This window comes from Agromyces sp. Root81, from assembly GCF_001429165.1.
Classification (GTDB): Bacteria; Actinomycetota; Actinomycetes; order Actinomycetales; family Microbacteriaceae; genus Agromyces.
The window spans coordinates 444,751-501,565 of sequence record NZ_LMIR01000002.1; the positions used below are offsets into that span (position 1 = coordinate 444,751).

At 70.7% G+C, this 56,815-nt stretch carries 52 protein-coding genes (2 of these 52 running past the window's edge); 12 read left to right on the top strand and 40 right to left on the bottom strand.

Annotation, left to right across the window (positions count from 1 at the left end; all coding sequences use genetic code 11):
• Nucleotides 1-228 carry the 3' end of an ABC transporter ATP-binding protein gene (locus ASE14_RS07000; RefSeq protein WP_082600287.1) on the top strand. Its footprint begins 864 nt before the window's first position, so 228 of the gene's 1,092 nt are visible here — the last part of the coding sequence; its start codon lies beyond the left edge, outside the window; the stop codon is at nt 226-228.
• 2 nt (nt 229-230) lie between these two features.
• Nucleotides 231-923 carry an ABC transporter ATP-binding protein gene (locus ASE14_RS07005; RefSeq protein WP_056652766.1) on the top strand — a complete coding sequence of 231 codons (693 nt, stop codon included), beginning with the start codon at nt 231-233 and terminating at the stop codon, nt 921-923.
• Here the strand turns inward: ASE14_RS07005 and ddaH are convergent.
• The 7 genes from ddaH to ASE14_RS07040 form a co-directional block, all read right to left on the bottom strand.
• Nucleotides 895-2,148, bottom strand: a complete 1,254-nt coding sequence (gene ddaH, locus ASE14_RS07010) for a dimethylargininase (protein WP_304439305.1) — start codon at nt 2,146-2,148, stop codon at nt 895-897. The two genes, ASE14_RS07005 and ddaH, sit on opposite strands and share 29 nt — an antisense overlap.
• 99 nt (nt 2,149-2,247) lie before the next feature.
• On the bottom strand, nt 2,248-3,342 hold the full coding sequence (locus ASE14_RS07015) for a Glu/Leu/Phe/Val dehydrogenase family protein (RefSeq protein WP_056652771.1): 1,095 nt from the start codon (nt 3,340-3,342) through the stop codon (nt 2,248-2,250).
• Nucleotides 3,343-3,561: 219 nt separating this feature from the next.
• Entirely contained in the window at nt 3,562-5,172 is a 1,611-nt protein-coding gene (purH, locus tag ASE14_RS07020; protein WP_056652774.1) for a bifunctional phosphoribosylaminoimidazolecarboxamide formyltransferase/IMP cyclohydrolase, read from the bottom strand.
• Nucleotides 5,169-5,762, bottom strand: coding sequence for a phosphoribosylglycinamide formyltransferase (gene purN, locus ASE14_RS07025; protein WP_056652777.1), 594 nt, complete (start codon nt 5,760-5,762; stop codon nt 5,169-5,171). The genes purH and purN overlap by 4 nt, the downstream gene beginning before the upstream one ends.
• A gap of 84 nt (nt 5,763-5,846) precedes the next feature.
• On the bottom strand, nt 5,847-7,217 hold the full coding sequence (locus tag ASE14_RS07030) for a DUF6350 family protein (RefSeq protein ID WP_056652780.1): 1,371 nt from the start codon (nt 7,215-7,217) through the stop codon (nt 5,847-5,849).
• 31 nt (nt 7,218-7,248) lie between these two features.
• A complete protein-coding gene (locus ASE14_RS07035; RefSeq protein ID WP_056652783.1) occupies nt 7,249-8,769 on the bottom strand; it encodes a hypothetical protein in 1,521 nt (506 codons plus the stop codon).
• An 83-nt stretch (nt 8,770-8,852) separates the two neighbouring features.
• Nucleotides 8,853-9,380, bottom strand: coding sequence for a hypothetical protein (locus tag ASE14_RS07040; protein WP_056652786.1), 528 nt, complete (start codon nt 9,378-9,380; stop codon nt 8,853-8,855).
• A 415-nt stretch (nt 9,381-9,795) separates the two neighbouring features.
• Here ASE14_RS07040 and ASE14_RS07045 point away from each other — a divergent pair, with 415 nt between their 5' ends.
• Complete coding sequence (locus tag ASE14_RS07045) at nt 9,796-11,790, top strand: collagen binding domain-containing protein (RefSeq protein ID WP_056652789.1); 1,995 nt, start codon at nt 9,796-9,798, stop codon at nt 11,788-11,790.
• Between the two features lie 314 nt (nt 11,791-12,104).
• A complete protein-coding gene (locus tag ASE14_RS07050) occupies nt 12,105-13,478 on the top strand; it encodes a prealbumin-like fold domain-containing protein (protein ID WP_056652792.1) in 1,374 nt (457 codons plus the stop codon).
• 105 nt (nt 13,479-13,583) lie between these two features.
• Here ASE14_RS07050 and sucD read toward each other — a convergent pair whose 3' ends face one another.
• Together sucD and sucC are read right to left on the bottom strand one after the other, a co-directional pair.
• On the bottom strand, nt 13,584-14,492 hold the full coding sequence (sucD, locus tag ASE14_RS07055) for a succinate--CoA ligase subunit alpha (RefSeq protein ID WP_056652794.1): 909 nt from the start codon (nt 14,490-14,492) through the stop codon (nt 13,584-13,586).
• Between the two features lie 15 nt (nt 14,493-14,507).
• Nucleotides 14,508-15,674, bottom strand: a complete 1,167-nt coding sequence (sucC, locus tag ASE14_RS07060; RefSeq protein WP_056652797.1) for an ADP-forming succinate--CoA ligase subunit beta — start codon at nt 15,672-15,674, stop codon at nt 14,508-14,510.
• Nucleotides 15,675-15,934: 260 nt separating this feature from the next.
• Here sucC and ASE14_RS07065 point away from each other — a divergent pair, with 260 nt between their 5' ends.
• Complete coding sequence (locus ASE14_RS07065) at nt 15,935-16,657, top strand: VIT family protein (protein ID WP_056652801.1); 723 nt, start codon at nt 15,935-15,937, stop codon at nt 16,655-16,657.
• 28 nt (nt 16,658-16,685) lie between these two features.
• On the opposite strand, the gene ASE14_RS07070 is transcribed toward ASE14_RS07065, so the two are convergent.
• From ASE14_RS07070 to ASE14_RS07120, 11 genes are read right to left on the bottom strand one after another with little or no spacing between them, the layout of a single operon-like run.
• The gene (locus ASE14_RS07070) at nt 16,686-17,228 is read right to left on the bottom strand and encodes an NUDIX domain-containing protein (RefSeq protein WP_056652804.1); all 543 of its coding nucleotides are present in this window, start codon (nt 17,226-17,228) and stop codon (nt 16,686-16,688) included.
• A complete protein-coding gene (locus ASE14_RS07075) occupies nt 17,225-18,340 on the bottom strand; it encodes an FUSC family protein (protein WP_082600290.1) in 1,116 nt (371 codons plus the stop codon). The genes ASE14_RS07070 and ASE14_RS07075 overlap by 4 nt, the downstream gene beginning before the upstream one ends.
• Nucleotides 18,341-18,342: 2 nt before the next feature.
• Nucleotides 18,343-20,811 (bottom strand): ATP-dependent helicase, encoded by a 2,469-nt coding sequence (locus tag ASE14_RS07080; RefSeq protein ID WP_056652807.1) that lies wholly within the window; start codon nt 20,809-20,811, stop codon nt 18,343-18,345.
• 12 nt (nt 20,812-20,823) lie between these two features.
• Nucleotides 20,824-22,017, bottom strand: coding sequence for a cytochrome P450 (locus ASE14_RS07085; protein ID WP_235511136.1), 1,194 nt, complete (start codon nt 22,015-22,017; stop codon nt 20,824-20,826).
• Nucleotides 22,011-23,060, bottom strand: coding sequence for a 3-oxoacyl-ACP synthase III family protein (locus ASE14_RS07090; protein WP_056652810.1), 1,050 nt, complete (start codon nt 23,058-23,060; stop codon nt 22,011-22,013). The genes ASE14_RS07085 and ASE14_RS07090 overlap by 7 nt, the downstream gene beginning before the upstream one ends.
• A complete protein-coding gene (locus ASE14_RS07095; RefSeq protein WP_056652813.1) occupies nt 23,057-24,427 on the bottom strand; it encodes a glycosyltransferase in 1,371 nt (456 codons plus the stop codon). Before ASE14_RS07095 ends, ASE14_RS07090 begins: the two co-directional genes overlap by 4 nt.
• Nucleotides 24,424-24,996, bottom strand: a complete 573-nt coding sequence (locus ASE14_RS07100; protein ID WP_056652817.1) for a hypothetical protein — start codon at nt 24,994-24,996, stop codon at nt 24,424-24,426. The genes ASE14_RS07095 and ASE14_RS07100 overlap by 4 nt, the downstream gene beginning before the upstream one ends.
• Nucleotides 24,993-26,168 carry a glycosyltransferase gene (locus ASE14_RS07105; RefSeq protein WP_056652820.1) on the bottom strand — a complete coding sequence of 392 codons (1,176 nt, stop codon included), beginning with the start codon at nt 26,166-26,168 and terminating at the stop codon, nt 24,993-24,995. Before ASE14_RS07105 ends, ASE14_RS07100 begins: the two co-directional genes overlap by 4 nt.
• Nucleotides 26,165-27,157: an NAD(P)-dependent oxidoreductase gene (locus ASE14_RS07110; RefSeq protein ID WP_056652822.1), complete on the bottom strand. Its 993-nt coding sequence runs from the start codon at nt 27,155-27,157 to the stop codon at nt 26,165-26,167. Before ASE14_RS07110 ends, ASE14_RS07105 begins: the two co-directional genes overlap by 4 nt.
• Nucleotides 27,147-28,547 (bottom strand): F390 synthetase-related protein, encoded by a 1,401-nt coding sequence (locus ASE14_RS07115; RefSeq protein ID WP_056652824.1) that lies wholly within the window; start codon nt 28,545-28,547, stop codon nt 27,147-27,149. Before ASE14_RS07115 ends, ASE14_RS07110 begins: the two co-directional genes overlap by 11 nt.
• Before the next feature lie 2 nt (nt 28,548-28,549).
• Complete coding sequence (locus ASE14_RS07120) at nt 28,550-29,632, bottom strand: glycerophosphodiester phosphodiesterase family protein (RefSeq protein WP_056652828.1); 1,083 nt, start codon at nt 29,630-29,632, stop codon at nt 28,550-28,552.
• Nucleotides 29,633-29,787: 155 nt separating this feature from the next.
• On the opposite strand from ASE14_RS07120, the gene ASE14_RS07125 reads away from it, so the two are divergent.
• Nucleotides 29,788-30,606, top strand: a complete 819-nt coding sequence (locus ASE14_RS07125) for a Bax inhibitor-1/YccA family protein (protein ID WP_056652831.1) — start codon at nt 29,788-29,790, stop codon at nt 30,604-30,606.
• Nucleotides 30,607-30,670: 64 nt separating this feature from the next.
• Here the strand turns inward: ASE14_RS07125 and ASE14_RS07130 are convergent, their stop codons facing one another.
• The 8 genes from ASE14_RS07130 to ASE14_RS07165 form a co-directional block, all read right to left on the bottom strand.
• The gene (locus tag ASE14_RS07130) at nt 30,671-31,615 is read right to left on the bottom strand and encodes an L-lactate dehydrogenase (protein ID WP_056652835.1); all 945 of its coding nucleotides are present in this window, start codon (nt 31,613-31,615) and stop codon (nt 30,671-30,673) included.
• 109 nt (nt 31,616-31,724) lie between these two features.
• Nucleotides 31,725-33,308: a glutamine-hydrolyzing GMP synthase gene (gene guaA / locus ASE14_RS07135; RefSeq protein ID WP_056652838.1), complete on the bottom strand. Its 1,584-nt coding sequence runs from the start codon at nt 33,306-33,308 to the stop codon at nt 31,725-31,727.
• A complete protein-coding gene (locus ASE14_RS07140) occupies nt 33,305-33,796 on the bottom strand; it encodes a DUF3817 domain-containing protein (protein WP_056652841.1) in 492 nt (163 codons plus the stop codon). Before ASE14_RS07140 ends, guaA begins: the two co-directional genes overlap by 4 nt.
• A 34-nt stretch (nt 33,797-33,830) precedes the next feature.
• The gene (locus ASE14_RS07145; protein ID WP_082600784.1) at nt 33,831-34,634 is read right to left on the bottom strand and encodes an SURF1 family protein; all 804 of its coding nucleotides are present in this window, start codon (nt 34,632-34,634) and stop codon (nt 33,831-33,833) included.
• Nucleotides 34,635-34,741: 107 nt separating this feature from the next.
• Nucleotides 34,742-36,487, bottom strand: a complete 1,746-nt coding sequence (locus ASE14_RS07150; protein ID WP_056652849.1) for a glycerol-3-phosphate dehydrogenase/oxidase — start codon at nt 36,485-36,487, stop codon at nt 34,742-34,744.
• A gap of 179 nt (nt 36,488-36,666) precedes the next feature.
• Complete coding sequence (locus tag ASE14_RS07155) at nt 36,667-37,791, bottom strand: GuaB3 family IMP dehydrogenase-related protein (protein ID WP_056652852.1); 1,125 nt, start codon at nt 37,789-37,791, stop codon at nt 36,667-36,669.
• Nucleotides 37,792-37,935: 144 nt separating this feature from the next.
• Nucleotides 37,936-38,424 (bottom strand): DUF6463 family protein, encoded by a 489-nt coding sequence (locus ASE14_RS07160; protein ID WP_157372858.1) that lies wholly within the window; start codon nt 38,422-38,424, stop codon nt 37,936-37,938.
• Between the two features lie 99 nt (nt 38,425-38,523).
• Nucleotides 38,524-40,224 carry an ABC-F family ATP-binding cassette domain-containing protein gene (locus tag ASE14_RS07165; protein ID WP_056652858.1) on the bottom strand — a complete coding sequence of 567 codons (1,701 nt, stop codon included), beginning with the start codon at nt 40,222-40,224 and terminating at the stop codon, nt 38,524-38,526.
• 127 nt (nt 40,225-40,351) lie between these two features.
• Here ASE14_RS07165 and ASE14_RS07170 point away from each other — a divergent pair, with 127 nt between their 5' ends.
• Nucleotides 40,352-41,506, top strand: a complete 1,155-nt coding sequence (locus ASE14_RS07170; RefSeq protein ID WP_056652861.1) for a MalY/PatB family protein — start codon at nt 40,352-40,354, stop codon at nt 41,504-41,506.
• Between the two features lie 192 nt (nt 41,507-41,698).
• Here the strand turns inward: ASE14_RS07170 and guaB are convergent, their stop codons facing one another.
• A complete protein-coding gene (guaB, locus tag ASE14_RS07175) occupies nt 41,699-43,201 on the bottom strand; it encodes an IMP dehydrogenase (protein ID WP_056652864.1) in 1,503 nt (500 codons plus the stop codon).
• Nucleotides 43,202-43,539: 338 nt separating this feature from the next.
• On the opposite strand from guaB, the gene ASE14_RS07180 reads away from it, so the two are divergent.
• Genes ASE14_RS07180 through ASE14_RS07195 form a run of 4 tightly spaced genes read left to right on the top strand, consistent with a single transcriptional unit; the run spans nt 43,540 to nt 47,408 of the window.
• On the top strand, nt 43,540-44,754 hold the full coding sequence (locus ASE14_RS07180) for a branched-chain amino acid ABC transporter permease (protein ID WP_056652868.1): 1,215 nt from the start codon (nt 43,540-43,542) through the stop codon (nt 44,752-44,754).
• 15 nt (nt 44,755-44,769) lie between these two features.
• Nucleotides 44,770-45,750, top strand: a complete 981-nt coding sequence (locus ASE14_RS07185) for a branched-chain amino acid ABC transporter permease (protein WP_056655962.1) — start codon at nt 44,770-44,772, stop codon at nt 45,748-45,750.
• Nucleotides 45,740-46,654, top strand: a complete 915-nt coding sequence (locus ASE14_RS07190; protein WP_056652870.1) for an ABC transporter ATP-binding protein — start codon at nt 45,740-45,742, stop codon at nt 46,652-46,654. The genes ASE14_RS07185 and ASE14_RS07190 overlap by 11 nt, the downstream gene beginning before the upstream one ends.
• Nucleotides 46,641-47,408, top strand: coding sequence for an ABC transporter ATP-binding protein (locus ASE14_RS07195; protein ID WP_056652873.1), 768 nt, complete (start codon nt 46,641-46,643; stop codon nt 47,406-47,408). The genes ASE14_RS07190 and ASE14_RS07195 overlap by 14 nt, the downstream gene beginning before the upstream one ends.
• A gap of 57 nt (nt 47,409-47,465) precedes the next feature.
• Here ASE14_RS07195 and ASE14_RS07200 read toward each other — a convergent pair whose 3' ends face one another.
• From ASE14_RS07200 to groES, 4 genes are all read right to left on the bottom strand, one after another.
• Nucleotides 47,466-47,906, bottom strand: a complete 441-nt coding sequence (locus ASE14_RS07200; RefSeq protein ID WP_082600296.1) for an HIT family protein — start codon at nt 47,904-47,906, stop codon at nt 47,466-47,468.
• 111 nt (nt 47,907-48,017) lie between these two features.
• A complete protein-coding gene (locus ASE14_RS07205) occupies nt 48,018-49,307 on the bottom strand; it encodes an ABC transporter substrate-binding protein (RefSeq protein ID WP_056652876.1) in 1,290 nt (429 codons plus the stop codon).
• Nucleotides 49,308-49,570: 263 nt separating this feature from the next.
• Nucleotides 49,571-50,527, bottom strand: coding sequence for an EamA family transporter RarD (gene rarD / locus ASE14_RS07210; protein ID WP_056655965.1), 957 nt, complete (start codon nt 50,525-50,527; stop codon nt 49,571-49,573).
• Nucleotides 50,528-50,713: 186 nt separating this feature from the next.
• The gene (gene groES, locus ASE14_RS07215) at nt 50,714-51,010 is read right to left on the bottom strand and encodes a co-chaperone GroES (protein WP_022889766.1); all 297 of its coding nucleotides are present in this window, start codon (nt 51,008-51,010) and stop codon (nt 50,714-50,716) included.
• 282 nt (nt 51,011-51,292) lie between these two features.
• Here groES and ASE14_RS07220 point away from each other — a divergent pair, with 282 nt between their 5' ends.
• Nucleotides 51,293-52,480, top strand: a complete 1,188-nt coding sequence (locus ASE14_RS07220; protein ID WP_056652879.1) for a hypothetical protein — start codon at nt 51,293-51,295, stop codon at nt 52,478-52,480.
• A 54-nt stretch (nt 52,481-52,534) separates the two neighbouring features.
• On the opposite strand, the gene ASE14_RS07225 is transcribed toward ASE14_RS07220, so the two are convergent.
• The 7 genes from ASE14_RS07225 to tsaE form a co-directional block, all read right to left on the bottom strand.
• Complete coding sequence (locus ASE14_RS07225; RefSeq protein WP_056652882.1) at nt 52,535-53,068, bottom strand: DUF4190 domain-containing protein; 534 nt, start codon at nt 53,066-53,068, stop codon at nt 52,535-52,537.
• A 10-nt stretch (nt 53,069-53,078) separates the two neighbouring features.
• On the bottom strand, nt 53,079-53,741 hold the full coding sequence (locus tag ASE14_RS07230; protein WP_056652885.1) for a DUF4190 domain-containing protein: 663 nt from the start codon (nt 53,739-53,741) through the stop codon (nt 53,079-53,081).
• A gap of 7 nt (nt 53,742-53,748) precedes the next feature.
• Complete coding sequence (locus tag ASE14_RS07235; protein ID WP_056652888.1) at nt 53,749-54,237, bottom strand: DUF4190 domain-containing protein; 489 nt, start codon at nt 54,235-54,237, stop codon at nt 53,749-53,751.
• Between the two features lie 124 nt (nt 54,238-54,361).
• The gene (gene tsaD, locus ASE14_RS07240) at nt 54,362-55,429 is read right to left on the bottom strand and encodes a tRNA (adenosine(37)-N6)-threonylcarbamoyltransferase complex transferase subunit TsaD (protein WP_056652892.1); all 1,068 of its coding nucleotides are present in this window, start codon (nt 55,427-55,429) and stop codon (nt 54,362-54,364) included.
• A complete protein-coding gene (locus ASE14_RS07245; RefSeq protein WP_056652894.1) occupies nt 55,426-55,980 on the bottom strand; it encodes a GNAT family N-acetyltransferase in 555 nt (184 codons plus the stop codon). Before ASE14_RS07245 ends, tsaD begins: the two co-directional genes overlap by 4 nt.
• Nucleotides 55,977-56,612, bottom strand: a complete 636-nt coding sequence (tsaB, locus tag ASE14_RS07250) for a tRNA (adenosine(37)-N6)-threonylcarbamoyltransferase complex dimerization subunit type 1 TsaB (protein WP_056652898.1) — start codon at nt 56,610-56,612, stop codon at nt 55,977-55,979. The genes ASE14_RS07245 and tsaB overlap by 4 nt, the downstream gene beginning before the upstream one ends.
• Before the next feature lie 10 nt (nt 56,613-56,622).
• Nucleotides 56,623-56,815, bottom strand: partial view of a tRNA (adenosine(37)-N6)-threonylcarbamoyltransferase complex ATPase subunit type 1 TsaE gene (gene tsaE / locus ASE14_RS07255; RefSeq protein WP_056652901.1) — the 3' portion only. Its footprint extends 320 nt past the window's final position; only the last 193 of its 513 coding nucleotides appear in the window; its start codon lies beyond the right edge, outside the window — the gene reads right to left on this strand; it ends in the stop codon at nt 56,623-56,625.

The window sequence follows — 56,815 nt, forward strand, 5'->3', positions numbered from 1 at the left end:
CTCGAGGCCGACCACGTCGGCGTGTGGCCGGGCGACGAGGGGCGAGCGGATGCCGCGGCGCAGCGCTCCCCCGAGACGACCGGGCCAGGCTCCGCCGACGAGGCTCCATCGACGACGGCCGGCCCGGCGCCGATGAACCCGGCCGCCCCGACGAGTCGACGCGCCCGCCGTGCGGCCGAGCGCGCCGCCGAGGCATCCGATGCCGCCGAACCGAGAGAGGGCCGCTGACCATGCTCCGTGCCGAATCGATCAGCCGCACGTTCGAGGCGAAGGCCGGCGTCGTGCACGCCGTCGCCGACGTCTCGCTCGAGGTGCGCCCGGGCGAGCTCCTCGTCGTCACCGGCCCGTCGGGCGCCGGAAAGACCACGCTGCTGAACCTGCTCGGCGGCCTCGACCGGCCGACATCGGGGCGCGTCCTCCTCGCCGGCGACGAGCTCTCGGCCATGGACGACGACGAACTCGCCACGGTGCGCCGCGACCGCCTGGGCTACATCTTCCAGTCGTTCGGGCTGATCCCGGTGCTCTCGGCCGCGGAGAACGTCGAGGTGCCGCTGCGCCTGCAGCGCCTGGCGCCCGCCGAACGCGACGCCCGGGTCGCCGAATCACTCGAACTCGTCGGCCTCACCGGCCATGCGGCCCAGCGCCCCTACGAGCTCTCCGGGGGCCAGCAGCAGCGGGTGGGCATCGCTCGCGCGCTCGCCGCGCGGCCACAGCTGCTGCTCGCCGACGAGCCGACCGGCCAGCTCGACAGCGGAACGGCCGCGACGGTCATGGACCTGATCGGCGAGCTCGTGCACGCGCGCGGGGTCGCTGCGGTGATCACGACGCACGACCCGGCCTTCGTCGGACGAGCCGACCGCGTACTCGAGCTGCACGACGGACGCGCGGTCGCGCTCAGCGCACCCGCACCGACAGGCACGTGACGCAGCCCTCGAGCTTCTCGAACTCGCCGATGTCGACCGTCACGACCCGGTAGCCGAGGCTCGCGATCATCGCCGCCGTCTGCGGCGCAGCCGACGACATGAGCAGCGACTCGCGCGAGAGCTCGACGACGGCGACGCCCTCGGGCTCGAACACCGGCAGGAAGCGGGGGAAGAGCGTCGTGACGTCGAGCCGGGCCGGGTCTCCGATGATCGTGCCGTCGGGCAGTGCGGTGACGGCGCTCTTCAGGTGCAGCGCCTTCGTGATGGGCACCGCGACGACGTTGTACCGGTGCGGGGTGAGCAGGGTGCGCAGCTGCCGGATGCCCTCCGCGTTCGTGCGGGCCGATGCACCGACGTAGACCGTCGACCCGACCTTCAGCACGTCACCGCCGTCGAGCGTGCCGGGCAACTCGATGCGGGTGACCGTGATGCCGGGCACGGTGCGCACCGCGCGTTCGACCGCCTCGACCTCCGGCCGGCGCGACTCGGCGCCCGGACTCGCGAGCACGGCGAGGTCGCCGAACATCACGACCATGTCCTCCACGAAGACCGAGTCGGCCAGTTCGGGCGCCGCGTCGACCTCGATCGTCTCCCAGCCCTCCGCAACGAGGGCGGCGCAGTAGTTGTCCCACTGCTCGTCGGCGCGCGCCTGGTCGACGGGCTGGCGGCTGCGGTGGGTCAGCACCGCCTCATCGAGGTTGGACGCGGGGATGCGCACGAGCGCGATGCGCCGGTCGGCCGCCTCGGGCGCGTAGCCGAGGATCCCGCGGAACACCGCGGGGGCGAGCAGCATCTCGCCGACGATCACCGAGAGGATGAAGATCAGGTTGAGGCTCACGAGCGAGCCGATCACGAAGAGGAAGATCGCTCCCGAGAGCGGGTTTCCGGCGCCGCTGGCCGTGACCGTCGTCGCGATCAGCGCGGCGAGGCATCCGGAGGTGAATCCCGTGATGAGCGTCAGGAACCACGCCCTGGTCGCACCCACCGCGTTCGCGACCGAGAGCAGCACCCATGCGATGAACCCGGCGAGGGCGAAGTGCCCGAACACCTGGCCGAGCACCTGCGGCGACTGGCCGCTGCCGATGAAGAACGCGAGCAGCGAAACGAGCATTGCGGCGAGCGCGACGGCGGCCGACGAGGCGAGCACCGCAGCCACCCGCCGCCCCGGTGTGATCGCCGGAGTGAACCGGGCCGGGGCGGTCGGGGGCATGGCGGGGGACGTCATGGCACGAGCCTACTGGCGCGTCGCCGCCCTCCGCTCGCGAGACTCCGCGCACGAGACTCAACGCGCAACGGGCGCGTCGCCGCCCTCCGCTCGCGGGACTCAGCGCGCGGCGTCGAGCCTCGTGCGGGCGAGTCGCTCCGCTGCTTCGAGCGTCGTCGTGCCATCGGCGGCGGCGCTGCGCAGCACGGATGCCACGGTGTCGCCGATGCCCTCGATGCGGGCGTCGAGCGCGGCCTGGTCGGCGCCGGCCACGCTCGCGACATCGAGGTAGATGACCCCGCCCGCGTTCACGACGAAGTCGGGTGCCCAGACGATGCCGCGCTCCTGCAGCAACGCTGCGACGTCGCGCGAGGCGAGCTGGTTGTTCGCGGCGCCGACGACGGCGGCCACTCGCAGCTCGCGCACGACCTCGGGCGTGAGCACGCCGCCGAGGCCGCATGGCACGAAGACGTCGGCATCGATGAGGTGCGCCTCGGCCGGGTCGACCCATGCCGCGCCGAGTTCCTCGGCGAGGGCGCGCTTGCCCTCGGCGACATCCGTGACGGTGAGGCGGGCGCCGGCTGCCGCGAGGCTGCGCGCCAGACGTCCGCCGACCTGTCCGAGTCCGGCGATCACGAAGTGCCGGCCCGCCGGGTCGTTCGAACCGAAGACCTCGCCGAGCGTCGCGAGGATGGAGGCGTGCACGCCCGCGGCCGTGGCATCCGCCGGCTCGCCGACGCCGCCCTGCTCGGGCGGGAGGCCGCAGACGTGCTCGGTGCGCTCGTGCACGACGGCCATGAGCTCGGCGCTCGTGCCGACGTCCTCGGCGGTCATGTACGCGCCGCCGAGGGACTCGATCGCGTCGCCGAGGTCGAGCATGGCTTCGTGGGTGGTCGCAGCATCGATCGTCGTGCCGGCCGGGATCGCGATGACGGACTTGCCGCCGCCTCGGGCGAGGCCCGCCGCGGCGTTCTTCATGGTCATCGCCTGCGAGAGGCGGAGGGCGTCGGCGAGGGCGTCGGTCCACTGGCCGTAGTGCCAGAGCCGGGCGCCGCCGAGGGCCTGCCCGAGGCGGGTCGAGTGCACGGCCACGATGATCGTGAGCCCGGAACGGGCGCCGCGGGTGATCAGCACCCGTTCGTGGTCGGGTGCCTCCGTCGGCAGTGCTGCGCTGGCACCGGTCGCGGGGGTCGCCGGTGCGTGGGTGATCGTCATCGATCGTTCTCCTTGAATCATCCGCTTCGTGGGCGGAACCTGACCCGGCGCCTCATGAGCACGGGTTCGATTCAAGGGTACCGCCGGATGCCGCGCCGCGCCGCCGTACCTGCGCCCGCGCAACCACAGCCTCGGAGATCGGGGTGGAATCGGGCGCAAGCCCGCTCGAACTCCCGATCCGGCGCAGATCTCCGAAGCTGCGGCGGGCAGCACAGCGGATCAGTGGAAGAAGTGGCGCTCGCCCGTGAAGTACATCGTGACGCCGGCCTCGCGGGCCGCCGCGATCACCTCTTCGTCGCGAACCGAGCCGCCGGGCTGCACGACCGCGCGGACGCCCCCGTCGAGGAGGATCTGCAGGCCGTCGGCGAACGGGAAGAACGCATCGGATGCCGCGACCGACCCGGCCGCCCGCTCCCCCGCGCGCTCGATGGCGAGCTTGCACGAGTCGACCCGGTTGACCTGGCCCATGCCGACGCCGACCGAGGCACCGCCCGAGGCGAGCAGGATCGCGTTCGACTTCACGGCGCGGCAGGCGGTCCACGCGAACTCGAGGTCGGCGAGGGTCGCCTCGTCGGCGGGCTCGCCGGCGGCGAGGGTCCACTCCGACGCGGGCGTGAAGTGCCGGTCGGCCTGCTGCAGCAGCATGCCGCCCGAGACCTGCCGCAGTTCGACGGCCGTGGGCGTGAAGCCCTCGGGGAGCGTCAGCAGGCGGATGTTCTTCTTCTGCGAGAGCAGCTCGAGCGCCTCGTCCTCGAAGGCCGGCGCGATGAGCACCTCGGTGAAGATGCCCGAGACCGTCTCGGCCATCTCGAGGGTGACGATGCGGTTGGCGGCGATCACGCCGCCGTAGGCCGAGACCGGGTCGCACTCGTGCGCGCGGCGGTGAGCGTCGGCGATGGGGTCGGATGCTCCGGCCGACGCGACGGCGATGCCGCACGGGTTCGCGTGCTTGATGATCGCGACGGCGGGCTCGTCGAAGTCGAACGCCGCACGCACGGCGGAGTCGGCGTCGACGTAGTTGTTGTACGACATCTCCTTGCCGTGCAGCTGCACGGCCTGCGCGATGCCGGGGCGCCCGCCCTGCGAGGCGTAGAGCGCGCCCTTCTGGTGCGAGTTCTCGCCGTAGCGGAGGTCGGCGTCCTTCGTCCACGTGCCGCCCACCCAGGCGGGGAAGGGCGACTCCTCCGCGGGCTGGTCGGGGGCGACGACGCTGCCGAGCCACGAGGCGACGGCGACGTCGTACGACGCCGTGTGACGGAACGCCTCGCGGGCGAGCACCGTGCGCTGTGCGAGCGTCGTGCCGCCGGCCGTGACGGCTGCGGCGATGTCGTCGTAGCGGTCGGGCGAGACGACCACGGCGACGTTCGCGTGGTTCTTGGCGGAGGCGCGCACCATGGCCGGGCCCCCGATGTCGATCTGCTCGATGACGGCGTCGGGCGCCGCGCCCGCGGCGACCGTCGCGGCGAAGGGGTAGAGGTTCACGACGACGAGCTCGTAGGGCTCGATGCCGAGGCCCGCGAGCTCGGCCTCGTGGCTCTCGAGGCGGAGGTCCGCGAGGAGGCCCGAGTGCACGGCGGGGTGGAGCGTGCGCACGCGGCCGTCGAGGTGCTCGGGGTAGCCGGTGACCTCGGCCACCTGCGTGACCGGCAGGCCGGCGTCGGCGATCGCCGTGCCGGTGCCGCCGGTCGAGACGATCTCGACGCCGGCGCCGACGAGGGCCGTCGCGAGCTCGACGAGGCCGCGCTTGTCGCTCACGGCGATGAGCGCACGGCGCACCGGCACGAGGTCGCGTTCGCGGTACAGGCTGGGGTCGATGGCGTGGCCGCTCATGATCGTGCGAGTTCCTTCAGGTCGAGGTGCTGGTTGGCGATGTCGAGCACGGCCTGGATCAGCAGGCGTCGTTCGACGGGCTTGATGCGATCGTGGAGGCTCGACTCGGTGTCGCCGGGCAGCACCGGAATGCGCTCCTGCGCGATGATCGGGCCGCCGTCGACGGAGTTGTCGACGACGATGAGGCTCGCACCGGTCTGCGTGACACCGGCGGCGAGCGCGTCGCGCACGCCGTGCGCGCCGGGGAACTCGGGCAGGTAGGCCGGGTGCGTGTTGATGAGGTTCGGCGAGAACGCGTCGACGACGGCGGGCGGCACCAGTCGCATGAGCCCGGAGAGCACGACCACGTCGGGCTCCCAGCGCCGCACTTCTGCGATGAGGGCGTCGCCCCAGCTGTCGCGGTCGGGATACGCCGTGAAGGGCACGGAGAAGGTCGGCACGCCGTACTCCTCGCCGAGCACGAGCCCTTCGGCGTCGCGGTCGGCCCCGATCGCGACGACCCGTGCGGGGAACTCCGCGTCGGCGGAGGCGTCGAGCAGGGCACGGAGGTTCGAACCAGTGCCCGAGATCAGGACGACGAGCTTCAGCACCCTTCGAGCCTACCGGCTGCGCAGATGCGCACCGTGCGGGCCGCCCCCCGCGCAGACGGCGTGGGCGGCAACCGCCCGGCCGGGCTACCGGCCGAGCACCTCGGTCGCGTTCGGGTTGAACGTGCGCGGCCCGTCGTCGTCATCGAAGCCGTCGTCGTACCGAGAGCGCCGAGCGGATGCCCCGGGCCCACTCCCCGATCGTTCGCGGACCCACGCCGAGTAGGCGCCGGCGATTGCGCCGATCCCGATCGTGGCGGCGGCGACACCGCCGACGGCCCACGGGTCGGGTCCGACCTCGGCGAGCCGACCCGGCCCGACCGCACCGCCCGACCACCAGGCGAGCAGCCCGAGCACGAGCCCGGCCGCGGCCGCGGAGCCGGCACCGGTCACGAGCGGGAACCACCACGAGGCGCGCACGTCGGCGCGCTGCATCCGCGGCGCCGGCCACGCCGTGGCCGGTGCGGCCGGCGAGGTCGTCCCCGACGACACGAGCCAGGCCCCGACGAAGCCGAACAGCACGGGCACGACGAGCCAGAGGGCGCCGAACGGCTGCGCCTCGTTCGGCATCGCACCGAGCAGGGGGATTCCGGGCACCGGGCCGAGCAGGGTGCCGGCGGGCGAGACCGCCGAACCGGCACCGATCGCGAACCCCGGGCCCAGCAACCAGGCCGCGCCCCACACGACGAGGTTCGGAATGAGGGAGAGCTCGACGACGGTCAGCGCGATGCCGCCGTCGACGCCGCTGCCGAGCGACTGGTAGAGCCCGGCGATCGTCGCGTAGTCCACGGTGATGAGCCCGGCGACGAGCACCGCGGCGACCGCGAGCACCCCGAATGCGGCGCCGGCACCGATGCGCACGACCGCACGCGTGGTCTCCACCAGCACCACGGGCAGCTCGGCGACCCGACGGCGCACGAAGCCGGCCGCGGCATCCGTCACCTGGTCGCCGCGCAACGATTCGATGACCGCGCCGATCACGACGCCGAGCGCCATCGTGAACGCCGGCAGCAGCGCGGACTGCCAGAGGGAGGACCGCGCACCGTCGACGCCCGCGGTCATCGCGAGCACGAGTCCGGCGATCGCGTAGACGGTGATGGCCGAGATGCTGCCGGTGAACGAATGCCCCTCCGCGGCCGAGCGACGGCCGATGCGACGGCCGAACGCCACGGAGATGAGGGCGAAGCCGAGTAGTGCGATCGTGATCGGGAACGGATCGCCGGCGCCGGGCAGGCCGGTGCGGGCCGCCGTCAGCGGGTCGAGCTGCAGCACGAGATCGACGCCGTGGCCGAGCAGCCACACGTCCGCCGCTGCCCGGAGGAAGAGCGCGGCATCGACCGCGAGACCGAAGTGCACCGCCCAGAGCAGCATGAGCGGCACGAGCGCGATGCCGAGGCCGATGAGGGCGGCGACGGATGCCTCGAGGCCGGCGAGCAGGGCGATCGTCGTGCGTCTCATTCCACCGGGAGCTTATCCCGGTCACCGCCGCTCAGTCGGCAGGACGTGCGGTGTCGGGCCGACTCGACGATTCGACGTCAACCTCGTCGACGACGGCCTCGACCTCCGCCGTCCCGTCGGCGCCGACGACGACGAGCACCGACTCGTCGACCTCGGTGACGACGTCGACCTCGGCTTCGGCTCCGCCGGCCGCCGCCGCGGCAGCGGCAGCCACCTCGGCCTCAGGCCGCCTGAGCAGTTCGACGATGAGCAGCGCCAGCAGCGCGAGGAGCAGCGTCGTGAAGACGAGACCGGCCGAGACGGGCCGCGAGAACAGCACGACGAGCGAGGCGATCACGGCGATCGCGATGTAGGCGATGACGCGCCAGCGATCGAGCCAGATTCCGAAGCGCCCCGTCGTGATGCCGTGGGCCGCGGCGGCGCCGCGCACCGCCCTGAACCCCGACTCGGCGAAGCCGCGCAGGGCACGGGCTGGGCGCCACGGCCCCGAGAACCAGGCGACGATCGCGACCAGGACCCCGAGCACGATGAGCGCGACGACCGTCGACATCATGATCTCGATGAGCCCGGAGTAGATCGCCTCGGCCGCGCCCGCCGGCATCACCGATGGGCTGACGGCGCCGACGAAGTACCAGCGGCCGATGCCGACACCGCTCGCGAGGATCACCATCGAGAGGGCGAAGCCGCCGGCCGTCCACACGAGCGCCCTGACCTTGTTGCGTGCCAGGACGACGCCGAGGACGAGGAAGGCCAGCATGATCCACGGCAGCCAGGTGCCGACGCCGATGGCGAGCGCGTAGATCGTGCGGATCAACCCGAATGCGTCGTCCTGCGCGATGACGATGCTCTTGTCGACTTCGGGGATCGCCTGGGCGAACCCGACCCCCTGGTCGATGAGCCGTTGCTTCACGGAGTCGACGATCGGCCCGAGTTGCACCGAGATCGTGCCGTCGCTGCCCACGGCGAGCGCGGCGTCGGGGTCGCCCTGCATGGCGGCCACGAACTGCGTGTGCGTGATGCGCAGGGTGTTCGCCCAGATGTCGGCGAACGCCGGCGACTCGACGAGGCGATCGACGACGTCGGAGACGAGCGACTGGATGCCCTGCGTCGCCGGCCCCTCGAGCAGCCCCAGCGCGGTGTCGGCCTTCGGCGGCAGGCCGAGCGAGCGGATGCCGTCGAAGACGTCGGCGGTCAGCGCCGGGATGTCGACCTGCTCCTCGATGGCGGCCGTCACCTCGTCGCCGATGTAGGCCTGCACCGCCGGCTGCTCGACGAGCGGGGCGAAGGTCGCCACGAAGCGCTCGGTGTCGGCGAGTTCGAGGCGCGCCCACGCGGAGATCACCGCGACGGGTGCGAGCAGGAGGCCCACGACGATGAGCACGACGGCCGTGAAGCTGCGCCCCCAGTGCCGCTTCGGTCGCGAGCCGGCGGATGCCGCGGCATCCGCACCGCCCGACGCCTCCGCCTGCTCGAGACCCGCGCGAAGCGCCGCGTTCTCGGATTCGAGTGCTGCGATTCGTGCCTCGAGTTCGTTGTCACCGGTCATGGCCATGAGACACCCCTGCCCATGACCATAGCGCTCGGTGCGCTCGCGCACATCCGACCGGCCCGGACGAAACCGTCGCGTCGCCCGGCTCAGTGCACGACGGCCTTCAGGACGATCAACGCGACACCGAACATGGCGGTGATGAGCGAGCCGAGGATCTGGACCGGCCACGGTGCACCTCGGCGGTGGAATGCGATGAACCCCAGCACCGCGAGCACGACGACGCCCGCCCAGAGCGCCGCCCAGATGGCGATGGGATCGGGGATCGCCCGGGTGGCACCGAGCAGCAGGATGAACAGGGGGATGGTCGCGGAGAGCAGGAGTCCGCGCGAACGGAGCAGGGCGATCCCGAACGACTCCTTCAGGCCGACGACCCGATCGTGATCGAGGCCGTGGTGGGCGACGGTGCCCGCGTAGACGTGCGCGGCCCAGAAGACCACGACGGTGACGGCGACGCTCCAGAACACGCGCCACGAGCTCTCGCCGTGACCACCGGATGCGACGATCATGCCCGACACGAGCAGTACCCCGTAGACCGACTCCTCGGTCACGAAGGTGGCCCGAACGATCCGGTGGGCCTGGCTCATCCCCTTCGCCGGTGACTTCTGCTCGCTCATGCTTCCACTCTGGCACGGGAGCCCGACCTCGTGGAACACGACGGGTCAGGTGCGCCAACGAGTCGGCCTCGACGCCTCCGGCCGCCCGTCCGTACCTCCCGTACTGGAGGGTGAGGAATCATCACGTTTGCTTCCAGGCGAATCTTCGCCGGGTGTAGCCTGCGCCTGACAAGCGTAGGACTCCTCTTCGGGTCTTGATGCTGCCGGCCGTCGATTACCCGCGGCGACCGGACCACGACAGGCACTTGCGCGCTTCGGCGCGCCGGCACACCGCCGCACATCACCACCCGCAGGGGAACCGATCGGCCATCCCCGACCGATCGGAATCTGCAACACCCCAACGGAGGCGACGATGTTTCGACGCGATACCACTCTGCCAAGCCCCATCCCCCCGGATCATCCCAGGCGTCGACGAATGCGCATCATCGCGGCTGCCGCCGCCGGAGCACTCGTCATCACCGGATTGACCGTCACGCCGGCTCAGGCGCACGCCGAAGTGAGCCTGCCCGGCAGCGACTTCGAGATCGAGGATCCGGTATCGCCAGGCGGCGCGAACCTCAAGGTCGACGACGCGGCTCCGTCGCTCGACTGGATGAACGTGGAACAGGAGAAGACCGCCGACGTCACCGACCCGAAGAACGACAACTCGTTCGGCCAGGGCGCGAAGGAGGACACGGAGGTACCCACGGTCGTCACGGGCGGCATCCCGCCGAACAAGAGCGACCTGAAGAACTTCGGCCTCTACCTCGAGACGAACCTCAGCGGACACCAGTACCTGAACCTGTACTGGCACCGGGTCCAGGATCCGACTGGCACGACGAACATGGACTTCGAGTTCAACCAGTCGGAGATCCTCTCGGCCAACGGGTTCACGCCCGTGCGGACGCACGGCGACATGCTGATCCAGTACGACCTCGCGAACGGCGGCACGCGCCCCGAGCTCTCGGTGTCGAGGTGGCTCACCTCGTTCGGCCCGACTCCGCTCAACGCGTGTCAAGCGGGCAGCCTGCCCTGCTGGTCGACGAAGGTCAACTTCAGCGCGCTCGGTCTCGCGACCGGATCGATCAACACGGGCGCCATCCCTGCCGGCGAATCCGACGGTCTCGGCGCGATCTCGGCGAGGACGTTCGGCGAGGCGACGGTCGACTTCACCGCGCTCGCGAGCACGCTCGACGAGTGCCAGACGTTCGGCAGCGCGTACCTGAAGAGCCGGTCCTCCGACTCGTTCACGGCCGCACTGAAGGACTTCATCGCTCCGATCGGCACCGGGTTCCCGACGTGTGGCAACGTCACGATCCGCAAGGTCACCGACCCGACGGGCTCGACCGAGGACTTCGAGTACACGAAGGACTTCACGAGCGACCCGGCTGACAGCACTTTCACGTTGAGCGACGGCGAGTCGCAGTCGTTCAGTGAGGTGCCGATCGACACCGAGGGCCATGTGACCGAGTCGACCCTGCCACCCGGCTGGGATCTCGATCATGTCGACTGCGAAGCGAGTACTGACGGAGCGAATGTCACGATCGACGGCGCAGAGATCACCTTCAACCTCGACACCGCTGCTGACACGGTCGATTGCACGTACTACAACCGTGCACGCGGCACGATCACCGTCGAGAAGATCACCGATAGCGGGCAGGGCGAGTTCGAGTTCACCTCGAGCACGTTGACCCCGTCGCCGTTCACACTGGAGACGACCGGCGCCGGCGCCGCGGGCATGGACTCGGAGGCGTTCGAAAACCTCCCGCCCGGCAACTACGACGTCGCCGAGACCGCTCCGGACAACTGGCATCAGGTCAGTGCGACCTGCACCGGTGACGATGACGGGACCGACCCCGCGTCGATCGTGCTGGACGCAGGCGAGAACGTGGTCTGCACCTTCCACAACGACCGCGACCTCGGAGCGATCAAGATCGTGAAGACCCGCAAGCACGTGGCATCCAACCTGCCCAACGGGCCGACGGACCACCCGCACGCGGGAGTCACGTTCACCGTCACCGGCGGTGAGCTGCCGCCGGGTGGCGTGCCGGCCGTAACCGGTGCCGACGGCACCGTCTGCGTTCCCGGGCTGCTCGTGAGCGCGTTCGCCGACGACTACACCGTCACCGAATCGGTGCCGGCGGGGTACCACCTGGTCGGCCCCAACGGCCGGACGGCGACGGTCGTCGAGAGCGAGGGCGATTGCGATCCGATCACTCCCGCCGCGACGGTGTCGTTCCAGAACATGCCGCTGACGAACCTCACGGTCTCGGTCGACTCGCAGGTCGACGGAGGCACCAAGTCGACGATCGACTGCGTCCCCGGCCTGCCGGAACCGGACCAGACGACCGGTCCGAACGGAGACGGTTCCCTGACCCTCAACAACCTGGAACCGCAGGTGGTGACGTGCACGATCGTCATCGACCCCTGATCGGAAGGCGACTGAACACATGAAGAAGGGCCCCGCCGGCATTGCCGGCGGGGCCCTTCTCGCGGATTCACCCCCGCGTTATTTCATGACGAATCCTCATGAATGGGTTCCTGTGGAACGAGCGCGGGTGTAGCGTTCAGACAGCGTGAGACTCCTCTCGAGCCCGATGGGGCCGCGCCGGCGAGTACCCCCGACCGCACGGCCGCACGAACACGACGATCGCGCCCTACAGCTCCGCCTTTTCGCCACCTCGCCCGCAGAGGACCGTCCGATTCACCCGAACCGGACGAACCCCGCAACACAGGAGGCGGATCATGCCCCTCACGAACATTCCCACATCCGAGACACCGACACGGTCGCATCGACGGTGGAAGCACGTCGCCGCGGCAGCCGGAATCGGCGCACTCACCCTCACCGCCCTCGTGGCAGGACCGGCGCTCGCGGGCCACGGCGATGTCAGCCTGGCCGGCAGCAACTTCGAGATCGACACCGACGCGAACCTCAGGGTGGATCACCCCGCCCCGCCGTCGCTCGACTGGGCGAACGTCGACCAGATCGACCAGCCCGAAGAGTTCCAGGGCGCCCAGGACGACTCGTTCGGCCAGGGGTCGAAGGAGGACACCGCCGTTCCGACGGTCATCGACGGCAGCATCCCGCCCAACAAGAGCGACCTGCTGCAATTCGGACTGTACCTCGAGAAAGCGGCGGCCGGTGACTTCCTGCACCTCTACTGGCAGCGCGTCCAGGACCCGACGGGCACGACGAACATGGACTTCGAGTTCAACAAGTCCGAGACGTTGTCCACCAACGGCGTCACGCCCGTGCGCACCGCAGGCGACCTCCTGATCCAGTACGACCTCGCCAACGGCGGGACGGAGCCCGAGCTGTTCCTCTCGCGGTGGGTCGACACAGGTCCCAAGTCGCTGTGCGAAGCCGCGAACAGCACTCCCTGTTGGGGCGTCCGCGACAACCTGACCGATGCCGGCGATGCGACCGGGTCGATCAACACGAGCGATATCCCGGCGGCCGAGTCCGACGGGCTGGGTGCCATGGATCCGCGAACCTTCGGTGAGGCCACCGTGGACTTCGACGTGCTCGGCGGAGAAGGCTGCGTGGCGTTCGGAAGCGCGTACCTGAAGAGCCGGTCATCCGACTCGTTCACCGCGGCGATGAAGGACTTCATCGCTCCGGTCGAGACCGGGCTGAACAACTGCGGTGCCCTCGCGATCGAGAAGACGAAGAAGCATGCAGCGGACGGCCCTGGTGACCACCCGCACGCGGGTGTCGTCTTCACGATCACCGGTGGCGACCTTCCCGCAGGCACGACCCGCACGACCGACGCGAACGGCGAGGCCTGCGTGGCCGGCATCGAGGCGGGCAGCTACACCGTGACCGAAGCGGTCCCGGCGGGCTACGCGGTGACCTCCGCCAACCCGCAGAACGGAACCGTGGTCGAGAACACGACCTGTGAAGACGCGACGCCTGTCGTGTTCAGCAACATGCCGTTGACGAACATCACGGTGAGCGTCGACTCGCAGGTCGACGGCGGCACCGCGTCGACGATCGACTGCGACGCCGCTGCGGACCCGCCGTTCGAGGCGACCACGAATGCGGTCGGCGACGGATCGCTCACCAAGAGCGACCTGCAGCCCGACACGTACGTGTGCACGATCGTCATCGATCCGTGATTCAGCGGAACGGCCTGTGATCGGCCGGAGCCATCCGTTCGATCGCAACTGACACGAAGGCCCCGCCGGCATCGCCGGCGGGGCCTTCCCGATGGTGCGGAGTGCTTATGCGCCGAGCGCCGCGTAGACCTCGCGGAGCAGCTGCGCGGTCTCGGACGGCGTCTTGCCGACCTTGACGCCGGCGGCCTCGAGGGCCTCCTTCTTCGCCTGCGCGGTGCCCGCCGAGCCCGAGACGATGGCACCGGCGTGGCCCATGGTCTTGCCCTCGGGAGCCGTGAAGCCCGCGACGTAGCCGACGACCGGCTTCGTGACGTTGGCCTTGATGAAGTCGGCCGCGCGCTCTTCGGCGTCGCCGCCGATCTCGCCGATCATCACGATCGCCTTCGTCTCGGGGTCGGCCTCGAACGCGGCGAGCGCGTCGATGTGCGTCGTGCCGATGATGGGGTCGCCGCCGATGCCGATCGCGGTCGAGAAGCCGAGGTCGCGCAGCTCGTACATCATCTGGTACGTGAGCGTGCCCGACTTCGACACGAGGCCGATCGGTCCCTTGCCGGTGATGTTCGCCGGGGTGATGCCGACGAGGGCCTCACCGGGGCTGATGATGCCGGGGCAGTTCGGGCCGATGATGCGGGTCGCGTCGCCCTTCTCCTTGGCGTAGGCCCAGAACTCCGCGGAGTCCTGCACGGGCACGCCCTCGGTGATGATGACGAGGAGCGGGATCGAGGCGTCGATGGCCTCGACCACGGCGTCCTTCGTGAACGCCGGCGGAACGAATGCGATGGAGACATCCGCGCCCGTCTCGGCCATCGCCTCGGCGACCGAGGCGTACACCGGCAGCTCGACCGGGTTGCCCGCTGCGTCGTTGTGCAGCACCGTGGTGCCGGCCTTGCGTGCGTTCACGCCGCCGACCACCTGGGTGCCCGCCGCGAGCATGCGCGCGGTGTGCTTGGAGCCCTCGCCACCGGTGATGCCCTGGACGATGACCTTGGAGTCCTTGTTGAGGAAGATCGTCATGTCTGAATCCCTTACTTACGCGGCGTTCGCCAGCTCGGCGGCCTTGTCGGCGCCCTGGTCCATGTTCTCGGCGAGGGTCACGAGCGGGTGCGCGGCCTCCTCGAGGATGCGACGGCCCTCGACGACGTTGTTGCCGTCGAGACGCACGACGAGGGGCTTGTTCGCGGCCGAGCCGAGCTCGGCGAGCGCGCCCACGATGCCCTTGGCGACCTGGTCGCACGCCGTGATGCCGCCGAAGACGTTCACGAAGACGCTCTTGACCTGCGGGTCGCCGAGGATGATGCCGAGGCCGTTGGCCATGACCTCAGCCGAGGCGCCGCCGCCGATGTCGAGGAAGTTGGCGGGCTTGACGCCGCCGTGGTTCTCGCCGGCGTAGGCGACGACGTCGAGCGTCGACATGACGAGGCCCGCGCCGTTGCCGATGATGCCGACCTCGCCGTCGAGCTTGACGTAGTTGAGGTCGAGCTCCTTCGCGGCGGCCTCGAGCGGGTCGGCTGCGGCCTTGTCCTCGAGGAGGGCGTGGTTCGCGTGACGGAACTCGGCGTTCTCGTCGAGCGAGACCTTGCCGTCGAGGGCGACGACGTTGCCGTCTTCGTCGAGGATGAGCGGGTTGACCTCGACGAGCGTCGCATCTTCGCCCTTGTAGACCTCGTAGAGCTTCACGAAGACGTCGGCGACCTTGTCGACGAGCTCGGCGGGGAAGTTCGCGGCGACCGCGATCTCACGCGCCTTCGCCGCGTCGATGCCGGCGATGGGGTCGACCTCGATGCGTGCGAGCGCCTCGGGCTTCTCGACGGCGAGCACCTCGATCTCCATGCCGCCCTCGACGCTCGTGAGCGAGAGGTAGGAGCGGTTGGCCCGGTCGAGCAGCACCGAGAAGTAGAACTCCTGCGCGATGCGGGCGCCGCCGGCGACCATGACGCGCTTGACGACGTGGCCCTTGATGTCGAGTCCGAGGATCGCCTTCGCGGCCTCGTAGGCCTCGTCGGGGTTCTTCGCGACCTTGACGCCGCCGGCCTTGCCGCGGCCGCCCGTCTTCACCTGGGCCTTGACGACCACGACGCCGCCGAGCTTCTCGGCGGCCGCGCGCACCTCATCGGCGGTGTCGGCGACGATGCCCGGGAGCACGGGAACCCCGTACTGCTCGAACAGGTCTCTGGCCTGGTACTCGTAAAGATCCACGCTCTACTTCCAATCGATCCGCACGCGCGAGAGCGCACAGGGGCTGGTGGGTGTCGGCCCGACCCGCCGAAGAATCTCGACGTCAAGATAAGTAGGGCCAAGTTCCATGCTACTCCCCCCGTTCCGCGCGACCGAACCGGCCGAGTGGCGACGGATGCCTCTCCGGCACCGCCTCTCCGGACACCGCCTCGACGCGCGCTCGGGTGAGGTGAGGCTCAGCACGCTGGCGGCCGTCTCCGGCCGAGTGCGAGACTGGCGCGATGACGCACACGGACGAACCGATCCACCGGGCCGATCCGCACGACGGCTCGGTGCACGCGAAACTCAACTGGCTCCGGGCCGGCGTGCTCGGCGCGAACGACGGCATCGTCTCGGTCGCCGCGCTCGTCGTCGGTGTCGCGGCGGCCGCGGCGAACGACCTCGGCGCGATCCTCGTCGCCGGCGTGGCATCCGTGATCGCCGGTGCGATCTCGATGGGGCTCGGCGAGTACGTGTCGGTGTCGAGCCAGCGGGACACCGAGCATGCGCTCATAGCGAAGGAGCGATGGGAGCTCGAGACGATGCCCCAGCAGGAACTCGCCGAGCTCGCGGGGCTCTATCGCTCGAAGGGGCTCTCCGCCGAGACAGCCGAGACCGTCGCCCGCGAACTCACAGCCCACGACGCGCTCGCCGCGCACCTCGAGGTGGAGCTGCACATCGATCAGGACGACGTCGCGAACCCCTGGCATGCTGCAGGGGCATCCGCCCTGTCGTTCGTCGTCGGCGCGGTGCTGCCGATGCTCGCGATCCTCCTGCCGCCGCCCGAATGGCGGATCCCGACGACGTTCGTCGCCGTGATCGTCGCGCTCGCGATCACCGGCTGGCTGAGCGCGTGGATCGGGGGCAGCCCGAAGCTGCGCGCCGTGCTGCGCGTCACGATCGGCGGGGCGCTCGCGCTCGCTGCGACGTGGGCGGTCGGTGCGCTCCTCGGCGTGGCCGTGTGATCGAACGGCGCTGACCGAACGGCGCTGATCAGCCGACGCGACCGAGCGCTGCTGCGGCGTAGAAGAGGGCGGCGATCGTCTCGCCGTCGGTGATCTCGCCGGCCGACACCATGCGGACCGCCTCGGCGAACGGCACCGCCTGCACGGCGCTGATGCCCTCTTCAGCCTGCGAATCGGCGACGGATGCCACGCGCCGCGCGCCGGTCGCGAGGTACACGGTCTCCGCGGCGCGGCAGATGCCGTTGAGTGCGGTCATCCGCCCGATCTCGCGCCACTCGGCCGCCTCGTGGCCGGTCTCCTCGAGCAGCTCCCGACGTGCCGCGACGAGCGGCTCCTCGCCGTCGGTGCCGCCCGCGGGAACCTCGATCGACGAGCCGACGGTGTGCCGGTCGACCGTCACGAGGAGCACCTCGTCGTCGTCGGTCATCGCGACGACGAACACGGCATCGTTGCGGATCTCGACGACCCCGTAGATGCCGTCGGTGCCATCGGGCCGGACGACGACGTCTTCGGTGACGGTGATCCACCGGTTCTCGTACACGGTGCGCCGTTCGCGCGTCGGCCAGGTCATGGGTGCTCCCTCGGTCGGATGCTCGGCGTGGCGGCGGTCGGCGGCGGCATCGGCACGTGTTCGACGAAGCGCCGCGCGAGGAGCACCGCCGCGACCCCGAGCACGGCGCCGACGACGGTCTCGACCAGTCGGTCGCCGAGCAGCACCGGCAGCGGCGTCGGCGTCGCGAGGTGCGCGACCGTGAGGGCGAGCGGCGTGACGAAGACGAGGGCGGCGCCATAGTGGCGGCCGACGAGGATCTCGGCGGCGAACTGGCAGACCGCGATCACCGCGACGAGCACCCAGATCGGCGGCTCGGGCAACAGCACGAGCGCGGTCACGCCGACGCCGACGGCCGTACCGATGACACGGTGCCACGCGCGCTGCACGGTGTGGGCGGCCCGTGCCGGCGGGATCACGGCGACCGCGCTGACCACGGCCCAGTACGGGTGGCCGATGCCGAGCGCGATGGCGACTCCCCCGGCGGCGAGCGCCGCGAGCACGTTCTGCACCACGTTCAGCCAGACCCTGGGGTCGGCGTACGCGCGCGCCCGAACGGGTGCGCGTCGCGGCAGGGTCTTGAAGATCGCGTCCTCGCGGGTGCGCACGGCGCGGCGGAGGAGCCAGCCCGACATGGCGAGCAGCCACGCGAACACGGCGGCCGCCGCCGCGACGCCCCAGCGGAGCCAACCGCTGCCGTCGTCGACGGGCTGGGCCGCGCACACGAGCACGGCGAAGACCGCGAAGAGCGGACCCGACGGCGTCACGCCGAGCGTGTTGTAGACGAGGATCACGACCGCGATCACGACGGCCAGCACGCCGGCCTCGACGATCAGCGGGGCCTGCGCGGCGGAGAGCAGGATGCCGACGCCGATCGAGCCCAGCTGCACGGCGCCGGCCGCGGTGACCGTGCGCAGCCGCGTGCGGTACGGCTCGCTCCGGCCGAAGATCGCCGTCATGCCGCCGAACGCCGCGTACGCCGCGAGATCGACCCTGCCGAGCGCGACGAGCACCGTGAGCGGCACGACGGCGGCGAGCGCCGCTCGCAGCGCGACCTCGAGGTCGAGCGCCCGCAGGGAGCGGAGTCGCGCGACGAGCCCTTCCGGTCGCTGGTCGCCCCGCGGGTCGGCCATCGTTAGAGCTTCTCGATGGGCGCGATCTTGATGAGGAGCTTCTTCTGGCCCGCGGTGTCGAAGCTCACGTGGGCGATGCGCTTGGTGCCCTCGCCCGTGACCTGGGTGACCTTGCCCTCGCCGAAGTCGGTGTGGCGGATGCGGTCGCCGGCCGCGAGCGTGAGGTCGCCGTTGTCGCGCACCGTGCCGGTGACGCGGTTGGCCCACTCGGTCTTCGGCTTGTCGGAGCGGGTGACGCTGAACCGCTCGAGGTCGCGATCGCGCGTGCCCCAGGCGCCGCCTGGCGCACCGCGGCGGGCGTTCAGGGCGCGCGGCTGCGTGCCGCCCCGGGAGGTCGCCATGCCGGGCGACTGGCGCCAGTCGATGAGCCCCTCGGGGATCTCCTGCAGGTAGCGCGACGGCATCGCCACGGCGACCTCGCCGAACTGCGCCCGACTCATCGCGAGCGAGAGGTAGAGGCGCTTGCGGGCACGGGTGATGCCGACGTAGAAGAGCCGGCGCTCCTCGGCCGGGCCGCCCGGCTCGGAAGCCGACATCTGGTGCGGCAGGAGCCCCTCTTCGATGCCGGTCAGGAAGACGGCGTGGTACTCGAGCCCCTTGGCCGTGTGCAGCGTCATGAGCGAGACGGTGCCCGATGCGTCGTCGAGCTCGTCGGCCGCCGCCACGAGCGAGACCTGGGTGAGGAAGTCGACGAGAGTGGCGCCCGGGTTCTCGCGATCGAAGTCGCGGGTCTGGGCGACGAGTTCTTCGACGTTCTCGGCGCGGGTCTCGTCTTGCGGGTCGCGGCTGTTTCGCAGCGCGTCGAGCAGGCCCGACCGCTCGACGAGGAAGACGAGCACGTCGGAGACCTTCGCGGCTCCGACATTGGTGCCCGCCTCGATGCCCTCGGCCGACGGCACGAGCATGGCCGCGGCCTCGTCGAGCACGTTCGCGAGCGCGGAGATCGCGCCCGTCACCTTCGGCCCGAGCCCGAGCCCGTCGGCCGCGCGCATCGCCTGGCGGAAGGTGAGTTCGTTCTGCTCGGCGAAGGAGGCGAGCGCCGTCTCGGTGGCCGGACCGATGCCGCGCTTCGGCGTGTTCAGGATACGGCGCAGCGCCAACTCGTCGACGGGGTTCGCGACGGCGATGAGGTAGGCCATCGCGTCCTTGATCTCGGCGCGCTCGTAGAACTTCGTGCCGCCGACGACCCGGTAGGGCAGCGCGGAGCGCACGAAGATCTCCTCCAGCGCGCGGGTCTGCGCGTTGGTGCGGTAGAAGACGGCGATGTCGCGATAGGCCACGCCCTCGCGATGCAGCGACTCGATCTCGTCGGCGATGAACTGCGCCTCGTCGTGCGCCGTGTATCCCGTGTAGCCCGTGATCTTGTCGCCGTCGCCGTCGGCCGTCCAGAGCTTCTTCTCTTTGCGGTCGAAGTTGTTCGAGATGACGGCATTGGCCGCGGACAGGATGTTCTGCGTCGAGCGGTAGTTCTGCTCGAGGAGCACGACCTTCGCGCCGGGGAAGTCGCGCTCGAACTCCGAGATGTTGCGGATGTCGGCCCCGCGGAACGCGTAGATCGACTGGTCGGAGTCGCCGACGACCGTGAGGCTCGCGCCCGGGATCGACCCGGAGCCATCGGTCAGCCCGCGCACCAGGATGCCGTGCTCGTCGAGTTCGGCGACGATCTCGCGCGGCACCGACCGGGTCAGCTCGTGGATGAGCGAGTACTGGGCGTGGTTCGTGTCTTGATACTCGTCGACGAGGATGTGCCGGAAGCGACGCTGGTAGAGCGCGGCGACCTTCGGGAAGGCGCGGAAGAGGTAGACGGTCTCGGCGATGAGGTCGTCGAAGTCGAGCGCGCTCGCCGCGCGCAGCCGCCGCGTGTACTGCCGGAAGATCTCGAGGAACATGACCTCTTGCGGGTCGTTCGTGTTCGCGTTGCGCGCGTGGGTCTCGACGTCGGTGAGTTCGTTCTTGAGCTTCGAGATCTTGGCCTGCGCGCTCGCGGGCGTGAAGCCCATGGTGTCGGCGGCGAGCTCCTTGATGATGCGCTTGAGGATCGTGCGCTGGTCGGCCGAGTCGTAGATCGTGAACGTCGACGACATGCCGATCGACTCGGCCTCGCGGCGGAGGATGCGCACGCACGCCGAGTGGAACGTCGAGATCCACATGCCGGAGGCGCTCTCGCCGAGCAGCGCCTGGACGCGCTCGCGCATCTCGGCGGCCGCCTTGTTGGTGAACGTGATCGCGAGGATCTGGCTCGGCCACGCCTCACGGCTCTCGATGAGGCTCGCGATGCGGTGCGTCAGCACGCGCGTCTTGCCGGAGCCGGCGCCCGCGACGATGAGCAGCGCAGGGCCGCGGTACTCGACCGCCTCGCGCTGCTCGGGGTTCAGGCCGTCGGTCAGTCGGGAGCCGGTGGTGGCCGCATCGGAGGCGGGCGGCGCCTCGCGCCAGCCGGCCGGGTCGTCGGGGTCGAGGATCAGCGTCATGTCCCTCCAAGTCTAGGCGCGGCCGCCGACACCCCTGCCGAGCACGACGCTCCGATAGCCGGGGATCAGCACCCCGCGCGCGACGCGCCGCGAGTGCACCTCGAGCGGCTGCTCGACGGCGGCGTCGAGCACCGCCGAGAGCATGCCGCGGATCTGCGCCATCGCGAGCGGAGCCCCCAGGCAGAAGTGCGATCCGGCGCCGAACCAGAGCTGCCTGAGGCTCGCCGCGGGATTGCCCACCGGGTCGAATCCCGGCGCGATCCGATCCGCGAGGAAGGTCGCGAGCACGACCCGTTCGCCCGGGCGCACCACGACGTCGCCGATGCACGACTCCCGCACCACGCTCCGCAGCATGACCGGCGACGGGGTCGTCACGCGGAGCCCCTCGGCGATCGCCGGGTCGACGTGCTCCCGCTCCGTGGCGAGGCGGCCGAGCCATCCGGTGTCCGCCAGCAGGCAGATGAGCCGCGGCAGGTAGGCGACGAGCGTCTCGGTCCCCGTCAGCACGAAGGCGCCGACCGCGCCGAGCGACTCCTCCTCGTCGAGCCCGAGCTCGCGCATACGGCCGGGCACGGTGTCGGGATCGCCGCGGCGCCACGCCTCCGCGGCGTGCCCGGTGAGCTCGGCCATGACCTCGCGTGCGTGCCGCACCTGCGCAGGGGTCATCCGCGGCCGGGAGAGCCGCACCGCACCGGTCACCGTCGCGATCCGGCGGAACAGCCGGTCGTCGACGACCTCGGGCGGCAGCCCCACGAGGGTCGAGATCACCGCGCTCGCGCACCGTCGCGCCTCGGCCACGAGTTCGACCCGCTCCCCCGCTGCGAGGCGCGCGCGCAGGGACTCGAACGGCCCGCCGAGCGTGCGATCGACGAGCGAGCCGACCGCCGCCGGGGTGAAGAGCGGCGCGAGCCTGCGCCGGAGCTCCAGGTGGTCCGCACCCTCCATGTTCAACAGCACGCGCGGTCCGAGCACCGGTGTCCAGAGCTCGCTCGGCGCCCCCGGGCCGGTCTTCGTGTACGAGACGGTGTCCATGAGCACGGCGCGCAGCAACGCGGCATCCGTCACGACCGTGCCGATTCCGGGCACCCGCAGGGCCGGTCGCGTGATGCGCGCGAGCATCGGATAGGCGATCGGATGCGCCGCGCGCATCACGCGCTCCTCCCACCGCATCGCGGTGCGGTCGGGTGCCGGCGCGAGCGTCACCACCGCAGCACCGTGACACCCAGGCTGATGCCGCCGGCGAGGCCGACGAGCGCGACGAGGTCGCCCGGCCGGAGTCGGCCCTGCTCCCGCGCGCGGGCGAGCTGCACCGGCAGCGACACGCTCGCGAGGTTGCCGTGCGCCGAGATCGTCTCCTCGGTGATCGACGGGTCGACGCCGAGGAGTTCGACGATGCGGGTGTGCATGGGCAGCGCAACCTGGTGCACGGCCACGAAGTCGAGCGCCCCGGCTTCGAGGCCGAGACCCGCGAGCGTCTCGTGGAAGATGCCGAGCCCGACGCGACGGAACGCCCGTTCGAGCGCACGCCCGTCCATGTCGAAGTAGCTCCCGCCGATCGCGTGCGGGTTGATCGAGCCCCCGGTCGGCAGCGTGCCGACGTCCCAGTACTGCGAGTGCGCGCTGAATCGGGAGCCGATGATGCCGACGCCCGAGTCGTCGCTGGCCTCGAGCACCACGGCGGCACCGCCGTCGCTCATCGTGTAGCCCGGGAACGAGCGCAGGAACTGCGCGTCGCCGTCGAGCTTCCACCGCACGGCGTGCGAGGGCTGCTCGCCGCTCACGACGAGCGCACGCCTCGCCTGCCCCGTCGCGATGAGCGCCTCGGCGACCTGCATGCCGACAAGCAGGCTGTTGCACGCGTTCTTGACGTCCATGACGGCCGCCGTCAGCCCGAGCTTCGCGGCCACGATGTGGGCGGTCGCCGGCTCGATCAGGTCCTGGCTGGCCGAGGCGAAGACGAGCAGGTCGATCGGCCCAGGCGACTCGGCGAGCGCCGCGCGCGCCGCCGCCACGGCGAGATCGGAGGTCTGCCACCCTTCGGGCCGCACATGCACGCCGCGCACACCCGTGAGCCGGGCGATGATGCCGGTCGGCAGCGAGAGCCCGGGATTCGCCGCGGCGATGCGGGCCTCGGTCTCGCTCGTCGACCGCCAGTCCTCCGGCAGGTGCACGCCGAGGCCCGCGATGCGGGCGGAGGTCGTCCAGCGCGCGGCATCCGGTCGCTGCAACCGTTCGCCCAACAGCGTCATGCCATCGCCCCGCTCTGTTCGCCGCCAGCGCCGACTCCCGACATCCATGCCTCCTCGATCAGATCCGCCGCGCCCGTCGCGCCGTCGCGGTGTTCGCTCGCCAGCCGGAACCGTGCGAGCGCGAGCCGCCGTCCATCGCTCGGGGCGAGCGCCCGCTCGATCGCCGCTGCGAGCCTGGTCGCCCCCGCAGCGCCGCGCACGGCCGACGGGGCGAGACGTTCCGCGAGTCCATGGTGCACGAGACGCGCAGCGAGATCGGGCTGGTCGTAGTCGACCGGGATCACGACCGCTGGCAGCCCCGCGGCGAGCGCGGCATGCACGATGCCCGCGCCGCCGTGGTGCACGATCGCGTCGTAGCCGCCGAGCTCGCCGTAGTCGGCGTAGTCGATGAGGTGCACCCGGGCGTCTCGGGCCCCGTTCGCCCCGAGATCGCCGTCCGGCTGCGTGCCGCCGAGCGTCATCTCGAGATCCACGCCCGGCAGCAGCGCCGCGGTCCGCTCGACGATGCCGAGGAGTTCCGCCTTCGTCGCCGCCAGGTGGGTGCCGCAGGAGACGAGCACCAGCGGCCGGCGGCTCACCGCGGCATCCGTCGACGAGGTCACGACCGGCGGCGCAGCGGATGTCTCAGCGCCCCACGCCCCCGGACGACCGGGCGGCGTGTACCGCACGGGCCCGACGAACCGCATCGCGGGCGGCCAGGTGCGCGGCAGCTCGAGCTCGGGGAGCCCGAGGCCGAGCACCAGCTCGGGCGAGTACACCTGCTCGGTACCGTCGGCGCGGAACGCCCCCGAGAACCCGAGCGCCTGCAGCGGTGCCGCGTTCATCGCGAAGACCCCGCGCTTGAACGCGCGCGCTGCACCCCGCGCTGCGGCGTCGCGCACCCGTCCGGCCGCACCGCGCGGCGGCGCCCACCCGCCGAAGTACGCCGGGGTGCCGTCGACCGAGCCGATCGCGACCGGCGAGGCGATGACGGTGATCCAGCGCGCGCCATGGCGATGCGCGGCGATGCCGGCGACGGGCAGCGTGAAGTCGGCGACGACGACGGCGGGCCGCTCGTCGCGGTATCTCCGTTCGAGTTCGTCGCCGATCGTGCCGAGCACTCCGAGCGTGCCGCGGAACTGCCGGTGCAGTCGAACCGGGTTCGCGCCGATGCGCTCCGGCGGGTCGGCGATGCCGGCGATCACCCGGTCGTCGGCGCTCTCGAGCGCCACCGCGGTGAGGCCGGCGGCCTCGATCTGGGCGCGGGCCGCCTCGGTGCTCACGACGCGAACGGGCACGCCGCGACGCGCCAGTTCGACGCCGATGCCGAGCGTCGGATGCAGGTGGCCCGCGAACGGCGGCGACACGAGTTCGACGTGGCCGGTCATGCCGGCACTCCCTGCTCGGCGCGGAGCCGCTCGATCGCCGCGACCACGATGTCGCGGAGCTCGGGCGACGACAGGTAGTCGAGGTGGTGGGCGTCGATCTCGTGGTCGGGTGTGCCGGTCGAGCGTCGGGCGAGCGCGTCGGCGCGGCCCGTCACGGTCTCGAGCCGCGCTGCGACCGGGCGCGATCTCGCCACCGGCCCGTAGGCGACGACGTGCAGTCTGGCGAGCACGTCGTCGTCGAGGCGGAGGTTCGCGAGGAGTTCGAGCCCGCAGCTGCCGGCGAGCACGAGCGTGCGGTCCGACGCGGCGAGCGCCTCGCTCACGGCGGCCCGGTGTTCGTGTGCGAACGCGGCCCGACGCGAGCCGAAGTAGTCGCGCGCGTTGCGCACGCTCGCGATCGGCAGCGGCGTGCGCCGCCACGGGCCGCTCGCGGGCCGGTAGGGGAAGTTCACCTCGACGCGCTCCTCGGTTGTGATCGGCAGTCCGTCGAGGAAGGCGCGCTGCACGGGCGAGAGCGCGGTGTTCGACCGGTCGCTGCGGCCCGTCAGGAAGCAGACCCTGATCGTCATCGCGCCTCCTCCTCGAAGTGGTCGTTCGCGTGCACGACGTAGCGGCTGCCGCGCCAGACGATGCGCCGGTCGGCGATCGCCCGGCCGAACTGCAGGGGCAGCGCGAGTTCGCCCGCGAGCGAGAGGAACGGGTCGTGCCGCACCTTCCCGGTGACGATGCGCTGCACGACGGCGATGACCGCCGAGCGCACGGCGAGGGTGGCGGCGAGCGCCGCGACGCGGGTCGTCGACGGCCGAACGGCGGTCGAGGCCACGAGCGCGCCGAGCAGCACCGACGGCACCGCGTATCCCGCCACGACACCCGCGCGCCACGCCGAGCGCTCCGCCCGGAGCAGGAGCCCAGCGAAGACCATCCAGCGGTGCATGAGCTCGCGGTAGCTGCGGCCGCTCTCGACCGTCGTCGAGACGAACTGCACGACCTCGCTCTGGTCGATCGTGCCGCCCGTCTCGCGCACCCGGGTCGCCACGGCGAGGTCGTCGGCCAGCAGCGGCAGCAGCGGGGCGAAGCCGCCGAGCCGTTCGAGGGTGCCCCGCCGCATCGCCCAGGTCATGCCGTTGATGGTGCGCGGGCTGCCGATCGCCGCGGCGGGCAGGTACGAGAGTGTGGCCTGGTCGTTGACGAACTGCGCGAGCAGTCGCGACCAGGCTCCCGGCCCCGGCACGTAACTCGGCAGTCCGGTGCTCACCTCGGCGATGCGCAGCCCGTCGCGGAGCGCGGCGAGCCCGGCGGCCGTGACGCTCGTGTCGTCGTCGACGACCGCGAACGCCTCGGTCTCGATGAGGGGCTCCGCCAGGTGCAGCTTGAAGGTCTTGGGTCCGGTCCGGGCCGGGCACGGCGGGCAGTCGACGATGCGCACGTCGGCGAGCGGATGCCTCGAGCTCGCCTCCTCCGCGGCGCGGCGCCCCTCGGGGTCCGCCGTGTCGACGAGCCACAGCACCGGCGAGTCGTTCGCGACCTCGAGCGTGTTCGCGAGGGTGGCCGCGAGCTGCGGGTCGCCCGAGAGGATCGGTTGCACGATCGTGAGCTCCGACGACGGCACCGTCGAGCCCGATGCCGAGCGCAGGCGGGCACGGCGCCGACGGACGGCGACGGCCGCGAGCGCCGCCTTCGCGAGCATGAGCGCCGAGTAGCCGAGCGCGGCGGTGACGGCGAAACGGTCGGATCGTCTCATCGGGTCACCTCCGCCGCGCCACGCACCGCTGTGATGGTGCGGGCGAGCCCCTCGGCCATCGTGACGCTCGGCGGTCCGAGCAACGCTCGCGCGTGCGAGACGTCGAAGGTCTTCGACGAGGCGAGGAGCCAGACCGCGTACCGGGTGAGCGGCGGTTCACCGCGGAGGCGGCCGAGGCGCCACACGGTCTCTGCTGCGGCGGCGAGACCGAGCGCCGGCCCGCGGCCGAGGTGCCGGGTCGGCACGGGCACGTCGAGTTCGGCGAGGATCCGGGCGATCGTCGGCATAAGCGGCACGGGCTCCCCGTTCGTGAGGTTCACGCAGGTGCCGGAGAGCCCCGGCAGCAGTGCCGCGGCGATGAGGTGATCGACGACCGTGTCGATGTAGACCAGGTCGCCGACGGCGGGCGCGGCCCGGTCGCCGATGAACGGCAGGCGCCCGGCGGCCGCCGCCTCGACGATGCGGGGCAGCAGGGTCGTGTCGCCCGGCCCGAACACGGCTCGTGGGCGGGCGATGACCCATTCGCCCGGGTAGTCGCGCACGAGGAGTTCGCCCTCGTGCTTCGTCCTGGCGTAGTCGTTCAGGTAGTCGGGCCCGATCGGCGTCGCCTCGGTGATGTCGTACTGGTCGGCCGGCCGGTAGAACACCGAGGTCGATGAGACGTACACGACGCGGGGCAGGCCAGTGCGGCGCGCGAGATCGAGCACGTTCGCGGTCGCGTCGACATTCTGGGCGCGGAACTGCGCGCGAGTGCCCCACTGGCTCGCCCGCGCCGCCGCGTGCACGATGACGTCGGGGCGGAACTCGACGGCGAACGGCGCGGAGATCGGCCGGACGAGGTCGACGCTCGCGATGTCGGCGTCGGGCACCTGCCGCCGTCCGACCCCGCGGACCTCCACGCCGGGGCGTTCGCGGAGCGCCCGCAGGAGGGCGCCGCCGACGAATCCGGTCGCGCCGGTGATGAGGATCCGTACGGGTTCAGCCGGCATCGGCGGTCTCCTCGTTCACCGCGGCGCAGGTGATGCGCACGTTCTTGGCCCCCGGCGACCGCGACGGGAGTGGGACGAATCGCAGCGCGGGAAGCTCCGCGTCGACCGTCTCGAACAGTTCGGCGAGCGCGCCCCGAACCGCGCGCTCGGATTCGGCGTCGAGCGGATCGAGCCCGACCTCGAGGGCGCCCGGCGACCAGCGGATGCCCCACTCCCCCGCCTGCGCCATCGTCAACGTCCGCCGCACGATGTCGGGGAGGACCCGCACGATGCGCCCGTCACCGCCGTGAGCCTCGATCACCTCGTCGGCGCGCCCTTCGACCGCCTCGATGACGCGCGCGGGGTTCCCGCACGGGCACCGCTCATCACCGGCCGGCATCCGCAGCACGTCGTCGAGGCGGTACCGCACGATGAGCTGCGTGCTGCGATCGAAGTCGGTGACGATCGGCACGAAACGCCGGCCCGCGGCATCGGGGTCCGGCGCGTCGATCCACTCGGCTTCGACCACGACGCTCTGCTCGTTCAGGTGCAGCCGCCCGTGCTCGCAGTCGAGGGCGAGCAACCCCTCCGTCGCCTGGTACACCCGCCGCGGCCGTACACCCCACGTCGTTCCGACGAGCTCGGCATCGAGCTCGTCGAGCACCTCCGCGACGGCGACGACGAGCCGGGGCGCGACGTCGAGCTCGCCGCGACGCTGCGCGCGGGCGAGTTCGACGAGCACGCTCGACGGGGCCACGAGCACGTCGGGTCGGGCGGCCGCGGCCGCCCGCCGGATCCGGTCGAAGGGCGCGACGAGATCGATGAAGGCGAACGACAGGCGCCGGCTCGCGACGGACTCGTAGAGGTTGCTGTTCGCACGCAGGGCGAAGGCGATGCGCAGCGGTGGCCGCCACGGCTGCACGAGCTGGACGACGCTGCGGCGGTCGAGCAGCCGGCCGAGCACGGTGCCCGCCCAGCGTATGCGCTCCGCGGGGTCGACGAGGAAGACGCCCGGACGACCCGAGGTGCCGCTCGAGAGCCCGACCGTCACACCCCCGGGGAGTTCACCGCGGAAGTCGCGGCTCTCCTCAGCGGCACGCGCCTCGGCGAGCGCCGTCTCGAGCGCGATGCCGAACACGTTGAAACCCGAGAAGTCGGCGAGCACGGTCGCCTTGTCGACGACGGGCGCGTCCTCGAGCCGCTCGAGCCCGCCGCCGTAGTGGGCGGCACGAGGCATCCGCTCGCGCAGCAGCCGTTCGAGGCCGCGACGCCGACGTCGTTCGAGCCCCGCCGGCCCGCCGATGCGGTCGCCCCACCGCGCGCGGACGAACCGCGCCGCCGCGATCGCCTGCAGCCGCACCGCCGACCGCCGGGCGCGTCGCTGCGCGCCGGCGTCGTCGCGCCCCGACACGCTCAGCGGCCTCCCGCCGACGCGGCACGGGCCTCGACGCCGAGGTCCGGGTGGTCGAGGAACACCCCGTCGACCCCCATCCCGATCACGAGGGTGAACTCGCCGAGCCAGTCGCCGTAGGCCGCGCGCGCCGATCCCCGGCGGAACGATCCGGAGAGGAATCGGTTCTCGGGGCGCAGGGTCCACGTGTAGATCTCGAGGCCGGCGGCGTGCGCTGCGTCGACGAGTTCGGCGCCGATGAGCGGCCTGCCGGGTGCATGACGGACGAGATTCTCGAGCTGCGCCGCATCCACGTTCTTCGAACGCAGTTCGCCGACGAGGCGGCTCGTGCCGACGCTCACCCCGTCGAACCGGCCGGCGAGGCCGAGCAGCCCTGCCTCGGTCACGAAGGAGTCGTACTTCGGGGCGGCCCTGCCCTGCTGGAGCGCGAGATCCCACGGCGTGCCTGAGCCTTCGACGAGCAGCACCCGCTTGCCCCGGATGCCGCGCGCGCCGAGCCGATCGAGCAGCGTCGGCTCGAACGCCTCCATGATGAGCCGCTCGTCGCCGCGCCCCCACCCCGCAGCGTCGAGCTCCGCTGTGAAGAGCTCGTCGAGCGGCAGCCCGAGCGCATCGAAGTGCGCGGCGTGCTTGAACTCGGCCACCATGCGCAGCACCCGCCGCTGTTCGTCGGCGGCGACGTCGATGACCTCGAAGAGATCGCGCAGGCGGATGATCGGGAAGCGCCCGTCGAAGCTCGCACTCGACTGGCGCAGCGCCCCGAGGCGTTCGCGCGCCCGCAGCGTCGCGAGTTCGGCCCACGTGAAGTCCTCGGTGAACCAGCCGGTGAGCGCCGTGCCGTCGATCTCGCGCGTGGTGCGGCGGCCGGCGAACTCGGGGCGATCCGCGACATCCGTGGTGCCCGAGATCTCGTTCTCGTGCCGCAGCACGAGCACGCCGTCGCGCGTGGCGACGATGTCGGGTTCGACGGCGTCGGCGCCGAGCGCGAACGCGAGCTCGTAGGCCGAGCGCGTGTGCTCGGGGCGATAGCCGGGAGCACCGCGGTGCCCGATCACGAGCGGGCGAGGGGCGTCGTGGTGCTGCATGCGCCCAGCGTAGTCAGCGCCGGGCATGCCGACTGGGGAATGTCGCGAGAACTCAGGGCGTTGTCACGGACAACTCGGGTAGGTTGGGAGTGGTGCGGATGCCTCGTGCACCCGATGCCGACCCCCCGAACACAGCCGAAAGCAGAGGAAACCCAATGGCTCTCGACAACCCCGCCTTCTCGCGGAACTCCGCGTTCTCCGCGCAGGGGGGCGTGGCCGCAGCGCAAGACATCTCGGCCCAGCAGCTGCAGGAGATGTACAACCAGCCCGCGACGCCGCCCGCCGGCGAGACCATGGCGGTCGAGACGACCATCCAGAAGTCGGCGCTCGCCTTCGGCCTGCTCGTCGTGGGCGCGGCCCTCGGCTGGGTCACGGCCGATTCGATGCCGTTCATCTGGGGCGCAGCCGGCCTCGTCGGCTTCGTGCTGGCGCTCGTCAACATCTTCAAGAAGGAGCCGTCGCCGGCCCTCGTGCTCGCCTACGCGGGTGTGCAGGGCGTCTTCGTCGGCGGCATCTCGGCGTGGTACGAGGCGTCGTTCGGCGGCGGCATCGTCGCCCAGGCCGTCATCGCGACCCTCGTCGTCGTCGGCGTGACGCTCGCGCTCTTCGCCTCGGGCAAGATCCGCGCCTCGAAGAAGGCGACGAAGATCTTCCTCATCGCGATGGTGGGCTACGTCGTCTTCTCGCTCGTGAACTTCGGCCTCATGATCTTCGGTGCGACCGACAGCGCCTTCGGTCTCCGCAGCGAGCCGAGCTTCATCTTCGGCATCCCGTGGGGCGTCATCATCGGCATCTTCGTCGTCATCATGGCGGCGTACTCGCTCGTGCTCGACTTCGACTTCATCCAGCAGGGCGTGCGCAACCGCGCCCCGAAGAAGTACGAGTGGTCCGGCGTCTTCGGCATCATGGTCACGGTCATCTGGCTGTACCTCGAGATCCTGCGCATGCTCGCGATCATGTCGTCGAGCGACTGACCCGCGACACGGGCATGACGTCGAACGGCCGCCTTCGGGCGGCCGTTCGTGTTTCCGGCGCGGCTCAGATGCCGAGCGTCGCGACCGAGGCGCGGATCGTGTCCGCCGACGCCCGGAGCAACAGCTCCTCCTCGGCCGAGAACGGCGTCTCGGCGACCGGCACGGCACCGTCTCCCCCGACGACGCTCGGCAGCGACAGGGCGACCCCGTCGAGGCCCCGGATGCCCCCGAGCATCGTCGAGACGGGCAGCACCGCCCGTTCGTCGCGCAGCACGGCCTCGACGATGCGCGCCCCCGCGAGGCCGATGGCGTAGTTCGTGGCGCCCTTGCCGCGGATGACCGTGTACGCCGAGTCGCGCACCTCTCGGGCGATCTCGTCGAGCTCGGGGGCGGAGAACGGCTCGGCGCCCCGCCACTCGAGGATCGGCACCGGCCCGATGCGAGCGTTCGACCAGAGCGGGAACTCGGTGTCGCCGTGCTCGCCCACGATGTCGGCGTGCACGCTCGACGTGGTGACCCCGGCGCGCCGGGCGAGCAGCCATCGGAGCCTCGAGGTGTCGAGCACGGTGCCCGAGCCGAAGACGCGGTGCGGCGGCAGGCCGGTGATGCGCTGCGCGGCGACCGTCACCACGTCGACGGGGTTCGTGACGAGCACGATGACCGCATCGGGAGCGCGCTCGAGCAGGGCGGGCAGCAGGGTCTCGAGGATGCGCACATTGGTGCCGGCGAGCTCGAGCCTCGACTGACCCGGCTGCTGCTTCGCGCCGGCGGTCACGACGATGACGTGCGAGCCCTCGACGACCGCGAGATCGGCGCCGCCGCTCACCGAAGATCCGGTGAACTGCGTGCCGTGGGCGAGGTCGAGCACCTCGGCCTCGACCTTCTCGCGCGCGATGTCGTACAGCGCGACCTCGCTCGCACTCCCGCGGATCAGCGCCGAGTACGCGAGGCTCGTGCCCACGCTCCCGGCGCCGACGACGGTCAATTTCGAGTTCTCGACGACGCCCATGCACCCAGTCTGTCAGCACCCGCGGGGATGCGAGAAGGCCGGCACCCCATGGGTGCCGGCCTTCGTCAGCGGTCGCGCGGGAGCCGGAGTGCCGGTTCCCCGCCCGGCCTCACTCCCATTCGATGGTGCCCGGCGGCTTCGACGTGACGTCGAGCACGACCCGGTTCACCTCGGGGACCTCGTTCGTGATGCGGTTCGAGATCTTCGCGAGGACGTCGTACGGCAGGCGCGTCCAGTCGGCGGTCATCGCGTCCTCCGACGAGACGGGGCGCAGCACGATGGGGTGGCCGTAGGTGCGGCCGTCGCCCTGCACGCCCACCGAGCGCACGTCGGCGAGCAGCACGACCGGGCACTGCCAGATCTCCTGGTCGAGGCCGGCGGCGCTGAGCTCCTCGCGGGCGATCGCGTCGGCCTCGCGCAGCAGGTCGAGCCGCTCGCGGGTGACCTCGCCGACGATGCGGATGCCGAGCCCCGGGCCGGGGAACGGCTGGCGGCCGACGATCGCCTCGGGCAGCCCGAGGTCGCGGCCGATCGCGCGCACCTCGTCCTTGAAGAGGGTGCGCAGCGGCTCGACGAGCTCGAACTGCAGGTCTTCGGGAAGGCCGCCCACATTGTGGTGGCTCTTGATGTTCGCCGTGCCAGTGCCGCCGCCCGACTCGACGACGTCGGGGTAGAGCGTGCCCTGCACGAGGAACTTGATCGGCTCGCCCGCAGCCGCGGCCTCGGCGATGAGGTCGCGCTCGGCCTGCTCGAACGCGCGGATGAACTCGCGCCCGATGATCTTGCGCTTCTCCTCGGGGTCGCTGACGCCCTCGAGCGCTGCGAGGAAGGTGTCCTCGGCGTCGATGGTGATGAGCCGCACGCCCGTGGCGGCGACGTAGTCCTGCTGCACCTGCTCGCGCTCGCCCTTGCGGAGCAGCCCGTGGTCGACGAACACCGCGGTGAGCTGGTCGCCGACGGCCTCCTGCACGAGTGCGGTGGAGACGGCCGAGTCGACGCCGCCCGACAGGGCGGAGATCACGCGCGCGGTGCCGACCTGCTCGCGGATGCGGGCGACCTGCTCGGCGATGACGTTGCCCGAGTTCCAGTCGGCGGGGATGCCGGCGGCGCGGTGCAGGAAGTTCTCGATGATGCGCTGGCCGAACTCCGAGTGCTTGACCTCGGGGTGCCACTGCACGCCGTAGAACTTCTTCTCGTCGTTGGCGAACGCGGCGACGGGCGTCGACGCCGTCGAGGCGAGCACCTCGAAGCCCTCGGGGGCACGCGAGACGGAGTCGCCGTGGCTCATCCACACGGTCTGGTCGGCGGGCTGGCCCTCGAGCAGCGCGTTGCCCGAGTCATCTGTGACCGTTGCGGCGGTCGCGCCGTACTCGCGGAGGCCGGTCTGCGAGACCTCACCGCCGAGCTGGGTGGCCATCACCTGGAACCCGTAGCAGATGCCGAGCGTCGGCACGCCGAGCTGCAGGATGCCCTCGTCGAGTGCAGGGGCGCCCTCTTCGTACACCGACGACGGCCCGCCCGACAGCACGATGCCGATCGGGTTCTTCGCCGCGACCTCGGCCGCGGTGATCGTGTGCGGCACGATCTCGGAGTAGACGGATGCCTCGCGCACGCGCCGGGCGATGAGCTGGGCGTACTGGGCGCCGAAGTCGACGACGAGTACCGGCCGCTGCTCGGTGGGCTGATCGGTCACTGCTGGGCCTCCACGGTGTCGGAAGTGTCGGTGGTGTCGGAAGTCACGGCCTCTGCGGCCTCGCGGCGGTCGAGGTACTGGCGCACCTCACGGCCGATGCGGGCCTCGAGGAAGAACGAGAGGAAGGGCACGATGCCGCCGAGTGCGATGACGATGAAGCGGCTGAACGGCCAGCGCATGAGGCTCCAGAGCCGGAAGTCGCTGAAGAGGTAGACGACGTAGAACCAGCCGTGGGCGATGAGGATGCCGGTCGAGAGGTTCACTCCCGTGCCGGTCGATTCGAGGCCGGCCGCCGTCTCGAGCACCGGGGTGAAGGCGAGCACGCCCTGGTCGCCGAAGGCGTAGAGCTCGAGGTGGAACGCGTACTTCATGATCATCTCGGCGCACAGCAGGAGCAGCATGACACCGGTGATCACCGAAGCGACCTGGTAGAACTTCAGCGCCCCGCGAATGCGCGGCAGATCGGCGGATTTCGGCTCGAGGGGCATGGCACCAGTCTACGCGGCGTCGGACGGACGACGTTCAGTCGTCGCCCAGCGGCTCGGCTGCGGCGGTCGGGGCAGCGGATGCCTCGGCCTCCTCCTGCTCCTCGCGCTCGCGCTCGACGGCGTCGCGCACGAGTCGGTACCAGAGGTAGATCGCGAACCCGGCGAAGACCGCCCACTCGACCGCGTAGAAGACGTTCAGCCAGTCGAGCTGGGTCTCCTGCTCGGGCGGCGGCGAGGCGATCGTGTCGAGCCCGGCGGGCGCCTCGGCGGCGGTGACGTATCCGAAGTACACCGGCCGGTCGTCGTAGTCGGCCCACACGTTGATGAGCTGCGCCACGGCGACCGTCTGCATCGAGAAGGGGTCGGCCTCGTGATCGGGTGCGATCGGCGCCTCGCTCGGCAGGAATCGGCCGCCGATCGTGATCGGCTCGGCCGGGTCGACGGCGGCCTCGAACACGTCGGCGGCCTCGCGAGCCGTCTGCTCGTCGGCGGCCCAGCCGAGTGCGACGGGCAGCCCGCCGGGGGTGCCATCGGTCACCTCGAGGTGCACGACCGGCCAGAATCCCGCGACGCCGTCGTTCAACCGGCCCTCGACGATGACCGTGTCGCCGGGCACGAGGGTGCCGGTGACCTCGACGAGCTGGGCGGTCGACGCCTGCTTCGTCGGCTGGTCGGGCTCGGCGAGGCCGGCGAAGGGCCGTACCTCCTCGGTCGGGCGCTCGACGACCACGGAGGATTCGACGGCGCGCTGGAGCTGCCACTGGCCGAGCAGTGCGAACGCCGCGGCGATGCCGAGCGCGAGGAGCAGTGCGGCCACCCAGCGGGGGCGCAGCATCATCTGCAGCATCAGTCGTCGGCTCCCGCGCTGGGCGTGGTTCCGCGGGAGACGAGCATGCCCTCCAGTTTAGGCGCGCGCTCCCGGTGCTCAGTCCACCTCGACGGCGCTCAGTCGACCTTCACGATGTCGGGAGCCTCCAGGCGCACGCGATCGGCCGACTCGTCGTCGGGCTGCTCCTGCGAGGCCCGTTCTGCGGCGACCCGTTCGAGGTAGCGCTCGACCTCGAGCGCCTGGCGCGCCGCGTTCCAGCCGAGCACCTTGCCCATGAGCTTCGCGGCGACCGGCGCCGCGGAGACTCCGCGGTCCCACGCCTCGATGGAGATGCGGGTGCGACGGGCGAGCACGTCGTCGAGGTGCAGCGCGCCCTCGTGCGATGCCGCGTAGACGACCTCTGCGCCCAGGTAGTCGTCGGCACCCGGCAACGGTTCGCCGAGCGAGGGGTCCTCGCGGATGAGGTCGAGCAGTTCGTCGGTCATCGTGCCGTACCGGTTCAGCAGGTGCTCGATGCGCACCTCGTGCACGCCGAACGCCCGGGCGATCTTGCCGCGCTTGTTCCACGCGGCCTGGTAGCCCTCCGCACCCAGCAGTGGGATGTCCTGCGTCGTCGACCTCGGCACCTTGCCGTCGAGCGCGTCGGCCGCGGCGTCGATCGCGTCCTTGGCCATCACCCGGTACGTCGTCCACTTGCCGCCGGCGATGACGACGAGTCCGGGCACGGTGTGCGCGACGAGGTGTTCGCGTGAGAGCTTCGACGTCTGGTCGCTCTCCCCGGCGAGCAACGGCCGCAGGCCGGCGTAGACGCCCTCGACGTCCTCCCGGGTGAGCGGGATGCCGAGCACGGCGTTGACGTGCTCGAGCAGGTAGTCGATGTCGGCCGCCGTCGCGGCGGGATGCGCCTTGTCGAGGTTCCAGTCCGTGTCGGTCGTGCCGATCAGCCAGTGCCGGCCCCACGGGATCACGAACAGCACGCTCTTCTCGGTGCGGAAGATCATGCCCATCGCCGACTGGATGCGATCCCTCGGCACGACGAGGTGCACGCCCTTCGAGGCGCGCACCTTGAACGTGCCGCGCTCGCCGACCATGCGCTGGGTGTCGTCCGTCCACACGCCCGTGGCGTTCACGACCTGCTTCGCACGGACCTCGAAGTGCTCATCGGTCTCGAGGTCGTGCGCCTTCACGCCGACGACGCGTTCGCCGACCTTGATGAACCCCTCGACCTTGACCCGGCTCGCGACGTGGGCGCCGTAGAACGACGCCGTGCGGGCGAGGGAGGCCACGTACCGGGCGTCGTCGACCTGCGCGTCGTAGTAGGTGAGCCCGCCGACGAGCGCATCCTTCGAGAGCGATGGGATGGCGCGCATCACCTGCCGCTTCGAGAGGTGGCGGTGGTGGGGCACACCGGGCGGCCGCCCGCCGGTGTAGCTGAAGACGTCGTAGAGCATCATGCCGGCACCGACGTAGAGCCGCTCGATGATGCGGGTCTTCAATGGGTAGAGGAACCGCACGGGCTTCACGAGGTGCGGTGCGATGCGCTGCAGCAGCAGGCCGCGCTCGATGAGCGCCTCGCGCACGAGACGGAAGTCGAGCTGCTCGAGATAGCGGATGCCGCCGTGCACGAGTTTCGACGAACGACTCGAGGTGCCCGATGCCCAGTCGCGAGCTTCGAGGAGCCCGGTCGAGAGGCCTCGCGTCACCGCGTCGAGCGCGGATCCGGTGCCGACGATGCCGCCGCCCACCACGAGGATGTCGAGCTCTTTCTCTTTCAGCCGCGCGATGGCGGCCCGCCGTTCCTCGGGTCCGAGCTTGGTCGAACGCGTCACCGACTTGAGCCTCGCCGACTTCTGAGTCGCCATCGTGCCACTCCATCCCCGCGGCCTCACGGCAGGGCCGCGCGATCCGCTTCCACGCTACCCGAAGCTGCGCTGGATGACACGGTGGGTTGAGGAGGCGCGCCAGCGCCGCCTCGACACACGAAGGTTCGATCGGGTGGGTTTCGAGACGCTCGCTGCGCTCGCTCCTCGACCCGCGGCCGTCAGGACGACTGGTACGGCGCGACGACGACGTCCACGCGCTGGAACTCCTTGAGGTCGGAGTAGCCGGTGGTCGCCATCGAGCGCTTGAGCGCGCCGATGAGGTTCGTCACGCCATCGGCCGACGGAGCCGGCCCGTAGAGCACCTCTTCGAGCGGGGCGACCTGGCCGACGTGCACGCGCTGGCCGCGCGGCAGCTTCGGGTGGTGCGCCTCGGCGCCCCAGTGGTAGCCGCCGCCCGGGGCATCCGTCGCCCGTGCGAGTGCCGCACCGAGCATGACCGCGTCGGCACCGCAGGCGATCGCCTTCACGATGTCGCCCGACTTCCCGACGCCGCCGTCGGCGATGACGTGCACGTAACGGCCGCCGGACTCGTCGAGGTAGTCGCGCCGCGCACCGGCGACGTCGGCGACCGCTGTGGCCATCGGGGCGTGGATGCCGAGGGTCGCGCGCGTCGTCGACGCCGCGCCCCCGCCGAAGCCGACGAGCACACCCGCCGCGCCGGTGCGCATGAGGTGCAGTGCCGCGGTGTAGGTCGCGGCGCCGCCGACGATCACGGGCACGTCGAGCTCGTAGATGAACTTCTTGAGGTTCAGCGGCTCCTGGTTCTTCGAGACGTGCTCGGCCGACACGGTGGTGCCGCGGATCACGAACAGGTCGACGCCCGCAGCGACGACGGTCTCGTAGAGCTCCTGGGTGCGCTGCGGCGAGAGCGCGCCGGCGACGGTGACGCCCGCCGCGCGGATCTCGGCGAGGCGGGCCTCGACGAGCTCGGGCTTGATGGGCTCGGAGTAGAGCTGCTGCATGCGGGCCGTGGCGTGCTCGGGCGCGAGGCCCCGGATCTCGGCGAGCACGGGCTCGGGGTCGTCGTAGCGGGTCCAGAGGCCCTCGAGGTCGAGCACGCCGAGGCCGCCGAGCTGGCCCATCATGATCGCGGTCTGCGGCGAGACCACGGAGTCCATGGGTGCGGCGAGGAACGGGATGTCGAACTGGTACGCGTCGATCGACCAGCCGACCGAGACGTCTTCGGGGTCGCGGGTGCGCCGGCTCGGCACGATCGCGATGTCATCGAATGCATAGACGCGCTGGCCCCGCTTGGAGCGGCCGATCTCGATCTCCTGGGTCACCACTCAACCCTACCCGGCCGATACCGCGCCGGTTGAGAGGAGCAGGGCGTCCACCGGAACTCGCACTCACTGCCATGACCGTTGCGATCGTCGACGCGGTGGTCGAGCCGACGCCCTCGGAGCCGACGACGGACTGGACCGAACTCATGCCCTGCCCTGTCCCGATCGTGATGAGTGCTCGAGCCCGGCGCCCTCCGACGCCGACAGGTCCACTGCTTCGAACGGACGTTCGCCCCTGCCCAGGTCAGCCGATGCACGCCGACGGCTCTGGCGTGCCGACTGCACGACAGCGATGACCGCAGCCACGAGCACGAGCAGGAAGCCGGACACCGGCGCCGCGCTCACCCCGATCAGCGCGATCATCAGCAGCGCGATGCTGACCGACCACGGCAGCCGCCCGGCGTGCTCGAGGGCGGTCATCGCCAGGCCGGCGACCAATCCGAAGAATCCGGTCATCAAGAACCAGAGCGCCACCTCGAGCTCGCTCGTCATCGCTCCGTACCAGCCGCCGGCCAATGCCTCGCCCAGCGCTGGAGCAGATGCAAGCACTCCGACTGCAGTGTGCAGCACCCACACGATGATGAGCACCGGTCCGGCAATCGCCGTTCGTCTGTTGCTTCTCTGTCTCGTCATGCCGATCAGTCTGGGTGTCGGCACCCCCTCCGCGCCTCACCCCATCGGGTGACCCGACTCCGCGCGTCCACGACTCGCTCCACGACTCCAGGCGCGAAGCTAGCGGGCCCGCACCACCCGGGACTCGTCCCAGACCGGGGCATCCGATTCGTAGACCTCGCCGTCGCTGCCGAAGACGAGGAACCGGTCGAAGCCGCGCGTGAACCAGCGGTCGTGGGTGACCGCGAGCACCGTGCCGTCGAAGCGCGACAGCCCCTCCTCGAGCGCCTCGGCCGAGACGAGGTCGAGGTTGTCGGTCGGCTCGTCGAGCAGCAGCAGGGTGGCGCCTGAGAGCTCGAGCAGCAGGATCTGCAGGCGCGCCTGCTGGCCGCCCGAGAGCGAGTCGAACGTCTGCTGCGCCGCAGCTGCGAGCCCGTACCGGTCGAGCGCGGAACTCGCCGCCTCGCGCGCCATGCCGTCGCGATTCGCGTCGCCCCGGTGCAGGATGTCGAGCAGGGTGCGCCCGCGGTACTCGGGGTGCTCATGGTTCTGCGCGAACCATCCGGGCACGACCCGTGCGCCGAGCACGGCGCGGCCGGTGTGGGGCACCTCGGCGAGCGACTCCCCCACGGTCGTGACGTGACCGAGCATGCGGTCGGGCTCGGTGCCCCCTCCCGCGAGCAGCCGCAGGAAGTGCGACTTGCCCGAGCCGTTCGAGCCGAGCACGGCGACCCGGTCGCCGTACCAGACCTCGAGGTCGAAGGGCTTCATGAGGCCGGTGAGCTCGAGCCGTTCGCCGACGACGGCGCGCTTGCCCGTGCGTGATCCGCGCAGCCGCATCGACACCGCCTGCGCGGGCGGGCGCTCCTCGGGCGGCCCCGCCTCCTCGAACTTGCGCAGGCGCGTCATGGCCGCCTGGTAGCGCGAGGCCATGCCGTCGTTGTAGGTCGCCTTGACCTTGAGGGTGGCGACGAGGATCTTCAGCGCGGCATGCTGCTCGTCCCAGCGGCGGCGCAGCTCGTCGAGGCGCTCGAAGCGCTCCTCGCGCGCCCGGTGGTACCCCTCGAAGCTGCCGCCGTGCACCCAGGCCGTGTTGCCGGCCGCGCCGACCTCGAGCGTGACGATGCGGTCGGCGGCGCGCGCGAGCAGCTCGCGATCGTGCGAGACGAGCAGCACCGTCTTCGGCGTGGCCCGCAGCTGCGACTCGAGCCAGCGCTTGCCCGGCACGTCGAGCGAGTTGTCGGGCTCGTCGAGCAGCAGCACCTGCTCGGGGCCGCGGAAGAGCGCCTCGAGCGCGAGCCGCTTCTGCTCGCCGCCCGAGAGCGTGGAGAGCTCGCGCCACTTCGCGCGCTCGAACGGGATGCCGAGCGCCGCGATCGTGCAGTGGTCCCAGACCACTTCCTGGTCGTAGCCGCCCGCCTCGGCGTACTCGGCGAGCGCGGTGGCGTACCGCATCTGCGCTGCGGTGTCGTCGCGTTCGATGAGGGCGCTCTCGGATGCCTCGAGCTCGATCGCCGCGGCACGGATGCGGGTCGGCGCGACCGAGACGAGCAGGCCCTGCACCGTGGCATCCGTGCCCTCGACCGTCGCCCCGGTGCCGACGAACTGGTCCATGACGCCGAGCCCGCCGTCGACCTGCACGCTGCCCTCGTCGGGGCGCAGCTCGCCGCGGACGATGCGCAGCAGTGTCGACTTGCCCGCGCCGTTCGCGCCGATGAGGGCGGTGGTCGCGCCGTCCGTCACCCGGAAGGCGAGGTCGGCGAGGAGCGGCCTGCCGTCGGCGAGCGAGAAGGAGACGCCGTTGACGTCGATGAAACCCATGGGAGATCCGTTCGGTCCGCGGCCGGGCCACTTCGCCCGGTTCCGCACCGCCCGATGGGCAGCCGACCAGACTAGCGCGCTGCGATTGCCTCTGCCACCCGCGCGTGTTCTGCGGCAAGCTGGAGCCATGCAACGCACCGCAGCCGAGCCCCTCGACGTCCTCCGCACGCGAACCAGCGAGAAATGGCGCCATTACCCCGCCGACGTGCTGCCGCTGCCCGTCGCCGAGATGGACTACCCGCTCGCCGAGCCGATCAAGGCGGCGTTGCACGCGGCCGTCGACCGCTCCGACACGGGCTACTCGGCCGGGAGCCTCCCCGTCGCCGAGGCGTTCCAGGGCTTCGCCGCCACCCGCCTCGGCTGGGACGTCGACCCGGCACGCGTGACCTGCACGGCCGACGTCAGCATGGGCATCGTCGAGATGCTCCGCCAGGTCACCGAACCCGGCGACGGCGTCGTCATCACCCCGCCGATCTACCCGCCCTTCTTCGACCTCGTGACCGAGGCGTCGGGCCGCGTCGTCGAGGTGCCGATGATCGGCGGCATCGACGAGGGCTGGGCGCTCGACCTCGACGGCATCGACGCGGCGTTCGCGGCCGGCGCCCGGGCGATGGTGCTCTGCAACCCGCACAACCCGATCGGCCTGGTTCCGGATGCCTCGCAGCTGGCCGCCCTCGCCGAGATCGCCGCCCGTCACGGCGTGACGATCGTCTCCGACGAGGTGCACGGCCCGCTCGTGCAGCCCGGCGTCGACTACACGCCGTTCCTCACGGTCTCCGACGCGGCGCGCGAGCACGGGGTCACCGTGACCGCGGCGACGAAGGCGTTCAACATCGCGGGGCTGAAGGCGGCCCTCATCGTGACCGCGAGCGAACGCGGCGACCACGCCCGCACCGCCCTCCCCTACGAGGTCGAGTGGCGCATGAGCCAGTTCGGGTCGATCGCCTCGGTCGCGGCCTTCCGGCACGGCGGCCAGTGGCTCGACGGCGTGCTCGCGAGCCTCGACGACAACCGGCGCCTGCTCGCGGAGCTCCTCGCCGACGAACTGCCTGGCGTGCGCTACCGCATGCCCGATGCGACCTACCTCGCGTGGCTCGACCTCTCGGCGCTCGGCTGGGGCGACGACCCCGCCGCGTACGCGCTCGAGCACGCCAAGGTCGCTCTCGGCATCGGGCCCATGTTCGGCTCGAGCGTCGGCCGCGGGCACGCGCGACTGAACTTCGCCTGCACGCCCGAGGTGCTCGCCGAGGCGATCACGCGCCTCGCCGACGCCCGCAGCTGAATCCCGCTCGGCCGCGACTCAGACCTCCCCGTGGCCACCGTCCACCGTCCCCGCAGCGTTCCTGCGGATATACGATCCGCCGCGCCGTTCATCCAGGGGCGCCGACGGCGCGCCGGATCGTATATCCGCTGTGACGCACGGCAAACGCCACCTGGCCGTGCGCAGAGCCGGACGCCAGTCCCCGAGCGGGGCTTAGCGCGTGTAGTTCGGAGCCTCGACCACGATCTGCACGTCGTGCGGGTGGGACTCCTTGAGCCCCGCCGGCGTGATGCGCACGAACTTGCCCTTGGACTTCAGCTCGGCGATGGTGCGCGCTCCGACGTAGAACATCGACTGACGCAGGCCGCCGATGAGCTGGTAGGCCACGGCCGACAGCGGGCCGCGGTAGGGCACCTGTCCTTCGATGCCCTCGGGGATCAGCTTGTCGTCCGACGGGACATCCGCCTGGAAGTAGCGGTCCTTCGAGTACGAGGTCTTCTGGCCGCGGGTCTGCAGCGCGCCGAGCGAGCCCATGCCGCGGTAGGCCTTGAACTGCTTGCCGTTCTGGAAGACGAGCTCCCCCGGGCTCTCGGCCGTGCCGGCGAGCAGGGAGCCGAGCATGACGGTGTCCGCGCCGGCGACGAGCGCCTTCGCGATGTCGCCCGAGTACTGCAGGCCGCCGTCGGCGATGAGCGGCACTCCAGCGGGCTTCGTGGCCTTGGACGCCTCGTAGACGGCCGTGATCTGAGGCACGCCGACACCCGCGACGACGCGCGTGGTGCAGATCGAGCCGGGGCCCACGCCGACCTTGACGGCGTCGGCACCCGCGTCGACGAGCGCCTGGGCGCCCTCGCGGGTCGCGACGTTGCCGCCGATGACGTCGATGTGGGCGAACGTGGGGTCGGCCTTCAGCCGGCGGATGATGTCGAGCACTCCGGCGGACTCGCCGTTCGCGGTGTCGACGACGAGCACGTCGACCCCGGCGTCGCGGAGCGCTTCCGCGCGCTCCCATGCATCGCCGAAGAAGCCCATCGCCGCACCGACGCGGAGGCGGCCCTCGCCGTCCTTCGTAGCGTTCGGGTACTGCTCCGACTTGTCGAAGTCCTTGACGGTGATGAGGCCCGTGAGGCGACCGTCCTCGTCGATGAGCGGCAGCTTCTCGATCTTGTGCTTGGCGAAGATCGCGAGCGCCTCGTCGGGGTTCATGCCGACGCGGCCGGTGATGAGCGGCATCTTCGTCATGACCTCGCTCACCGTCGTGGTGGGCTTCTCGAAGTCGGAGACGAAGCGCATGTCGCGGTTCGAGATGATGCCGACGAGCTTGCCGTCTGCATCGACGACCGGCAGGCCGCTGACGCGGTACATCGCGCAGAGGGCGTCGACATCGGCGACGGATGCCTCGGGCGTCGTGGTCACCGGGTTCGAGACCATGCCCGACTCGCTGCGCTTGACGCGGTCGACCATGTCGGCCTGGTCGGCGATGGAGAGGTTGCGGTGCAGGATGCCGATGCCGCCCTGGCGGGCCATGGCGACCGCCATGCGGGCCTCGGTCACGGTGTCCATCGCCGCAGAGAGCAGCGGGGTGGCGACGTTGATGCGGCGGGTCAGACGTGAGGTCGTGTCCGCCTCGCTCGGGATCACATCGGTATGGCCAGGCAGCAGGAGGACGTCATCGTAGGTGAGTCCTGTGAGTCCGAACGGGTCGGCCTGGTCCATGTCGCTCCTTGTGTCGAGTTCTGCCCGAATACCGCGCGCCGGTGGTCGGGCCCGCAATAACAATGTTAATCGAGTTTGCATCCGGGGCATTCCCGGATAACAATCGAACGCCGTTTGCCTCATGTGCGAAACACATGAGACATAATCGGCACGTACTGTCGACGACGTTGTCGACAGGTAAGGACCGAACCCCGACGGCCACCAGCCTGAGGGGCGCCCTTGGAGGTGCAGTGAAACCCACACGAACGCTCGCCCATCGGTCTCCAGGGAGGTGGCTCGTTCTCCTCGGAATCCTCGCGTCCGCACTCACTCTGTCCGGCATCGCAGCGTCCCCTGCGATGGCGGAGGATGGGAGTACGGCCCAGGCTTCCGAAGAATTCGAGTACTTCTTCACGGGGAACGTGCAATTCGATCGCGAGCCGCTCGAAGGCGTCAAGATCACGGTCGAAGGCGGCGGCTTCGAAGCCGACGCCGAGACCGACGCCGAGGGCAAATGGCGCATCGGCGTGCCCGAGAAGGGCGAATACGAGGTCACCCTCGATGAAGACACCCTCCCCAAGGGCGTCGTCGTCGCGAAGGGCGAGGCCACCGTCACCGCGGAGTTCGGCCTCACGAAGCTGAAGGCCGTCAACTTCTTCCTCGGCGAGGGCGAACGCACGACCACGAACTTCGGCGCGCAGTTGCTCGAGCGAGTGATCAACGGCCTGAACTTCGGGCTGCTGCTCGCGCTTGCGGCCATCGGCCTCTCACTCATCTTCGGCACGACGGGGCTCTCGAACTTCGCCCACGCCGAGATGGTGACCTTCGGCGCCCTCATGGTGTTGAGCCTCGGCGTCGACCTGGCCTGGCCGATCTGGCTGGCCATCGCGGTCGCCATCGTGCTCAGCGCGGCGCTCGGCTGGACCCTTGATGCGGTGATCTGGAAACCCCTCCGCAAACGCGGCGTCGCGCTCATCCCGCTCATGATCGTGAGCATCGGCCTCTCGCTCGCGATCCGCTACACGTACCAGTTCTTCTACGGCGGAGCGACCCGGCAACTGCCGGGAGCCACTGCTCCGAAGGAACTGTCGTTCGGCGGCGTCCAGCTCTCCTGGATCGACGTCGGCAGCATGATCGTTTCGGTCGTGGTGCTCCTCGCCGTGGCGTTCTTCCTGCTGCGGACCCGCATCGGCAAGGCCACCCGCGCCGTGTCCGACAACGCGAGCCTCGCCTCGGCGAGCGGCATCGACGTCGACCGCGTCATCCGCATCGTCTGGGTGCTGGGTGCCGCCCTCGCCGGACTCAGCGGCATCCTCTGGGCCTACTTCCGCCCCGGCGTCAGCTGGGACATGGGCTTCCAGATCCTGCTGCTGATCTTCGCCGCGGTCACCCTCGGCGGTCTCGGCACCGCCTTCGGCGCCCTGGTCGGCTCCCTCATCGTCGGTCTCTTCATCGAGATCTCGACGCTGTGGCTGCCGAGCGACCTGAAGTACGTGGGCGCGCTCGTCGTGCTGATCCTCGTGCTGTTGTTCCGACCGCAGGGCATCCTCGGTCGCCGCGAGAGAATCGGCTAAGGAGGACCGACCATGATCGACTGGATTCAGATCTTCTCCAACGCGGCGCAGGAGCTCATCAGCCCCACGACCGCGGCGTACGCGCTGGCCGCCCTCGGCCTCGCGATCCACTTCGGCTACACGGGCCTGCTGAACTTCGGCCAGGCGGGCTTCATGGCCCTCGGCGCCTACGGCTACGCCATCTCGGTGCTCTCGTTCGGGCTTCCCGTGTGGGCGGCGGTGCTCGTCGGCATCGGCGCGTCCGTCGTGTTCGCCCTGATCCTCGGTATCCCCACCCTTCGGCTCCGAGCCGACTACCTCGCGATCGTCACGATCGCGGCGGCGGAGATCCTGCGGCTCATCTTCACGACGAACACGTTCGAGGCCGTCACCGGCTCCGCACAGGGCCTGAACGGCTACAAGGGCAGCTTCGCCGCTCTGAACCCCATCCCCGAGGGCACCTACGGCTTCGGCCCGTTCCAGTACAACGAGTACGACTGGTGGCTGCGGATCGTCGGCTGGATCATCGTGGTGCTCCTGGCCCTGCTCACCTGGCTCATCATGCGCAGCCCCTGGGGCCGCGTCATCAAGGGCATCCGTGAAGACGAGGACGCGGTTCGCGCGCTCGGCAAGAACGTCTACTCGTACAAGATGCAGAGCCTCATCCTCGGTGGCGTCTACGGCACCCTCGCCGGCATGATCTTCGTCCTGCCCCGCGCGGTGGTTCCGGCGAACTACCAGACCTCGCTCACCTTCTTCGTCTACGCGATCCTGCTCCTCGGCGGGGCCGCCACGATCCTCGGACCCATCATCGGTTCGATGATCTTCTGGGTGCTGCTCTCCTTCTTCTCGGGCTTCATCTCCCGAGCGGTCGAGGCGGGCTGGCTCCCGTTCATGACGCAGGTGCAGGCCGGACAGCTCCGGTTCATCCTCGTCGGCATCGCGATCATGCTGATCGTGATCTTCAGGCCCCAGGGCATCTTCGGAAACAAGAAGGAGCTGGCCTTTGTCAAGTGAAGTCACTCCCACGTCCAAGCCGGTGAAGACCACCGGCCTCCACATCGGCGCAGCAGAACCGGGATGCCGCAAGGTCGACCCGATCCTCATCGCCGACGCGGTCACCCGCACGTTCGGCGGCCTGAAGGCCGTCGACGTCGACCACGTCGAGATCCCCCGCGGCGCCATCACGGCGCTCATCGGCCCGAACGGCGCCGGCAAGACCACCTTCTTCAACCTGCTGACGGGCTTCGACAAGCCCGACACCGGCAAGTGGGAGTTCGAGGGGCGTTCGCTTGCGCACGTCCCGGCCTACCGGGTCGCGCGCATGGGCCTCATCCGCACCTTCCAGTTGACGAAGGCGCTGGGCCTGCTCAGCGTGCTCGACAACATGAAGCTCGGCGCGAAGGGCCAGAGCGGTGAGAACCTCTTCCGCGCGGTGTTCCCCTTCCTCTGGCGCAAGCAGGAGGAGGAGATCGAGGCGAAGGCGGTCGAACTGCTCACCCGCTTCAAGCTCGATGCCAAGCAGACCGACTACGCGGCGAGCCTGTCGGGCGGGCAGCGCAAGCTGCTCGAGATGGCGCGAGCCCTCATGAGCGATCCTACGCTCGTGATGCTCGACGAGCCGATGGCGGGGGTCAACCCGGCACTGACGCAGTCGCTGCTCGACCACATCCTCGACCTGAAGGGGCAGGGCATGACCGTGCTGTTCGTCGAGCACGACATGCACATGGTCCGCCACATCGCCGACTGGGTCGTCGTGATGGCAGAGGGTCGCATCGTCGCCGAAGGCGACCCGCACACCGTCATGGAGGATCCCGCCGTGATCGACGCCTACCTCGGCGCGCACCACGACGCCGACCTGGGTGTCACCGACACCGAACACGTCGAGGCCATCAAGGAGCTCATCGATGACGAACAGTGAATCCACCGCGAGCGCGGTGATCGAGCCCGTCGGCGCCGAAGTCGTCGCAGTCGACAGCGTCACGGCGGGCTACCTGCCCGGCGTGAACATCCTGAACGCGTGCTCGCTGGTGGCGCGCCAGGGCGAGCTCATCGGCATCATCGGCCCGAACGGCGCCGGCAAGTCGACGCTGCTCAAGTCCATCTTCGGACTCGTGAAGGTGCGCGAGGGCTCGATCCGGCTGAACGGCGAGGAGATCACGAACCTCAAGGCGAACAAGCTCGTCGCCAAGGGTGTCGGATTCGTGCCGCAGACGAACAACGTGTTCCCGTCGCTCACCATCCAGGAGAACCTCGAGATGGGGCTCTTCCAGAAGCCCAAGGGGCTGAAGGAACGCCTCGAGTTCGTCACCGAGATCTTCCCCGAGCTCGGCAAGCGACTCGGCCAGCGCGCCGGCTCGCTGTCGGGCGGCGAGCGCCAGATGGTGGCCATGTCCCGGGCACTCATGATGGGGCCGCATGTGCTGCTCCTCGACGAGCCGAGCGCCGGTCTCTCGCCCGTGCGTCAGGACGAGGCGTTCCTGCGGGTCAAGGAGATCAACCGCGCCGGGGTCACGACGATCATGGTCGAGCAGAACGCTCGCCGCTGCCTGCAGATCTGCGACCGCGGCTACGTGCTCGACCAGGGCCGCGACGCGTACACGGGCACCGGTCGCGACCTGCTGAACGACCCGAAGGTCATCGGCCTCTACCTGGGCACGCTCGGGCAGGACTGACCGGCGCGCACCGGCGCACACGACAGAGGGGCGGATGCTGCGGCATCCGCCCCTCTGTCATTCCACGAGTGGTCCCCGCTCGTGTGCGAACGCCGCTCGGAGCCGTTCCGCCATCGGGTCGAGCCCGAGCGGATCGGCGAGCGTCTCGGTCCACGGTGGAACCAGCAGGTCGTCGTGCATCCTCGGAACCAGGTGGAAGTGGACGTGGAACACCGACTGCCACCCAGCGCTCCCGTTCGCCTGGAACACCGTCATTCCGTCGAGTTCCAGTTCGGTCGTGACGACGCTTGCGACGTGTCGAAGCGAACGGCCGAGTCCGGCAGCCGCGGCTTCGGACAGGTCCCACAGCTGCGGTGCATGCTCTCGTGGGATGAGCAGGGTGTGGCCGGGCGCTGCCGGATGGATGCTCAGGAACGCGATGGTGAGCTCATCCTCGTACACGCGATGCGCGGGTGCCTCACCCGCGAGGATCGCGCAGAACACGCAGCCGTCAGTCATGGGCCATGACGCTATCAGTGCCCATCCGGGACTGCTCGGCGGCCGCACGTCTCCGCGGCGCACGAAAGAGGGCCCCGGCCGAAGCCGGGACCCTCTCACTGACGACCCGTACTAGTTGATGCGGGTGTACTTGTTGTCGTCGCCGTACTCGTAGACGCCGATGGTCGCCTCGGTCGGGTCACCGTGCTCGTCGAGCGTGATGGGACCGGAAGCGCCGTCGAAGTCGATCTGCTTGCCCTCGGCGAGGAGCTTGGCGCCGTCGGCGAAGGTGGTGACCTTCTCGCCGTCGCCGGAGCCGCCCGAGACCTGACGCAGGTACTTGGCGATGTCTTCACCTTCGGTGCTGTTCGCCGCGTAGGACGCGAGGGCGATCAGGATCGTCGCGTCGTACGACTCGGGACCGTAGCTGTAGTCGGCGAGGTCGGGGTCGATCGCGAGGAGTCGATCCCGGAAGTCGTCTTCCAGCTTCGGGCCGGGCAGCGTGCCCTTCGAGCCGGCGATCAGGCCGGGCGCGAAGTCCGCGCTGTAGTCGGACAGGTTGCCGTCGACGAAGTAGAGCTGGTCGCCGGGGTAGCCCGAGCCGACGAGGGCCGGAACCACGACCTTCGCCTCGTCGAACGTGATGACTGCGACGGCGTCGGGGTTCGAGGCCGAGATGGCCGAGAGCTGCGCGTCGAAGTTCGAGTCACCCGTGTTGAAGAGCTCTTCTGCGACGACTTCGCCGCCGGCAGCTTCGAACGCCTCCTTGGTCGCGGCCGCGAGGCCGGTGCCGTAGGGGTCGTTCAGCACGAGCAGCCCGAGCGTCGAGTGGCCGTCGTCGGCGATCTGCGTGCCGAGCACCTCGCCCTGGAGCAGGTCGGAGGGTGCCGTGCGGAAGTACAGACCGGAGTCCTCGTACTCGGTGAAGTCTGGCGAGGTGTTCGCCGGGGAGAACTGCACGACTCCGGCCGATGCGATCTGGTCGATGACGGTGAAGGAGACGCCCGAGGACGCCGCACCGACGATCGCCGAGACGTCCTGCGAGAGCAGGTCAGTCACGGAGACGGTGGCGATGTCGGTCGTGGTGTCGCCCGAGTCACGGAAGACGACCTCCATGTTCATGCCGGCGTCTGCCTCGTTGACCTCCTGCGCGCCGAGCGCGACACCGGCCTCCTCGGGCGGGCCGAGGAACGCGAGCGTGCCGCTCTGGGGAAGAATCGTGCCGAGCTTGAGGTCCAGGTCACGTTCACCGGCCTCGATGGGCAGTGCGTCGCCGGTGTCGGCCGGCTCTTCCGTCTCGGTCGACGGCGTGCCGCCCGACGCGCACGCAGACAGGAGAAGGGTGCTGACGCCGGCAATGGCGAGACCCGTCCATGCTGCGCGAGCCGAACGCTTGGCCGTGGCCTTCGCGAATACGCTCATGTTGCTCCTTGGGACTGAAGGAATTGGTACACAATGCAGCGCCATGGTGACGCCGTTGTCTGACAGTATTCCGCGCCCATGGCGGAAACAAGACGCTGCGGTCACAACCGTGTAACACCGCGTCAATCGTTACCCCGCCGACACCTCGGCCCCGTTCCACGCACGGAATCCGCGGAAAGACGCGCTCCCGCGCAGGGATCGCGCGCCGGCGGCATCCGCTCGCCCGAAGCGTCCACCCGAGCGTCCGCGGGCGCGGCCTTCGCTCAGGCGGGTTCGGCGATCACCCTGCGGGAGGCGCGGACGCCCCGCATCAGGTCGACCGTCAACACGATGAGGGCGAGCCACACGAGCCCGAACCCGACCCAGCGCTCGGGCGGCATCGGCTCCTGCAGGATGAACACGCCGACGAGGAACTGGATGAACGGGGCGAAGTACTGGATGAACCCCATGAAGATGAGGGGCAGCCGTCGCGACGCGGCCGCGAAGAGCAGCAGCGGCACCGCGGTGACCGCGCCGAGGCCGATCAGCAGCACCGTGTGCCACACGCTGACGGTGCCGATCGTGAGCCCGGTCGTCATGGCGACGAACACGAGTTGCACGACCGCGAGCGGCGCGAGCCAGACGGTCTCGAGGGTCAGGCCCGAGACGGCGTCGACCTTGGGTCCGACCCGCTTCTTGATGAGCCCGTAGAACCCGAACGAGAAGGCGAGCACGAGGGCGATCCAGGGCAGCTGCCCGTAGCCGAGCGCGAGCACGATCACCGCCATGATCGAGATGCCGACCGCGGTCCACTGCGTCGGGTTCAACCGCTCGCGCTGCACGAACACGCCGAGGAACACCGTGACGATCGGGTTGATGAAGTAGCCGAGTGCCGCTTCGACGACCTGGTTCGTCGTCGCCGCGAAGACGTAGGTCTGCCAGTTGATGAAGATCAGCACACCGGCGAGGCCCATCGTGAGCACGATCCGCCGATCGCGGAAGAGCAGGGCCAGCGCCCGCCAGGCGCGGGTGACCAGGATGAGCAGGGCGCAGAAGACGAGCGAGAAGAGGACCCGCCACGCGACGATCTCGACCGGACCCGACGGCGCAAGCGCGATGAAGTAGATCGGAAGGAAGCCCCAGAGCCCGTATGCCGCGATCGCGTAGAGGAGGCCGGAGCGGCTCACCCCCGCCGTGGGACTCGCCGGAGAGGAAACCTGGGTCTCGGAGCGGGATGACACCTGCACAGACTACGCCCGCGCTCCGGCGCCGATCACCGCGTCGACGGTCGTTCCATGTCGAGAACCGGTCACGCCGGCCGAGCGTTCGCATCGATGCTGCGGATGCCGCGGCATCCGCAGCCCGTGGACGCGACGAGGCCCGGATGCCCCATGGGGCATCCGGGCCTCGGATGAATCGTGTCGCGCCTAGCGGACGACGACTGCGAGCACGTCGCGAGCCGACAGGACGAGGAAGTCCTCGCCGCCGAACTTGACCTCGGTGCCGCCGTACTTGGAGTAGATCACCTTGTCGCCGACTGCGACGTCGAGCGGGACGCGGTTGCCGTTGTCATCGATGCGGCCGGGGCCCACTGCCACGACCTCGCCCTCCTGGGGCTTCTCCTTGGCAGTGTCGGGGATGACCAGACCCGATGCGGTGGTCTGCTCGGCCTCGACCTGCTTGATGACGATGCGATCCTCGAGCGGCTTGATGGAAACCGACACGGTTGACCTCTTTCTTGACGAAGACTGGTTAGCAGCCTCAGAGCGAGAGTGCTAAGCCGAGTCTAGGCGCGATTTGGCACTCGTGCAACGTGAGTGCCAGCCCGTTCAGCCGCTGGCGAAACAGCGACGACGCGGTGCTCGCGTTGACGGCGTGATGCTAGCGTTGCCGCCGGGTGGGGATCGGAATCGCGACGCTCGACCGGGCGCGCGATGCTAGCGTTGCCGCCGGGTGGGGATCGGAATCGCGACGCTCGACCGGGCGCGCGATGCTAGCGTTGCCGGGTGGATCGCGCCGAACTCGTCGAACTGCTCTCTCCAGAGGGCCTCACGCTGCTCGACGGGCTGCCCGATTGGGACTCGAAGGCCGACATCGTCAAGACCGTCGCCGATCTGCGCAAGCAGGGGCACCCGCCGACCCTCGTCGCGGCCGTGCTCAGCCAGGCGAAGCTCCGCGCGAAGGCCACAGCCAAGTTCGGCCCGTTCGCCTCGCGCATGCTCTTCACCGAGGCGGGGCTCGAGCAGGCCACGCGCCTGAAGGTCGCTGCTCTCCATGCGGGGCGCTTCTCACGTGCCGGGGTGCGCCACGTCGCCGACCTCGGCTGCGGCATCGGCGGCGACGCCCTCGCGATGGCGGCGATCGACCTCGAGGTCACGGCCGCCGACGCCGACGAGGTCACCGCGGCCATCGCCGCCTACAACCTCACGCCGTTCCCCCGCGTGCGCGTGCTGCATGAGAAGGCCGAGGAGGTCGCCCTCGGCGGCATCGACGGCGCCTGGCTCGATCCGGCACGCCGCACCACCGCCGGCGGCACGACGACGCGCATCACGGATGCCTCCGCCTACTCCCCCTCGCTCGACTTCGCCTTCGGGCTCGGCGATCGCATGCCCGTCGGCGTGAAGCTCGGACCGGGCACCGACCGCGACGTGATCCCGGCCGGCGCCGAAGCGCAGTGGGTCTCGGTCGACGGCGACCTCGTCGAACTGGGCGTCTGGTTCGGGGCGGTCGCCCGCCCGGGCATCCGCCGTGCAGCGCTCGTGATCCGCGGCGACGCCGCCCAGGAGCTCACCGCCGATGCCGACAGCGAGGATGCCCCGGTCGGCCCGCTCGGCGAGTACGTCTACGAGCCCGACGGCGCCGTGATCCGCGCACGCCTGATCGGCGACCTCGCACGAGCGAACGGCGCGTGGATGCTGAGCTCCGGCATCGCGTACCTGACCAGCGACACGGCGTTCGATTCGCCGTTCGCGCGCGGTTTCCGTGTGATCGACCGCCTCCCCGCAGATGAACGGCAGCTGCGTCAGGCACTCGCGGCCCGCGGCATCGGCACGCTCGAGATCAAGAAGCGCGGCGTCGACGTCGACCCGGCGCAACTGCGCACTCGACTGAAGCTGAAGGGCGCGGCATCCGCGACCATCGTGCTGACCCGCGAGGCCGGGCGCCACGTGGCGCTGCTCGTCGAGCGCATCTGAGCCCTGCCGAACGGGCGGTCAGCAGCACCGGCGGTACCGCGAGCGCATCGGGCGTCAATGCGGCAGTGCGCCGAAGACGATCGCGTAGTACCCGATCCAGACGGCCGAGAACACGAGCCCGGCGAGGCCGGTACCGATGCCGACGAAGGCGAGCGTGCGGCCGTGCTCCTCGCGGCGGAGGCCGAGCACGCCGAAGACGATCGCAGCGATCGAGAGCGGCAGCATCCAGCCGACGAAGAGGGATGCCGCAGCGCCGATGATGCCGACCACAGCGGAGACCCAGCTGTACACCCGTCGCTGCGTCTGCTCTTCCGCCTCTTCAACCGGATCGAATCCGGGACGATGCACGATGAGGAGCTGGCCGGTCGAGATCGACTGGAGCTGCCCGGTGTCGAACGGCACCTCGAACTCCCGCACGGCGGGATCGGCACGGAGCGTCGGCTCGGCGGGCTGGTACGGAGCGAGCGGATCGAGCGGCGCAGTCTCGGACGGACGCCGCTCCTCCGAACCGGGCGTCCCGATCTCGCGATCGCCCGGGGAGCGGTCGGGGGTCTCGCCGTCGGGCGAAACCCCCTCACGCGTGTCCATCAGCTATTCCTCAGTAGTAGTAGTCGTCGTACCCGGCGAAGACGACACCCCACAGAGCGAACGACAGCAGCGCGATCGCGATGCCGACGAACCCGAGAATGATGCCCGTCAGCCACATGCCCTTGGCGGCCGGCTCCTTCGACTTGCCGAGGAAGCCGAGCACGACGGCGGCGCCCGGGATGAAGAGCTGCATGATGCCGCCGACGAACGGGATGAACACGACGAAGAAGCCGATGACACCCACGATGCCCGCGATGAGCGAGATCAGGCTGAGCACGGGGGTCGACTTCGTCGGAGCGGAGACACCATATGCCGGTGCACCGTATGCGGGCGGCACCGGTGCACCGTATGCGGGCGGCACGGGTGCACCGTACGCGGGCGGCACCGGTGCGCCGGTCGGGGGCTGCGCCGGCGCGCCGTAGGCGGGCGGCGGAGGGGGCGTCGGTGCGCCGTAGCTCGGAGCCGCAGGCGGCGCCGGCGGTGCCGGCGGCGCCGGCGGCTCGGGAACGGCCGGCGGCTCGGGGGCGCTGGGCACCTCGGGCGTCGATGCCGCAGGGGCGGCCTCGACCGGGGCGACCGGCTCGGGTGCGCTCGGCACCTCGGGCTCGGGCACGCTCGGCACCTCGGGCTCGTCGGGCACCTCTGGGAGGTCGGGGTTCTTCGGATCAGTCATTTCGACCTCAGTAGGTTCCGTACGTGTTGCCGTAGCTCGCGAGGACGGCGAACGCGATGATCGCGAAGATGATGAAGATCAGGGAGACCAGGATTCCGACGAAGCCGAGGATGATGCCGGTCAGCCACATGCCCTTGGCGGCCGGCTCCTTCTTCTTCGCGATGAAGCCGAGCACGACGGCCGCGATCGAGAAGAGCAGGCCGAAGTAGATGAAGGACCCGAGGAGGCCGACGATGCCGCCGACCAGCGACAGGATGCTGAGCAGCTGCGACGGCTTGGCGGGCGCGGTGCCGTAGGCGGGCGCGGCAGCCTGGGGCTGACCGTAGGCAGGCGCGGCAGGCGCGGCCGGAGCCTGACCGTAGGCCGGGGCTGCAGGCGCTGCCGGCGGCGCGGCCGGCGGCGCGGCCGGAGGAACGGGTGCGGCCGCCGGGGGCACGGGCGCGGCCGGCGGAACCGGCGGAACGGCGGGCTGCTCGGGAGTGTTCGGATCGGTCACTGTGGGTTCCCCTCGATGTGGTCGAATGCGCTCCCGCCACGTTGGCAGGGCTTCGGGCGCCGTCAACGACGGCGACATCCGGTCTTCCGCACACACTATCGCGCCACGCGCGCGGGCGCACGGCTTACGCGGCGTTCGCCGCCACTTGGATCTCGGTCGCCGGCAGGGTCGAGTCCGCGCCGAAGTCGAGGGTCGACGGCGGATGCCCGGCCATCACGAGCTGCGCACCGAGCGCCGCGATCATCGCGCCGTTGTCGGTGCAGAGCGAGAGCGGCGGAATGCGCAGCGCGATGCCCGCGGCATCCGCTCGCTCGGTCGCGAGCTCGCGGAGGCGCGCGTTGGCGACGACCCCGCCGCCGAGGAGGAGGCGGGGCACGCCGAGTTCGGTGCAGGCTGCGACGGCCTTCGACACGAGCACGTCGGCGACGGCCTCGCGGAAACTCGCGGCGACATCGGCGAGCGGCACCGGCTCGCCGGCGGCCTGGCGCTGCTCGACCCAGCGGGCGACCGCGGTCTTCAGCCCCGAGAAGCTGAAGTCGTAGCGATGCGCCGCCTGGTCCTTCGACTGGGTGAGCCCTCTCGGGAAGCGGATGGCGCGCGGGTCGCCGCCGATCGCGGCGCGGTCGATCTCGGGCCCGCCCGGATAGGGCAGGCCGAGCAGTCGCGCCACCTTGTCGAACGCCTCCCCCGCTGCGTCGTCGATCGTCTCGCCGAGCAGTTCGACGTCGGAGACGAGGTCGCGCACGAGCAGCAGCGAGGTGTGCCCTCCCGAGACGAGCAGGGCGACGGTGGGCGTCTCGAGCGGCGCCGCGGTGTCGAGCAGGTCGGCGCCGACGTGGCCGACGAGGTGGTTCACGGCGTAGATCGGCACGTCCAGCGAGAGGGCGAGCGCCTTCGCGGCGCCGACGCCGACCATGAGCGCTCCGGCGAGGCCGGGGCCGCTCGTCACGGCGACCGCGTCGATGTCGTCGAGCGAGACGGATGCCTCGGCGAGCGCGGTCCTGATCGTCGGGCCGAGCGCCTCGAGGTGCGCCCGCGCGGCGACCTCGGGGACGACCCCGCCGTAGCGCGCGTGCTCCTCCATCGATGAGGCGATCGTGTTGGCGAGCAGGGTCGTGCCGCGAACGATGCCGACGCCGGTCTCGTCGCACGAGGTCTCGATGCCGAGGATGAGCGGTGCGTCGCGGTTCATCGGCTCGCCTTCGCGTCATCGGTGCCGAGCGCAGTCCGTTCGGCGGGGCGGGTGACCGCCGGCGGAACGGTGAGGCGCATGTGCACGGCGTCGACGCCGTCCCGGTAGTACCGCCGTCGCACGCCGATCTCCTCGAAGCCGAGCGAGTCGTAGAGCGCCCGAGCGACAGGGTTGTCGGCGCGCACCTCGAGGAAGATCTCGGCGACGTGCCGGCGTCGCGCTTCGGTGATGAGGGCGTGCATGAGCCCGCGCCCGAGCCCGATGCCGCGGGTCGAGGGTGCGACCGCGATGGTCTGGATGTCGCCCTGCCCGCCTCCCACGGGAGCGAGGAGGCCCGCGTAGCCGAGGAGCCCCCCAGCGGGATCGGCGTCGGCATCGGCGGACGGGGACTCGAACTCGTCGGCGACCGCCACGAGGTAGTAGCCGTGCGGGCTCTCGATCTCGCGGCGCATCGCGTCTTCCGGCCACGCATCGGCCGAGAACGTCGCCCGCTCGAGCACCATGATGCGGTCGAGGTCGGCGACCGTCGCACGCCGCATGAACACGCTCATCGCAGCACCTTCTTGCCGGCCGACGGGGTGACATCGGGCGCCCGCAGGTAGATCGGGGCATCGGAGGTGAGCGGCAACCGCCCGGCGGCGAAGGCGAGCTCCGCGAGCATGCCGATCGCGCCGGCCGAGACGATCGAGGCGTCGAAGCGGATGCCCCGCGCCGCGGGCACCTCGTCGCGCGGCACCAGCACGGGGCCTCCGACCCGCAACGGCATCCCGTCGGCGTCGAGACCGTCGTAGTCGGAGACGGCGAACTCGCGGCGGCGCGCATCGGTGACGACCTGCAGCGGGCCGGCGTCGCCTGCGGTGTACCGGGTCAGGGCGATCGCGTCGTGGCTCACGACCGGCACGAACGGCCGGTCGATGCCGAGGGCGAAGGCGTGCGCGGCGGCGATGCCGACGCGGAGACCCGTGAACGGCCCCGGGCCCATGCCCGCGGCGACCCCCGACAGCGCCCGACGGTCGATGCCGGCCGTCGCGAGGGCGTCCCTGATGAACCCGCCGATCACCTCGGCGTGCCGCATCGTGTCGTCGGTGCTGGCCTCGGCGAGACAGCGCAGCTCGCCGCTGGCACGGTCTCGATCGACGACGGCGACACTCGTGCCCGTCGAGGTGTCGATCGCGAGAAGCATGCCCTCAAGCCTACGCGCGCGCGGCGTACGGGGTGTCCGCCCAGCGGGGTCCGTACCCGGCGACCGCCACCATGCGCGGCTCGTCGGCGTCGAGGATCGCGTCGCCCGCGTCATCCGTGCGGCTCGCCGTGACGGCGCTCGCACCGGTCGGCCGCTCGATGACGATCTCGAGCCACGAGTCGGTGACGTCGTCGACGAGTCCG

What these genes read in the sequence shown, in the direction of transcription:
- ASE14_RS07005 (WP_056652766.1), top strand. Translation starts at nt 231, where the DNA reads ATGCTCCGTGCCGAATCGATCAGCCGCACGTTCGAGGCGAAGGCCGGC.
- ddaH (WP_304439305.1), bottom strand. Translation starts at nt 2,148, where the DNA reads ATGACGTCCCCCGCCATGCCCCCGACCGCCCCGGCCCGGTTCACTCCG.
- ASE14_RS07015 (WP_056652771.1), bottom strand. Translation starts at nt 3,342, where the DNA reads ATGACGATCACCCACGCACCGGCGACCCCCGCGACCGGTGCCAGCGCA.
- purH (WP_056652774.1), bottom strand. Translation starts at nt 5,172, where the DNA reads ATGAGCGGCCACGCCATCGACCCCAGCCTGTACCGCGAACGCGACCTC.
- ASE14_RS07030 (WP_056652780.1), bottom strand. Translation starts at nt 7,217, where the DNA reads ATGAGACGCACGACGATCGCCCTGCTCGCCGGCCTCGAGGCATCCGTC.
- ASE14_RS07035 (WP_056652783.1), bottom strand. Translation starts at nt 8,769, where the DNA reads ATGGCCATGACCGGTGACAACGAACTCGAGGCACGAATCGCAGCACTC.
- ASE14_RS07040 (WP_056652786.1), bottom strand. Translation starts at nt 9,380, where the DNA reads ATGAGCGAGCAGAAGTCACCGGCGAAGGGGATGAGCCAGGCCCACCGG.
- ASE14_RS07045 (WP_056652789.1), top strand. Translation starts at nt 9,796, where the DNA reads ATGCGCATCATCGCGGCTGCCGCCGCCGGAGCACTCGTCATCACCGGA.
- ASE14_RS07050 (WP_056652792.1), top strand. Translation starts at nt 12,105, where the DNA reads ATGCCCCTCACGAACATTCCCACATCCGAGACACCGACACGGTCGCAT.
- sucD (WP_056652794.1), bottom strand. Translation starts at nt 14,492, where the DNA reads ATGACGATCTTCCTCAACAAGGACTCCAAGGTCATCGTCCAGGGCATC.
- ASE14_RS07065 (WP_056652801.1), top strand. Translation starts at nt 15,935, where the DNA reads ATGACGCACACGGACGAACCGATCCACCGGGCCGATCCGCACGACGGC.
- ASE14_RS07070 (WP_056652804.1), bottom strand. Translation starts at nt 17,228, where the DNA reads ATGACCTGGCCGACGCGCGAACGGCGCACCGTGTACGAGAACCGGTGG.
- ASE14_RS07075 (WP_082600290.1), bottom strand. Translation starts at nt 18,340, where the DNA reads ATGGCCGACCCGCGGGGCGACCAGCGACCGGAAGGGCTCGTCGCGCGA.
- ASE14_RS07080 (WP_056652807.1), bottom strand. Translation starts at nt 20,811, where the DNA reads ATGACGCTGATCCTCGACCCCGACGACCCGGCCGGCTGGCGCGAGGCG.
- ASE14_RS07090 (WP_056652810.1), bottom strand. Translation starts at nt 23,060, where the DNA reads ATGACGCTGTTGGGCGAACGGTTGCAGCGACCGGATGCCGCGCGCTGG.
- ASE14_RS07095 (WP_056652813.1), bottom strand. Translation starts at nt 24,427, where the DNA reads ATGACCGGCCACGTCGAACTCGTGTCGCCGCCGTTCGCGGGCCACCTG.
- ASE14_RS07100 (WP_056652817.1), bottom strand. Translation starts at nt 24,996, where the DNA reads ATGACGATCAGGGTCTGCTTCCTGACGGGCCGCAGCGACCGGTCGAAC.
- ASE14_RS07105 (WP_056652820.1), bottom strand. Translation starts at nt 26,168, where the DNA reads ATGAGACGATCCGACCGTTTCGCCGTCACCGCCGCGCTCGGCTACTCG.
- ASE14_RS07110 (WP_056652822.1), bottom strand. Translation starts at nt 27,157, where the DNA reads ATGCCGGCTGAACCCGTACGGATCCTCATCACCGGCGCGACCGGATTC.
- ASE14_RS07120 (WP_056652828.1), bottom strand. Translation starts at nt 29,632, where the DNA reads ATGCAGCACCACGACGCCCCTCGCCCGCTCGTGATCGGGCACCGCGGT.
- ASE14_RS07125 (WP_056652831.1), top strand. Translation starts at nt 29,788, where the DNA reads ATGGCTCTCGACAACCCCGCCTTCTCGCGGAACTCCGCGTTCTCCGCG.
- ASE14_RS07130 (WP_056652835.1), bottom strand. Translation starts at nt 31,615, where the DNA reads ATGGGCGTCGTCGAGAACTCGAAATTGACCGTCGTCGGCGCCGGGAGC.
- ASE14_RS07140 (WP_056652841.1), bottom strand. Translation starts at nt 33,796, where the DNA reads ATGCCCCTCGAGCCGAAATCCGCCGATCTGCCGCGCATTCGCGGGGCG.
- ASE14_RS07145 (WP_082600784.1), bottom strand. Translation starts at nt 34,634, where the DNA reads ATGATGCTGCGCCCCCGCTGGGTGGCCGCACTGCTCCTCGCGCTCGGC.
- ASE14_RS07150 (WP_056652849.1), bottom strand. Translation starts at nt 36,487, where the DNA reads ATGGCGACTCAGAAGTCGGCGAGGCTCAAGTCGGTGACGCGTTCGACC.
- ASE14_RS07160 (WP_157372858.1), bottom strand. Translation starts at nt 38,424, where the DNA reads ATGACGAGACAGAGAAGCAACAGACGAACGGCGATTGCCGGACCGGTG.
- ASE14_RS07165 (WP_056652858.1), bottom strand. Translation starts at nt 40,224, where the DNA reads ATGGGTTTCATCGACGTCAACGGCGTCTCCTTCTCGCTCGCCGACGGC.
- ASE14_RS07170 (WP_056652861.1), top strand. Translation starts at nt 40,352, where the DNA reads ATGCAACGCACCGCAGCCGAGCCCCTCGACGTCCTCCGCACGCGAACC.
- guaB (WP_056652864.1), bottom strand. Translation starts at nt 43,201, where the DNA reads ATGGACCAGGCCGACCCGTTCGGACTCACAGGACTCACCTACGATGAC.
- ASE14_RS07180 (WP_056652868.1), top strand. Translation starts at nt 43,540, where the DNA reads ATGGCGGAGGATGGGAGTACGGCCCAGGCTTCCGAAGAATTCGAGTAC.
- ASE14_RS07195 (WP_056652873.1), top strand. Translation starts at nt 46,641, where the DNA reads ATGACGAACAGTGAATCCACCGCGAGCGCGGTGATCGAGCCCGTCGGC.
- ASE14_RS07200 (WP_082600296.1), bottom strand. Translation starts at nt 47,906, where the DNA reads ATGACTGACGGCTGCGTGTTCTGCGCGATCCTCGCGGGTGAGGCACCC.
- ASE14_RS07205 (WP_056652876.1), bottom strand. Translation starts at nt 49,307, where the DNA reads ATGAGCGTATTCGCGAAGGCCACGGCCAAGCGTTCGGCTCGCGCAGCA.
- ASE14_RS07225 (WP_056652882.1), bottom strand. Translation starts at nt 53,068, where the DNA reads ATGGACACGCGTGAGGGGGTTTCGCCCGACGGCGAGACCCCCGACCGC.
- ASE14_RS07230 (WP_056652885.1), bottom strand. Translation starts at nt 53,741, where the DNA reads ATGACTGATCCGAAGAACCCCGACCTCCCAGAGGTGCCCGACGAGCCC.
- tsaD (WP_056652892.1), bottom strand. Translation starts at nt 55,429, where the DNA reads ATGAACCGCGACGCACCGCTCATCCTCGGCATCGAGACCTCGTGCGAC.
- ASE14_RS07245 (WP_056652894.1), bottom strand. Translation starts at nt 55,980, where the DNA reads ATGAGCGTGTTCATGCGGCGTGCGACGGTCGCCGACCTCGACCGCATC.
- tsaB (WP_056652898.1), bottom strand. Translation starts at nt 56,612, where the DNA reads ATGCTTCTCGCGATCGACACCTCGACGGGCACGAGTGTCGCCGTCGTC.